The 57,092-nt window shown below is 41.1% G+C and carries 58 protein-coding genes (1 of these 58 running past the window's edge); 33 read left to right on the forward strand and 25 right to left on the reverse strand.

The features are described 5' to 3' along the window. Positions 1-270: 270 nt before the first annotated feature. Complete coding sequence (msrA, locus tag ACE4RR_RS14885; RefSeq protein ID WP_375536224.1) at positions 271-801, reverse strand: peptide-methionine (S)-S-oxide reductase MsrA; 531 nt, start codon at positions 799-801, stop codon at positions 271-273. A 171-nt stretch (positions 802-972) separates the two neighbouring features. On the opposite strand from msrA, the gene ACE4RR_RS14890 reads away from it, so the two are divergent. After that, a complete protein-coding gene (locus ACE4RR_RS14890; protein ID WP_375536225.1) occupies positions 973-1,902 on the forward strand; it encodes a bile acid:sodium symporter family protein in 930 nt (309 codons plus the stop codon). Positions 1,903-1,974: 72 nt separating this feature from the next. On the opposite strand, the gene ACE4RR_RS14895 is transcribed toward ACE4RR_RS14890, so the two are convergent. From ACE4RR_RS14895 to glgB, 5 genes are read right to left on the reverse strand one after another with little or no spacing between them, the layout of a single operon-like run. After that, a complete protein-coding gene (locus tag ACE4RR_RS14895; RefSeq protein WP_375536301.1) occupies positions 1,975-4,404 on the reverse strand; it encodes a glycogen/starch/alpha-glucan phosphorylase in 2,430 nt (809 codons plus the stop codon). Positions 4,405-4,450: 46 nt separating this feature from the next. After that, positions 4,451-5,863, reverse strand: a complete 1,413-nt coding sequence (locus ACE4RR_RS14900) for a glycogen synthase (protein ID WP_375536226.1) — start codon at positions 5,861-5,863, stop codon at positions 4,451-4,453. Between the two features lie 21 nt (positions 5,864-5,884). Then, entirely contained in the window at positions 5,885-6,991 is a 1,107-nt protein-coding gene (gene glgD / locus ACE4RR_RS14905) for a glucose-1-phosphate adenylyltransferase subunit GlgD (RefSeq protein WP_375536227.1), read from the reverse strand. 38 nt (positions 6,992-7,029) lie between these two features. Further along, the gene (locus ACE4RR_RS14910; protein WP_375536228.1) at positions 7,030-8,184 is read right to left on the reverse strand and encodes a glucose-1-phosphate adenylyltransferase; all 1,155 of its coding nucleotides are present in this window, start codon (positions 8,182-8,184) and stop codon (positions 7,030-7,032) included. Then, complete coding sequence (gene glgB / locus ACE4RR_RS14915; protein ID WP_375536229.1) at positions 8,181-10,100, reverse strand: 1,4-alpha-glucan branching protein GlgB; 1,920 nt, start codon at positions 10,098-10,100, stop codon at positions 8,181-8,183. The genes ACE4RR_RS14910 and glgB overlap by 4 nt, the downstream gene beginning before the upstream one ends. A gap of 251 nt (positions 10,101-10,351) precedes the next feature. Between glgB and ACE4RR_RS14920 the strand changes: the two genes are divergently transcribed. Both ACE4RR_RS14920 and ACE4RR_RS14925 read left to right on the forward strand, forming a co-directional pair. Next, positions 10,352-10,900: a glycerol-3-phosphate responsive antiterminator gene (locus ACE4RR_RS14920; protein WP_375536230.1), complete on the forward strand. Its 549-nt coding sequence runs from the start codon at positions 10,352-10,354 to the stop codon at positions 10,898-10,900. A 164-nt stretch (positions 10,901-11,064) separates the two neighbouring features. After that, the gene (locus ACE4RR_RS14925; protein ID WP_375536231.1) at positions 11,065-12,750 is read left to right on the forward strand and encodes a glycerol-3-phosphate dehydrogenase/oxidase; all 1,686 of its coding nucleotides are present in this window, start codon (positions 11,065-11,067) and stop codon (positions 12,748-12,750) included. A gap of 218 nt (positions 12,751-12,968) precedes the next feature. On the opposite strand, the gene ACE4RR_RS14930 is transcribed toward ACE4RR_RS14925, so the two are convergent. Continuing rightward, positions 12,969-13,136 (reverse strand): hypothetical protein, encoded by a 168-nt coding sequence (locus tag ACE4RR_RS14930; protein WP_375536232.1) that lies wholly within the window; start codon positions 13,134-13,136, stop codon positions 12,969-12,971. A 318-nt stretch (positions 13,137-13,454) separates the two neighbouring features. Between ACE4RR_RS14930 and ACE4RR_RS14935 the strand changes: the two genes are divergently transcribed. Then, a complete protein-coding gene (locus ACE4RR_RS14935) occupies positions 13,455-15,194 on the forward strand; it encodes a phospho-sugar mutase (RefSeq protein WP_375536233.1) in 1,740 nt (579 codons plus the stop codon). Between the two features lie 117 nt (positions 15,195-15,311). Further along, a complete protein-coding gene (locus ACE4RR_RS14940; protein WP_375536234.1) occupies positions 15,312-16,163 on the forward strand; it encodes an arylamine N-acetyltransferase in 852 nt (283 codons plus the stop codon). 15 nt (positions 16,164-16,178) lie between these two features. Here the strand turns inward: ACE4RR_RS14940 and ACE4RR_RS14945 are convergent, their stop codons facing one another. Together ACE4RR_RS14945 and ACE4RR_RS14950 are read right to left on the reverse strand one after the other, a co-directional pair. Then, complete coding sequence (locus tag ACE4RR_RS14945; protein WP_375536235.1) at positions 16,179-16,448, reverse strand: acylphosphatase; 270 nt, start codon at positions 16,446-16,448, stop codon at positions 16,179-16,181. A gap of 20 nt (positions 16,449-16,468) precedes the next feature. Continuing rightward, complete coding sequence (locus ACE4RR_RS14950; protein WP_375536236.1) at positions 16,469-16,699, reverse strand: hypothetical protein; 231 nt, start codon at positions 16,697-16,699, stop codon at positions 16,469-16,471. Between the two features lie 152 nt (positions 16,700-16,851). Here ACE4RR_RS14950 and ACE4RR_RS14955 point away from each other — a divergent pair, with 152 nt between their 5' ends. Together ACE4RR_RS14955 and ACE4RR_RS14960 are read left to right on the forward strand one after the other, a co-directional pair. Continuing rightward, positions 16,852-18,264 (forward strand): SpoVR family protein, encoded by a 1,413-nt coding sequence (locus tag ACE4RR_RS14955; RefSeq protein WP_375536237.1) that lies wholly within the window; start codon positions 16,852-16,854, stop codon positions 18,262-18,264. A 90-nt stretch (positions 18,265-18,354) separates the two neighbouring features. Then, complete coding sequence (locus ACE4RR_RS14960) at positions 18,355-18,909, forward strand: sugar O-acetyltransferase (RefSeq protein ID WP_375536238.1); 555 nt, start codon at positions 18,355-18,357, stop codon at positions 18,907-18,909. A 144-nt stretch (positions 18,910-19,053) separates the two neighbouring features. On the opposite strand, the gene pdxK is transcribed toward ACE4RR_RS14960, so the two are convergent. Together pdxK and ACE4RR_RS14970 are read right to left on the reverse strand one after the other, a co-directional pair. After that, positions 19,054-19,869, reverse strand: coding sequence for a pyridoxine/pyridoxal/pyridoxamine kinase (gene pdxK / locus ACE4RR_RS14965; protein WP_375536239.1), 816 nt, complete (start codon positions 19,867-19,869; stop codon positions 19,054-19,056). A 37-nt stretch (positions 19,870-19,906) separates the two neighbouring features. Continuing rightward, positions 19,907-21,139 (reverse strand): aminopeptidase, encoded by a 1,233-nt coding sequence (locus ACE4RR_RS14970; RefSeq protein WP_375536240.1) that lies wholly within the window; start codon positions 21,137-21,139, stop codon positions 19,907-19,909. Positions 21,140-21,318: 179 nt separating this feature from the next. On the opposite strand from ACE4RR_RS14970, the gene ACE4RR_RS14975 reads away from it, so the two are divergent. Further along, positions 21,319-21,873 (forward strand): LOG family protein, encoded by a 555-nt coding sequence (locus tag ACE4RR_RS14975; RefSeq protein WP_375536241.1) that lies wholly within the window; start codon positions 21,319-21,321, stop codon positions 21,871-21,873. A 295-nt stretch (positions 21,874-22,168) separates the two neighbouring features. Here the strand turns inward: ACE4RR_RS14975 and ACE4RR_RS14980 are convergent, their stop codons facing one another. Together ACE4RR_RS14980 and ACE4RR_RS14985 are read right to left on the reverse strand one after the other, a co-directional pair. Then, positions 22,169-22,726 carry a LemA family protein gene (locus ACE4RR_RS14980; RefSeq protein ID WP_375536242.1) on the reverse strand — a complete coding sequence of 186 codons (558 nt, stop codon included), beginning with the start codon at positions 22,724-22,726 and terminating at the stop codon, positions 22,169-22,171. A gap of 100 nt (positions 22,727-22,826) precedes the next feature. Continuing rightward, positions 22,827-23,447 carry an NAD(P)-dependent oxidoreductase gene (locus ACE4RR_RS14985; protein WP_375536243.1) on the reverse strand — a complete coding sequence of 207 codons (621 nt, stop codon included), beginning with the start codon at positions 23,445-23,447 and terminating at the stop codon, positions 22,827-22,829. Between the two features lie 231 nt (positions 23,448-23,678). Between ACE4RR_RS14985 and ACE4RR_RS14990 the strand changes: the two genes are divergently transcribed. The 6 genes from ACE4RR_RS14990 to ACE4RR_RS15015 all read left to right on the forward strand — a co-directional run bounded on the left by ACE4RR_RS14990 (position 23,679) and on the right by ACE4RR_RS15015 (position 30,317). Then, positions 23,679-24,824: an acyl-CoA dehydrogenase family protein gene (locus ACE4RR_RS14990; RefSeq protein ID WP_375536302.1), complete on the forward strand. Its 1,146-nt coding sequence runs from the start codon at positions 23,679-23,681 to the stop codon at positions 24,822-24,824. A gap of 58 nt (positions 24,825-24,882) precedes the next feature. Next, a complete protein-coding gene (locus ACE4RR_RS14995) occupies positions 24,883-26,229 on the forward strand; it encodes an acetyl-CoA carboxylase biotin carboxylase subunit (protein WP_375536244.1) in 1,347 nt (448 codons plus the stop codon). An 18-nt stretch (positions 26,230-26,247) separates the two neighbouring features. Continuing rightward, the gene (locus ACE4RR_RS15000; protein ID WP_375536245.1) at positions 26,248-26,460 is read left to right on the forward strand and encodes an acetyl-CoA carboxylase biotin carboxyl carrier protein subunit; all 213 of its coding nucleotides are present in this window, start codon (positions 26,248-26,250) and stop codon (positions 26,458-26,460) included. A 20-nt stretch (positions 26,461-26,480) separates the two neighbouring features. After that, a complete protein-coding gene (locus tag ACE4RR_RS15005; protein WP_375536246.1) occupies positions 26,481-28,010 on the forward strand; it encodes an acyl-CoA carboxylase subunit beta in 1,530 nt (509 codons plus the stop codon). A gap of 14 nt (positions 28,011-28,024) precedes the next feature. Beyond that, entirely contained in the window at positions 28,025-29,974 is a 1,950-nt protein-coding gene (locus ACE4RR_RS15010) for an AMP-binding protein (RefSeq protein ID WP_375536247.1), read from the forward strand. 133 nt (positions 29,975-30,107) lie between these two features. After that, complete coding sequence (locus ACE4RR_RS15015; protein WP_375536248.1) at positions 30,108-30,317, forward strand: alpha/beta-type small acid-soluble spore protein; 210 nt, start codon at positions 30,108-30,110, stop codon at positions 30,315-30,317. Positions 30,318-30,558: 241 nt separating this feature from the next. On the opposite strand, the gene ACE4RR_RS15020 is transcribed toward ACE4RR_RS15015, so the two are convergent. After that, entirely contained in the window at positions 30,559-30,723 is a 165-nt protein-coding gene (locus ACE4RR_RS15020) for a hypothetical protein (RefSeq protein WP_375536249.1), read from the reverse strand. Between the two features lie 73 nt (positions 30,724-30,796). After that, positions 30,797-31,015 (reverse strand): DUF5342 family protein, encoded by a 219-nt coding sequence (locus tag ACE4RR_RS15025; protein ID WP_375536250.1) that lies wholly within the window; start codon positions 31,013-31,015, stop codon positions 30,797-30,799. Between the two features lie 148 nt (positions 31,016-31,163). Between ACE4RR_RS15025 and ACE4RR_RS15030 the strand changes: the two genes are divergently transcribed. From ACE4RR_RS15030 to ACE4RR_RS15040, 3 genes are all read left to right on the forward strand, one after another. After that, positions 31,164-32,303, forward strand: coding sequence for a DUF445 domain-containing protein (locus tag ACE4RR_RS15030; RefSeq protein ID WP_375536251.1), 1,140 nt, complete (start codon positions 31,164-31,166; stop codon positions 32,301-32,303). A 98-nt stretch (positions 32,304-32,401) separates the two neighbouring features. Then, entirely contained in the window at positions 32,402-32,764 is a 363-nt protein-coding gene (locus tag ACE4RR_RS15035) for a YlbF/YmcA family competence regulator (RefSeq protein WP_375536252.1), read from the forward strand. Between the two features lie 108 nt (positions 32,765-32,872). Continuing rightward, positions 32,873-33,712, forward strand: coding sequence for an HAD-IIB family hydrolase (locus tag ACE4RR_RS15040; protein ID WP_375536253.1), 840 nt, complete (start codon positions 32,873-32,875; stop codon positions 33,710-33,712). A 715-nt stretch (positions 33,713-34,427) separates the two neighbouring features. Here the strand turns inward: ACE4RR_RS15040 and ACE4RR_RS15045 are convergent. Beyond that, complete coding sequence (locus ACE4RR_RS15045; RefSeq protein WP_375536254.1) at positions 34,428-34,607, reverse strand: YhzD family protein; 180 nt, start codon at positions 34,605-34,607, stop codon at positions 34,428-34,430. 144 nt (positions 34,608-34,751) lie between these two features. Here ACE4RR_RS15045 and ACE4RR_RS15050 point away from each other — a divergent pair, with 144 nt between their 5' ends. The 7 genes from ACE4RR_RS15050 (at position 34,752) to ACE4RR_RS15080 (ending at position 42,829) form a co-directional block, all read left to right on the forward strand. After that, a complete protein-coding gene (locus ACE4RR_RS15050; protein WP_375536255.1) occupies positions 34,752-35,417 on the forward strand; it encodes a lytic transglycosylase domain-containing protein in 666 nt (221 codons plus the stop codon). Positions 35,418-35,450: 33 nt separating this feature from the next. Then, on the forward strand, positions 35,451-35,897 hold the full coding sequence (locus tag ACE4RR_RS15055; protein ID WP_375536256.1) for an LSm family protein: 447 nt from the start codon (positions 35,451-35,453) through the stop codon (positions 35,895-35,897). 243 nt (positions 35,898-36,140) lie between these two features. Then, positions 36,141-37,388 carry a metallophosphoesterase family protein gene (locus tag ACE4RR_RS15060; RefSeq protein WP_375536257.1) on the forward strand — a complete coding sequence of 416 codons (1,248 nt, stop codon included), beginning with the start codon at positions 36,141-36,143 and terminating at the stop codon, positions 37,386-37,388. Then, positions 37,375-40,239 (forward strand): ATP-binding protein, encoded by a 2,865-nt coding sequence (locus ACE4RR_RS15065; protein WP_375536258.1) that lies wholly within the window; start codon positions 37,375-37,377, stop codon positions 40,237-40,239. The genes ACE4RR_RS15060 and ACE4RR_RS15065 overlap by 14 nt, the downstream gene beginning before the upstream one ends. A 118-nt stretch (positions 40,240-40,357) precedes the next feature. Beyond that, positions 40,358-41,041 (forward strand): response regulator transcription factor, encoded by a 684-nt coding sequence (locus ACE4RR_RS15070; protein ID WP_375536259.1) that lies wholly within the window; start codon positions 40,358-40,360, stop codon positions 41,039-41,041. Continuing rightward, positions 41,038-42,384, forward strand: coding sequence for a sensor histidine kinase (locus tag ACE4RR_RS15075; RefSeq protein WP_375536260.1), 1,347 nt, complete (start codon positions 41,038-41,040; stop codon positions 42,382-42,384). Before ACE4RR_RS15070 ends, ACE4RR_RS15075 begins: the two co-directional genes overlap by 4 nt. A gap of 175 nt (positions 42,385-42,559) precedes the next feature. Continuing rightward, positions 42,560-42,829, forward strand: a complete 270-nt coding sequence (locus ACE4RR_RS15080; protein ID WP_375536261.1) for a sporulation YhaL family protein — start codon at positions 42,560-42,562, stop codon at positions 42,827-42,829. Positions 42,830-42,892: 63 nt separating this feature from the next. Here ACE4RR_RS15080 and ACE4RR_RS15085 read toward each other — a convergent pair whose 3' ends face one another. After that, complete coding sequence (locus ACE4RR_RS15085) at positions 42,893-43,786, reverse strand: peptidylprolyl isomerase (RefSeq protein ID WP_375536262.1); 894 nt, start codon at positions 43,784-43,786, stop codon at positions 42,893-42,895. Positions 43,787-43,940: 154 nt separating this feature from the next. On the opposite strand from ACE4RR_RS15085, the gene ACE4RR_RS15090 reads away from it, so the two are divergent. Continuing rightward, positions 43,941-44,024: a YjcZ family sporulation protein gene (locus tag ACE4RR_RS15090; protein WP_375536303.1), complete on the forward strand. Its 84-nt coding sequence runs from the start codon at positions 43,941-43,943 to the stop codon at positions 44,022-44,024. Positions 44,025-44,053: 29 nt separating this feature from the next. After that, positions 44,054-44,140 carry a YjcZ family sporulation protein gene (locus ACE4RR_RS15095; protein WP_375536304.1) on the forward strand — a complete coding sequence of 29 codons (87 nt, stop codon included), beginning with the start codon at positions 44,054-44,056 and terminating at the stop codon, positions 44,138-44,140. A gap of 66 nt (positions 44,141-44,206) precedes the next feature. On the opposite strand, the gene ACE4RR_RS15100 is transcribed toward ACE4RR_RS15095, so the two are convergent. Continuing rightward, on the reverse strand, positions 44,207-44,392 hold the full coding sequence (locus tag ACE4RR_RS15100; protein ID WP_375536263.1) for a hypothetical protein: 186 nt from the start codon (positions 44,390-44,392) through the stop codon (positions 44,207-44,209). Positions 44,393-44,504: 112 nt separating this feature from the next. On the opposite strand from ACE4RR_RS15100, the gene ACE4RR_RS15105 reads away from it, so the two are divergent. Next, the gene (locus ACE4RR_RS15105) at positions 44,505-45,077 is read left to right on the forward strand and encodes a YpmS family protein (RefSeq protein ID WP_375536264.1); all 573 of its coding nucleotides are present in this window, start codon (positions 44,505-44,507) and stop codon (positions 45,075-45,077) included. A gap of 12 nt (positions 45,078-45,089) precedes the next feature. On the opposite strand, the gene ACE4RR_RS15110 is transcribed toward ACE4RR_RS15105, so the two are convergent. The 5 genes from ACE4RR_RS15110 to ACE4RR_RS15130 all read right to left on the reverse strand — a co-directional run bounded on the left by ACE4RR_RS15110 (position 45,090) and on the right by ACE4RR_RS15130 (position 48,544). Beyond that, positions 45,090-45,623: a DUF3267 domain-containing protein gene (locus ACE4RR_RS15110; protein ID WP_375536265.1), complete on the reverse strand. Its 534-nt coding sequence runs from the start codon at positions 45,621-45,623 to the stop codon at positions 45,090-45,092. A 136-nt stretch (positions 45,624-45,759) separates the two neighbouring features. Continuing rightward, entirely contained in the window at positions 45,760-46,329 is a 570-nt protein-coding gene (locus ACE4RR_RS15115) for an HTH-type transcriptional regulator Hpr (RefSeq protein ID WP_375536266.1), read from the reverse strand. Positions 46,330-46,415: 86 nt separating this feature from the next. Further along, the gene (locus ACE4RR_RS15120) at positions 46,416-46,772 is read right to left on the reverse strand and encodes a YtxH domain-containing protein (RefSeq protein WP_375536267.1); all 357 of its coding nucleotides are present in this window, start codon (positions 46,770-46,772) and stop codon (positions 46,416-46,418) included. 150 nt (positions 46,773-46,922) lie between these two features. After that, the gene (serC, locus tag ACE4RR_RS15125; protein WP_375536268.1) at positions 46,923-48,011 is read right to left on the reverse strand and encodes a 3-phosphoserine/phosphohydroxythreonine transaminase; all 1,089 of its coding nucleotides are present in this window, start codon (positions 48,009-48,011) and stop codon (positions 46,923-46,925) included. A 104-nt stretch (positions 48,012-48,115) separates the two neighbouring features. Beyond that, on the reverse strand, positions 48,116-48,544 hold the full coding sequence (locus tag ACE4RR_RS15130; protein ID WP_375536269.1) for an HIT family protein: 429 nt from the start codon (positions 48,542-48,544) through the stop codon (positions 48,116-48,118). Positions 48,545-48,725: 181 nt separating this feature from the next. On the opposite strand from ACE4RR_RS15130, the gene ACE4RR_RS15135 reads away from it, so the two are divergent. The 4 genes from ACE4RR_RS15135 (at position 48,726) to ACE4RR_RS15150 (ending at position 53,174) form a co-directional block, all read left to right on the forward strand. After that, positions 48,726-50,318 carry a long-chain-fatty-acid--CoA ligase gene (locus tag ACE4RR_RS15135; RefSeq protein ID WP_375536270.1) on the forward strand — a complete coding sequence of 531 codons (1,593 nt, stop codon included), beginning with the start codon at positions 48,726-48,728 and terminating at the stop codon, positions 50,316-50,318. Between the two features lie 391 nt (positions 50,319-50,709). After that, positions 50,710-51,195: a PCYCGC motif-containing (lipo)protein gene (locus tag ACE4RR_RS15140; protein WP_375536271.1), complete on the forward strand. Its 486-nt coding sequence runs from the start codon at positions 50,710-50,712 to the stop codon at positions 51,193-51,195. A 33-nt stretch (positions 51,196-51,228) separates the two neighbouring features. Further along, a complete protein-coding gene (locus ACE4RR_RS15145) occupies positions 51,229-51,969 on the forward strand; it encodes an ABC transporter ATP-binding protein (protein WP_375536272.1) in 741 nt (246 codons plus the stop codon). Then, positions 51,969-53,174 (forward strand): ABC transporter permease, encoded by a 1,206-nt coding sequence (locus tag ACE4RR_RS15150; protein ID WP_375536273.1) that lies wholly within the window; start codon positions 51,969-51,971, stop codon positions 53,172-53,174. The genes ACE4RR_RS15145 and ACE4RR_RS15150 overlap by 1 nt, the downstream gene beginning before the upstream one ends. A 37-nt stretch (positions 53,175-53,211) precedes the next feature. Here ACE4RR_RS15150 and ACE4RR_RS15155 read toward each other — a convergent pair whose 3' ends face one another. Both ACE4RR_RS15155 and ACE4RR_RS15160 read right to left on the reverse strand, forming a co-directional pair. Further along, positions 53,212-54,384 carry a M20 metallopeptidase family protein gene (locus ACE4RR_RS15155; protein WP_375536274.1) on the reverse strand — a complete coding sequence of 391 codons (1,173 nt, stop codon included), beginning with the start codon at positions 54,382-54,384 and terminating at the stop codon, positions 53,212-53,214. Between the two features lie 74 nt (positions 54,385-54,458). Further along, positions 54,459-55,175: a cytochrome c biogenesis CcdA family protein gene (locus tag ACE4RR_RS15160; protein WP_375536275.1), complete on the reverse strand. Its 717-nt coding sequence runs from the start codon at positions 55,173-55,175 to the stop codon at positions 54,459-54,461. 209 nt (positions 55,176-55,384) lie between these two features. Here ACE4RR_RS15160 and liaF point away from each other — a divergent pair, with 209 nt between their 5' ends. Further along, positions 55,385-56,266 carry a cell wall-active antibiotics response protein LiaF gene (gene liaF, locus ACE4RR_RS15165; RefSeq protein ID WP_375536276.1) on the forward strand — a complete coding sequence of 294 codons (882 nt, stop codon included), beginning with the start codon at positions 55,385-55,387 and terminating at the stop codon, positions 56,264-56,266. Continuing rightward, a protein-coding gene (locus ACE4RR_RS15170; RefSeq protein ID WP_375536277.1) for a sensor histidine kinase crosses the window boundary here: on the forward strand, positions 56,267-57,092 show its 5' portion. 242 nt of this gene lie beyond the right edge of the window; only the first 826 of its 1,068 coding nucleotides appear in the window; the start codon lies at positions 56,267-56,269; its stop codon lies beyond the right edge, outside the window.

The raw sequence follows: 57,092 nt of genomic DNA on the forward strand, positions 1-57,092 counted from the left end.
AAAGTAACAAGACACCCCAAAACATCTGAAATTTTAGGACCCTTTTATTCCAATAGAGGAATAAAAGGGTCCTTTTTTGAACTTCCGTTTTTGTTGGAGATAAAATGCAGGTTTTTCAGCAGCCTCGAAGAGCAGCGGCTGAAGATCCGCCGGGCGCGGGTTTCGCCCGGTTAGCTGAAGCGCTGCCCACGGAAAGCGAAGGACTTGTCCACTGCTTTTTTTACCATGCAAAAGGGGCGAGAATCATTTATGATACAGCCCCTTTTCGTATTAATATCCCCAATGGCCTGCGATAAACTCATCACGTCCTGAACGTTCTCGATCTTGTTCGTACTGCTTTTTGTGAGTTTTATAAAAATTTTGGTGATGTTTTTCCGCTGGATAAAAATGCTCTGCTGGCATGATTTTTGTAACAATTTCATTTTGAAAGCGGCCGCTTTCCTCAATTTCCTCACGTGACTGCACCGCAAGCTCTTTTTGCTTCTCGTTATGATAGAATATTGCAGTACGATACTGTGGCCCGCGGTCTTGAAACTGTCCGTTGCCATCAGTAGGATCGATCTGCGGCCAATAAATCTCTAATAATTTTTTATAAGGAAATACCCTTGGATCAAATAGTATCTGCACTGCTTCAAAGTGGCCGGTTGTACCAGTTTTCACCTGTTCATATGAAGGGTTTTGGAGATCTCCCCCTGTATATCCGGAAATCACCTGATGTATTCCTTCCATTTCATCGAAAGGCTTCACCATACACCAGAAGCATCCTCCAGCGAACGTAGCTTTTTCAAATGGCTCCTGCAAGTTATCACCTCCCATAATCTCCTTTTATCATAACGTATAATTAATAAGAATCGTCAAGTCATTAGACTATAGAGTTTTAAAATAAAACTTTGCTCATTTAAAGGGTTGATTGATTAAAGGAAGAGAGATAAAATGACAAAATGAATAGAGTTTAAAAAGGGCGGGGATAAAATGAATCGATTAAATCTTTTTGTAAATAAGTATTTTGCAGTTTTTGTTATTATAATTTCTTTGATTGCCTATATTCTGCCAGAATTTTTTTCGGGAATTACGGATTATATTATTATTTTACTTGGCATAATTATGTTTGGTATGGGTTTAACCTTAAAGATTTCTGATTTTAAAGTGGTGGTTCAAAAGCCGCTTCCAGTATTTGCTGGTGTTGCTGCACAATTCGTTATTATGCCGCTCGCAGCATTTCTTATTGCAGTTTTACTGCAGCTTCCTCCGGAAATAGCCGCCGGATTAGTACTTGTTGGCGCATGCCCTGGAGGCACAGCCTCGAATGTAATGGTTTATTTGGCAAAAGGGGATGTACCAGTGTCTGTGGCGATGACTTCTGTATCGACGATGCTTGCTCCGTTGTTAACGCCGGTTGTTTTGCTTTTGCTGGCTGACGAATGGCTTCCTGTGGATCCGCTTTCCATGTTTATATCTATTTTTCAAGTAATCATTATCCCGATTGCGTTAGGGATCCTGGTAAACAAGTGGAGTCCAGGAGTAGTGGCAAGAAGCGTAAAAATTCTGCCTCTCGTGTCTATGACTGCGATTATCGCTATCGTTGCTGGTGTCGTCGGCGTAAATAAAGAAAATATCGCGTCAACCGGACTGCTCGTTTTCGCAGCTGTTATTCTACATAATGGCTTTGGTCTGCTGCTTGGATATGCCGCAGCAAAAGCAGCAGGTTTGGACGAAACGAAACGCCGGGCAATTTCTATTGAGGTCGGTATGCAGAATTCAGCTTTAGGCTCTCAGTTAGCGACGGTGCATTTTACTCCGCTGGCTGCACTTCCAAGTGCTATATTTTCCGTGTGGCATAATATTTCGGGTCCGCTTGTGGTCTCGCTCTGGGGAAGAAGAGACCGTAATAGAGACCTATAATAATCAGGAAGGGATTCGTTGAAGAATGTTACTTATTTTTCACTCCCTGGGCAGTACAAAAGTCGTTCCTCATTAATGAGGAACGACTCCTTTTTGTGGTAGACGCCATATTTCCGAAGCATATTCCTTTATGGTTCGGTCGCTTGAAAATTTACCAGAATGAGCAATGTTGGTAATGCTCATTTCCATCCATTTCTTTTTGTTTCGGTACACCTGCTCGATTCTTTCCTGTGTTTCCTCGTATTGATCGAAATCCTTAAGCACAAAATATTCGTCATTGTGTGAAAGCAGGTTATAATAAATATCTTTAAAGTCTAGATCTCTTCCAAAAAAACCGTCCCGGAGCTGGTGTAATATGGCCTGAAGGCGCTCATCGGTATTATATAAGTCCTGAGCAGAGTACCCTCCAAGCTGATAATAATCCAGCACTTCTTCAGCCGTGAGTCCAAAAATAAAGATATTATCCTTTCCAACCATATCATGGATCTCAACATTTGCTCCATCCAGTGTTCCAATAGTCAAGGCACCGTTCATCATCAGTTTCATATTTCCGGTACCGGAAGCTTCTTTACTTGCTGTAGAGATTTGTTCACTCACGTCTGTCGCAGGAATGATTTTTTCGGCCAGACTGACATTATAATTTTCCATGAAAACTACTTTTAATTTGTCCTTGACCTGTGGATCATGATTGATTAAATCAGCCGCTGCTAATATCAGACGAATGACCTGTTTAGCAAAATGATATCCGGGCGCTGCCTTCGCACCGAAAATGAACGTTCTCGGAGTAATATCGAGATGAGGGTTTTCCTTTAAGGTGTTATACAGATAAATAACATGAAAAATGTTTAATAGCTGTCTCTTGTACCCGTGCAGACGCTTAATCTGGACATCAAAAATAGATCTGTCATCAACGATAATACCAGTATTCTCTTTTATATGGGCAGCAAGAACCTGCTTATTATAATTCTTTACCTCGGCAGCTTTCTGCTGGAATGAGGAGTCACCGGCAAAACGGAGTAATTTTATTAAATCCTTTGGCCGTTCCTTCCATTGGTCTCCAATAGCAGAGGAGATGATATCTGATAACTCGGGGTTAGCTTGAATGAGCCAGCGCCTGTGTGTAATTCCGTTTGTCTTATTATTAAACTTTTCAGGGTACAAATGATAAAAGTGCTTCATCTCTTTCTTTTTTAGAATTTCAGTATGAATCTTTGCGACCCCGTTTACGCTGTGGCTGCCAACGATAGCAAGGTGAGCCATTTTCACCTGGCCATGGCTGATGACGGCAAGTTCTGGAATCAAATGTCTCATATCCTTATGATCAAACCAGAGCCCCTGACAAAAACGTTCATTGACCTCATCAATAATCATAAAGATTCTCGGCAGCAGTGAAGCAAGCAGGTCAGAAGGCCAGGTTTCAAGTGCTTCAATCAGTGTTGTATGATTTGTATAAGCCACAGTTGACGTAGTGATACTCCAGGCTTCCTCCCAGCCGAAACCTTCTTCATCCATCAGAATTCGCATTAATTCAGGAACTACTAAGCTTGGATGAGTGTCATTTATTTGTATGGATACCTTTTCAGAAAATCTGGATAAAGATAAGTTCTGATGCTTTTTAAACGAACGTATGATGCTTTGTAAGCCGGCTGAAACTAGAAAATATTGCTGTTTGAGACGGAGCCGCTTTCCTTCAAAGTGAGAGTCGTCGGGATATAAAAACTCAGATATCTGCTCTACTGAACGTTTATAGGCAAGGTAATCCTGATAATGATGAGCTGTTTCATCCCACTCATCTTCGTTAGCGGTAGAAGGCTCTGCACTCCATAGACGCAGCGTATTCACCGTTTTATTGTTATATCCAGTGACAGGAACATCATATGGTATGGCTGTAACAGTTTCTGCTCCTTTTAACGAAAATAAAAGCCTCCCTTTACTTTCTTTCATTTCGATTTCTCCACCAAATTGAACAGGTATAGAAAGGTCAGAGCGCCTTGTTTCCCAGACATAATCTTCCTTAAGCCAATAATCAGGCAGCTCAACTTGATTTCCATTGATAAAACGCTGTTCAAATAACCCGTATTTGTAGCGGATGCCGCAGCCGTGGCCCGGCATCTGCAGGGAAGCGAGAGAGTCAAGGAAACACGCTGCCAGCCGTCCAAGTCCGCCGTTTCCCAGTCCCGCATCATGTTCACAGGCATAAACATTTTCCGGAGAAAACCCAAGAGAATTAAGAGCTTCATTCGTGCTTGTAAGCATTTCTAAATTCAGCAGATTTGACTCCATCAAACGTCCAAGTAGAAACTCCATCGAGAAATAATATACTTGTTTATTTTTATCCTGCTTATACGTTTCATGGGTATGAAACCAATCCTTATTAACCTTATCCATAATTATTGTGCTTAAGGCAATATAAATATCATTTTCAGTTGCTTCTTTTTCCGTTTTTCCCAATACACTGCTTAAAGCGTTTCGAATTGCTTCTTTCATTTCTGCTTTTTTCATCATTCATCCACTCCTGCCCCGGCGTGCCCCAGGAAATTTAGGAAAGTCAACGCAATAGCCCAGCATATAAGGAAAGATATTTTTCAGCTGATTGATCCCAGCCTACAGAAGATGCATAGATGTTACGGTATAATGCCTGCAGATGCTCTGGCTGCTCATAAATTCTTTTAGCGTAGCGAATAGAGTTCAGCATGTCGTGAGCGTTAAAGTTTGTAAAGCTGAATCCATTTCCTTCTCCAGTGTGTTCATTAAAGGGAAAGACTGTATCCCGTAATCCACCGGTTTCCCTAACGATTGGAGCTGTTTCATACCTTAATGCAATCAATTGACCGAGTCCGCACGGTTCAAAACGGGAAGGCATAAGAAAGAAGTCAGCTCCAGCATACATTCTTCTTGCTAAACCTTCATCAAAATAAAACCGGACGGCAAGCTGTTCGGTAAAATGAGTAGAAGACATACCAAGTGCATGTTCAAGCTCCTGGTCCCCCGTACCGAGTACTGCCATTTGGAAACCTTCCGCCATAATTTCATCTATTAAATACGTAACAAGAGATAACCCTTTTTGATCAGCCAGTCGTGAGATAATGACAATCATCGGAATATCGGGATTTACAGGCAATCCTAATTCCTTTTGAAGACTCGTTTTGTTTTTCTTTTTTGCTGAAGGCGAGTGAAGATATGTTTCATTTAAATATCCGTCTTTCTCAGGGTGAAACGAGTCTTCATCAATGCCGTTTACGATTCCGGAGAAATCGTGGCTCCGCTCCCGCAGCAGCGGATCAAGTCCTTCTCCATAATATGCGGTCTTAACCTCATCAGCATAAGAAGGGCTGACGGTCGTAATTTTATCCGCATGATAGATGGCAGCTTTCAAACAATTAAGGCCGCCTTTCCACTCAAAACCATAGAAATGCTCAGGGCCGAGGTTTAATAATTCGTAAAACATTTCTCCCGGCATGGCACCCTGATACTGGAGATTGTGAATAGTAAATATTGATTTTACATCCGGAAGCGGCTGTAAAATTTTAAGTAATGCAGGCACCAGGCCGGTCTGCCAATCATGGCTGTGAACAATATCTGGAATGAATGGCAGAAATGCGAGAGCTTCAACGACTGCCCTGCTGAAGAAAACAAAGCGTTCACCGTCGTCAAAATAGCCATATGCCCCGTGCCGCCCGAAATAATGGTCATTTCTTATAAAATAATACGTAATGCTTTCATGTTCAAGAACTAAAAGCGTCGCCTGCTGTCTTCGCCAGCCGACCGGAACAATAAAACTTCCCAGCTCTTTCATTGCTTGTTTGTAAGCAGCTGGAATGTCCATATAATACGGAAGAATAACTGAAGCTTCTGTATTGTCCTGTTGAGAGAGTGCCCGCGGAAGAGAACCGGCCACATCTGCGAGCCCTCCGGTCTTAATAAATGGTGTACATTCAGAAGCAGTGAATAAAACGCGCATGATTGAGGCACCTCTCCTACATTACATGGATTTTCGTTTTGCGATGACAAATGGGTGTTCAGATGCCCCTAAAAGCTTTTTGTCAGGTGAAACGGACACATCTTTATCAAGTACAACATATTCAAGGTCTGCTCCGTTTTTGATGCGGCAGCGCTGCATGATAATGGAGTTTTTCACTTTTGCACCCGGCTCGACTTTTACGCCGCGGAATAAAATGCTGTTTTCGACTTCTCCTTTAATATCACAGCCGTTTGCTATTAGAGAGTTTTTTACGTTGATATTTCCATTATAGCGTGCAGGGGGTTCATCTTTAACTTTTGTATAAATCAATTGATTATCGAAAAAGAGACTGCGGTAGTTTTCAGATTCAAGCAGTTTCATGTTCTGTTTATAATAGCTTTCCAGGGAATTAATTACGGCCGCATAACCTTCATACTCAAAGGTTTGTATGTGAAGTCTGTCAATGTTTCGTTTGATTCCATCGTGGAAAAAGCTGTCTTTACCATGGGCAATACATTCTTCTACGAGGTCAAGGAGAAGCCGTTTTCCAATAATATATATACCAGTAAAAACCTTATTGTTAGCCTTTTCATTTGTAATCGCTTCAACCCAGCCATTGTCATCATTGATGATTTTCATACATTGTTTATGCTCTTCTTCCGGAGTTTCAAATGTCGATGAAATTAACGTAACATCTGCTTCAGTTCTTAAATGATGTCGAAATGCTTCTGTCAGAGGAACATTTCCAATAAATTGACTGCCGCTGACTACTACATATTGAGCGACTCCACGTGTGAAGTAGTCACGATTATTGTGAAAGTGCTGCAAATCTCCTTTAGAAACATCTGTCGGGTCATTCCAGTCTGGTGGAAGGATAAAGAGGCCGCCTCTTTTACGGTCAAGGTCCCATTCTGAGCCAATGCCGAGGTGATCCATCAAGGAGCGGTATTTATTTCTCGCAAACACAGCTATCTCATTAATATTTGCATTGCTCATATTAGAGAGAGCAAAATCAATCAGCCGGTATCTTCCTGCAAAAGGAGCGGCTGCGCCGCACCGAAAGTAAGTTAGTTCGTTTAAAAAATCATGCTCTGGATCAAGATTTACTACTCCCATCATTGTTGCCATGAATGCTTCATCCTTTCTCTTTAGAATTTATCAGAGTATCACGTCTGCTTTGCTATCGTGAACTTTTCGAATTGAGTGTCGTTATCTATAACGATTAATTCTTTTGAAAGGCCAGGCTTAATATAGCAGCCTTTAGGAATTTTTGTCCCGGCTTTTACAATTACTCTGTCAAGGACAGCACCCTCACCGACGGTAACCTCGGGCATGATGACAGAATCAGTAAGTTTCGCATTTTTTCCAACTTCTACTCCAAAGAATAAAATAGAACTGTGAACTTCCCCGAAGATTTGACATCCTTCATTTATTAAGGAACGTCTAACATTTGCTTCTGCTCCGATGTAATGCGGAGGATAATTGGGGTTTACTGTATAAATCCTCCAATTATTGTCGTCAAGACGCAGCTCAGGGTCCTCGCGTAAAAGGTCCATATTTGCCTGCCAATAGCTTTCGATTGTGCCAACATCCTTCCAGTAGCCCCGGAAAGGAAATGCAGAGAGCTTCTTACCGTTATCGATCATCGCCGGGATGATATCCTTGCCGAAGTCATGAGAAGAGGCAGGGTTCCTCGCATCTGCAAGCAGATATTCTCTTAAAGCCTTCCAGTTAAATATATAAATGCCCATTGAAGCAAGGTTGTTTTTTGCATTTTCCGGCTTTTCCTGAAATTCAGTAATGTTATAATCTGCATCTGTATTCATTATTCCGAACCGGGATGTTTCTTCCCATGGTACTTCTATGACAGATATGGTAGAGTCTGCCTGCTGCTCTTTATGAAAGTCGAGCATGGCACCGTAGTTCATTTTATAAATGTGGTCACCTGAAATAATTAAAACATATTCAGGATTATACTGATCTATAAAATGAACGTTTTGGTAAATAGCATCCGCTGTACCTTTGTACCAGTCTCCCCCTTCTTTCCCTGTGTACGGCGGCAGGGTTGTAACTCCTCCGTCTTTTCTGTCCATGTCCCACGGCCTGCCGATGCCCAGGTGATCATTTAAGGCAAGCGGTGCATATTGAGTTAGTACACCGACCGTGTCTATACCGGAATTCGTACAATTACTGAGAGTAAAATCAATAATTCTGTATTTCCCTCCGAAAAATACTGCAGGTTTAGCCATATCCTTTGTTAATAGTCCGAGTCTTTTACCTTCCCCTCCGGCTAACAGCATTCCAACACATTCTTTTTTCATTTCTGCGCCTCCTCCTCGGGTTCCTGTCTTTTTTTCAGCACTGAAATGGCAAACGGCGGAACCTTTAATTGTATAGATTGATTTTGATTATGCGATGGTTCGGGTTCTGAAAATAAAATCGATTGATTTATCTGCCCGGAACCACCATATTCGCTTTTATCAGAATTGAACAGCTCCGAGTAAGACCCTGGAAAGGGAACACCAAGCCGAAAATCATAGCGTACTTCTGGAGTAAAATTACATAAAATTACGATTTCATCTGCCGGGTTCTTACCTTTTCGTGTAAAGGCAATGATACTCTGCTCGTTGTTATCAGCGTCTATCCAGGAGAATCCGTCACCGTCATGGTCTTTTTCAAAGAAAGCCGGCTCATGTGAATAAAAGCTGTTTAGAGCCTTTACGTAGGAAAGCATTGCGTGATGGAGAGGAAAATCTAAAATGTTCCAGTCGAGATCTTCTCTGTCTTTCCATTCATCATACTGGGCAAACTCCGACCCCATGAATAACAGTTTCTTTCCTGGGTGTGCGGCCATGTAACCATAAAGAAGGCGGAGCTGTGCAAATTGTTTCCATTGATCACCGGGCATTTTTTGTAAAAGTGAACGTTTGCCATGGACGACTTCATCATGTGAAAAAGGCAGAACGTAATTTTCTGAAAAGGCGTACATAAAAGAAAACGTCAGAAGTCCGTGATTATACTTTCGGTATAACGGATCCATTTCCATATATTCAAGCACATCATTCATCCAGCCCATATTCCATTTAAAGTTAAATCCAAGTCCGCCTGCATGTACAGGAGCGCTGACGAGCGGCCAGGCTGAGCTTTCTTCCGCCATCATTAAAGCATTTGGAAAATAACGAAATACTGTTTCGTTTAATTTTTTCAGGATGGCAACCGCCTCTAGATTTTCTTCACCTCCGTATGAATTCACGATGAGTTCCTCGTGATCCTGCTTCTCAAAATTCAAGTAAAGCATACTTGCTACAGCGTCAACCCGGAGACCGTCGATGTGATATTCTTCCATCCAGAACAGGGCATTGGAAACGAGAAAGCTTTGAACTTCTGGTTTCCCAAAATCAAATGTTAATGTTCCCCATGTCGATTTTTCTGCCTTTCTTGAATCCTCATATTCATATAATGGTTTGCCGTCAAATAAGCGGAGGCCATGGTCATCCTTGCAAAAATGCCCGGGGACCCAATCCATAATCACACCGATATTGTTCTCGTGGCAAGAATTGACAAAGTATTTGAAATCATCAGGTGATCCATACCTACTCGTAACAGAGAAAAATCCAGTGATCTGATACCCCCATGAACCGTCAAATGGATGCTCTGCCAGAGGAAGAAGTTCAATGTGGGTATATCCTAATTCGAGAATGTAAGGGATGAGACGGTCAGCAAGCTCTCTGTAGGATAAATCCGTTCCGTCCGGGTGTTTCTGCCAGGTACCTGCATGAAGCTCGTAAATAAGCATTTTCGATTCATAAGGGTCTACACGTTCCTGGAGTTTCTGCCACTCGCTGTCCGTCCATTGAAAAGCAGCAGAGGAAGGAGTAAGAGAGGCAGTGTTTGGCCTGACCTCTGATTGGACAGCATAAGGATCGGCCTTGAGAAGACGCTCTCCAGTCTCAGAGAAAATTTCATATTTGTAGCGTGTTCCTGGTGAAATCCCGTAAATAACACCACTCCAGATACCTGAAGATGGAATGCGTTCAAGCTGGTGGCCGGAAGAATTCCAATTGTTAAAATCTCCAGCTACACCGACTGAAGAAGCATGCGGCGCCCAGACTGAAAAAGTAAAACCTTGATTTTCATTTTCCTTTACAGCGTGACTTCCAAGAAACTTGTAGCTGAAATAAGACGTTCCTTGGTGGAATAAAAATACATCATTTTCTGATACTGGAATATTTTCCATTTAAATCCTCCATCATGAGACGATCAAAATCTCTTCGGTTACGTGTGTTTAGTCAAAAGAATCTATCTGTTCCATTCTATATAAAAAGTGGAAACCCTTCTATTTTTGAAAGAAATTCATAAATATTTTACAAATTTTTCACGCTGTTATTTAATTTTCGACAGCAGGATGTAACAGCGAATAGAAGTCATACAATTTAAATTGTATAATAAATACAGAATTCATAATAAATTGCCTGGAAGGAAGATTTAATGGTGTTTAATGAAGGAAACGTTCTGCCTGCTGCCCGTACTGAAAAAGAATTTGAGTCTTTGTTAAGAGGGCACCATGAGTTTATTGTTTTATTGAACAGTCACATTGCGCAGCTTAAAAGCATGATAGGTTTAGCAAAAAAAGCGAATAAAAAGGTTCTGCTTCATGCTGATCTAATTCAGGGTCTGGCCCAAAATGAATATGCAGCCCAGTTTATATGCCAGCAGCTTAGACCTGAAGGATTAATTTCTACCCGAAAACAAATGTTGAAAACCGCCAGGCAGCATAAGATGACAGCCGTCCAGCGTTTATTTCTGCTTGATTCGATAGCACTTGAGACGAGCTATCGACTAATAGATGACGTTAAACCTGACGTGATTGAAGTTCTTCCTGGAGTCATTCCTGGAATGATCAGGGAAGTGGCGGAAAAAACTAAGCTTCCTATTGTCGCAGGCGGCTTAATTAGAACGAAAGAAGAGGCGGAAGCTGCTTTAGGAGCAGGAGCAGTGGCTATTTCCACTACCCGCAAAGAGCTTTGGGATATCTAATTTCTTGTTTCCCTGTTCGATTGCAATAAAAACAGGAAAAGTGTACAATTATGTTAAGTTAATTTGGTCGGAGGTAAGGAGAGACCGCAGTAATCCGGATAGAGAGTCCGGTGTTTACTGCGGTCTTTTTTATTTCCCGGCATTTATTGTATAGGAGGTACCAAATGAATAATAACTACTCATTATCTACAGCATCACGGACATCTCGTCTTGAACAGCTGAGTGAAGAAAAACTTGATATTCTTGTCATTGGCGGAGGTATAACCGGCGCTGGAATTTCATTGGACGCTGCGGCAAGAGGACTAAAAACAGGCCTGATTGAAATGCAGGATTTTGCTGCCGGTACTTCAAGCAGATCCACGAAACTCGTTCATGGAGGCCTTCGGTATCTCAAACAATTGGAAGTTAAACTTGTGGCAGAAGTTGGAAAAGAACGAGCGGTCGTTTATGAAAATGCCCCTCATGTTACTGAACCGCAATGGATGCTACTGCCAATTATTAAAAAAGGAACCTTTGGCAGAACGGCAACATCTTTCGGACTCCGAATATATGATGCTCTTGCCAAGGTAAAAAAAGAAGAACAGCGTTTTATGCTAACCAAAGGTAAAACGTTAGAAAAAGAACCGCTTCTGCGTACAGAGGACCTTATCGGCAGCGGGGTCTATGTCGAATATCGAACGGACGACGCCAGACTGACACTTGAAGCAATAAAAAAGGGTGCTGAACTTGGAGCAAATCCGGTAAATTACACGAGAGCCGAAAGTTTTATTTATGTAGGAAGCAGAATCAAAGGCGTGCAGGTAAAGGATTTGCTGAATGGCAGAACGTATAGCATTTACGCTGAAAATATTGTGAATGCAGCAGGACCATGGGTTGATAACCTTCGCGATAAAGACGGGTCTAAAACAGGGAAGCATCTTCACTTAACGAAAGGAACACATTTAGTTTTTGACCGCCACCGCTTTCCACTCCGCCAGGCCACCTACTTTGATGCTCCTGATGGAAGAATGCTTTTTGCCATTCCAAGAGATAAGAAAACGTATGTTGGAACGACAGATACGACTTATGATGCTGAGATCGCCTCGCCAAGAATGACAATCGAGGATCGGGATTATATTCTAAAAATGGTAAATAACATGTTTCCATCATTGAAGCTGTCCACGGAAGATGTAGAATCCAGCTGGGCAGGCCTGCGCCCGCTTATATATGAAGAAGGAAAATCAGCTTCAGAGATCTCGCGGAAGGATGAAGTGTTCGTTTCGGATTCCGGTTTAATATCCATCGCCGGAGGCAAGCTGACTGGTTACCGGAAGATGGCTGATAAAATAGTTAATCTTATTGTGAAGCAGATGAACCTGCATGCTCCATGTCCGACCGCAGAGGTTCCTCTCTCCGGGGGAAACGTGGGAGGATCTTCCGGATTTGAAACGTTTGTGAAAAAAGAAGCTTTTAAAGGAGTGGAAGCTGGACTTGCAAAAGAAGAAGCAGAATTCTTACTGCGGTTTTACGGCTCCAATGCACTGAAAATATTTGAATTGCTGGAGGAAAATATAAAGAAAGCGAAAGATTCAGGACTGCCATTAAAGTTGGCTGCCCAGCTCATTTACGCCTTAGAATATGAAATGTCAGCTACACCTCTTGATTTTTTTAACCGCAGAACTGGTAAATTATATTTTGCGATAGAGGACGTTGGAAAATGGCAGGATGGTGTAACAGCGTTTATGAAAGCAGAGCTTGGCTGGACCGAGGAGGAGACAAATCAACATAAAACGGAACTTCAGACTGAAGTTAATTATGCAAAACTGCCAGTAGAAGAAGTGGATAACGATTTTTCCAGGATTGGAATATAATTATTATTTATACAGGGGTCCGAAATCGGGCTCCTTTTTTGTACTACTTGAAGGTTCATCATATGTAAGAATGTATTCTTGGAAAATCCCCACTTGATTGTGGATCTCTTTTTCGTTTTCCCTATGTTGATTCCACGATGAGCATTCGGTGGGGACGCCAGGTCGATTAAAACCGGCCACGTTCTGTGGCCAACATTGACACTGGCACGTCCGGTGCGTCACGGGAACAGCGCGAGCTGAAGATCCGGGGCTGTATCATAAATGATACTCGCCCCTTTTGCATGGTAAAATAAGCAGTGGACAAGTCCTTCGCTTTCCGTGGGCAGCGCTTCAGCTAACCGGGCGAAACCCGCGCCCGGCGGATCTTCAGCCGCTGCTCTTCCCACTGGAGTCTTCGGACTTGTCCCCTGCTATCTTCTATTTAGGATACTACTTTTTCTATAAAAAGGGGCTTTTGCTACAGCCCCTAGCTGAGGCCGTGCCCGCGGCAAGCATCCACCGCTAATTGATTCGTGAGAATCCACTACAAACTTTACAAGCTCTTTCAGATTAGAAAGGACTTTTTCAGTGACCACCGGGTTTTTGGCAGTTTACTTTAATTATCGAAAATGCTCTGCTTTTTAGAGAATTTTGGAAATATTGCGTGCAGTTTCGTCATATTTTTACTATACTTGTGATAAATATTGAAATGGAGTTGATTGCTGATGGCTTGGAGGCAGAATTGGAAACGCTGGTCTGATTTTCTTGAGCTTGACTCTGAATTAAAAGACCAGCTCAGCTTAATAACGGAACAGGATAAGCAGCTCGAAGACAGCTTTTACAAATACTTAGAATTTGGAACAGGCGGTATGCGAGGAGAGATCGGCCCTGGTACTAACCGGATGAACAAATATACGATCCGGCGGGCGGCAGAAGGGCTCGCTAGATATATAGAGGATCACGGCGAAGAAGCTAAAGAACGCGGTGTTGTTATCGCCTACGATTCCCGGCACCGTTCGCAGGAATTTGCTATGGAGGCTGCTCAAACATTAGGGGCCCATCGCATTCAGGCTTATGTCTTCCAGGAATTACGTCCAACTCCTGAGCTTTCCTTTGCCGTTCGATATTTAAATGGATTCGCGGGCATTGTTATTACGGCAAGCCACAATCCACCAGAGTATAACGGATTTAAGGTATATGGCGAAGATGGCGGCCAATTTCCGCCAGGGCCGGCGGAAACACTTATTGAAAAAGTGGAGTCCGTAGAAAATGAACTCGAAATACCAACTGCCGATATTACGGAAATGAAAGCAGATCGATTGTTAAAAATAATTGGAGAACAAATAGATAACGCTTATAATAATGAACTTCAAACAATATTAGTTAATCCAGAACTCACTCAATCTAAAGGTGGAAATGTATCTGTAGTCTTTACCCCGCTTCACGGCACAGCAAATATCCCGGTAATGAGAGCCTTAGAGACTTCTGGATTTACAGATGTGACAATCGTGAAAGATCAGGCTCTTCCTGACCCAGAATTTTCAACAGTTAGGAGTCCTAATCCGGAGGAAAAAGCAGCATTTGAACACGCGATTGCTGAGGGGGATAAAACTAGTGCAGATGTTTTAATTGCAACAGACCCTGATGCAGACAGAGTAGGCCTTGCTGTCCGCGGCAAGGACAACCATTATCAAGTATTAACAGGCAATCAGACAGGCGCGCTTATGCTGGAATATTTGCTTTCTCAGAAACAAAAAAAAGGAATTCTTCCTGAGAACGGCATTGTAATGAAAACCATTGTTACGTCTGAGCTTGGCCGTACGATTGCAGAAAACTATGGAATGACTGTAATGGACACTTTAACCGGATTTAAATTTATCGGAGAAAAAATAAAGAAGTTTGAGCAGTCAGGTGAATATACATTTCAATTTGGGTATGAGGAATCTTACGGTTATTTGATTGGAGATTTCGTAAGGGACAAGGATGCCGTCCAGGCAGCACTTTTAAGTGCAGAAATGACTCTTTGGTATAAGGAACAAGGAAAAACCCTATATGACGGCTTATTAGATATTTATCAAAGGTACGGTTGTTACCTTGAGGATTTGGATTCTCTTACCTTGAAAGGAAAAGAAGGGGCAGAAAAAATTGAGGAGATTATAAAGGTTTTTCGTTTGTCTCCTCCTCAAATAATTGGGGGAAGAGAAATATTACTTCTGGAAGACTACAAAACTTGTGAACGAACGTATCTGAAAGATCCAGGGCGCACAGAAACCATTGAACTTCCTGTTTCCAACGTTTTAAAGTATAAGCGGGAGGATGGGGCATGGTTCTGCATTCGGCCTTCCGGAACGGAACCGAAAATAAAATTCTACTTTGGTGTGAATGAAGGCAGTCTCAAACAGGCGGAAGAAGAGCTTCTTCAATTAAAAATGGATGTTATGGCCCAGGTGCAGCAAATGCTGTAAGGAGAAAAGACGCAGGGGGGATGGAAACTCCCTGTGTCTTATTGTTATACTTTCAAAAGACATGTATCTGCTGTTGAATGTATAACAGAAGTTTAGTTGTAGAAAAGGAGATTGAGTATGCAAGACTGGGTCAGAGATTACCTCCGTACCCTTACACTGCTGCAGGAAAAACCCTCACGAGCATTCTTGAAAAAAATTATCCGGGCGCATATTCGGACGTTTCCATTTGAGAATATCAGTAAACTGATTTCTAAAGAACAACGCAATGGAACGGTATCGATACCAGGTCCGGAAGAGTTTTTAGCTTCTCATCATAATCGCCATACGGGCGGCACATGTTTTGCCCTGAATGCAAACCTTTTAAAGCTTCTTAAAGCTCTTGGTTTTGAAGGATATTATATTCATCCGGGAGAAGACCATATGGCAATTGTCTTAAAAGATCCAGAGTCTTCTCATAATAATATGTATGTGGACGTCGGCACTACAGCTCCTTTATTCGATCCTATTTCCTTTGAAGGAAGAAAAAAAATGATCCCTGCCTTTGCGGGGGAGAAGCTGCTTTTTCTACCTGGCCCGCAAAAAGGGGTATACAGCTATATCAGGGTGCGGGGAGATCAGATTATTAATAAAAAATGGACATTTTCCATTTACGATGAACTAGAAGAGAAAGAGTTTTATCCCTGGGTAAAAAATACGTATAAAGATACTGCACCCTTTATGAATAAGTTACGCTGCCAGCTGTGGCAGCCCGAAAAGAGACGTGGTTTATCAATAAACAATCGTCACTTTACGATTCGTAATGCAAGCGGAGGAGTATTAGTGAAAAGTGTTTCAGACCGGGAGTCTCTCCGCTGTATATTGCACGAAGAGTTTAATTTTCCACGTCTTCCACTTGATCATGCTTTATCTATTCTGGAGGAAAAACAAATTGCTTTATTTGAGGAAACAAAAAAAGAAAGAGGGAGCTGATGTCCTCTTTCTTTTTTAATATTTCACGGAAAAATACCCGTTGTGTTCAACGCTGTCTGTCGCTTCGATATCCAGGTGATCCACTTTTGAGAAATTATTGCCTCCAGCTACTGAATCGAGAAACCCTCCCATCGTTTGTTCATCAGATTCTGCTTTCACTTCGACTGTTCCATCAGATTTATTTCGTACCCATCCGTTTACTCCATGTTTTTCTGCCTCCGTTTGTACAAAATGACGGAACCCAACTCCCTGTACAGTTCCATGAACAATAATATGCTGTTTCATCAGTAACAAGTCTCCTTTCGTTAAGCTTTTATAAAATGAACACCAAACCAGGGATCCTGTTCTGGATTATCCTCTGATTCTGATATGACATGCGGAATACCTTCTTCATCTGTGGTCATCCAAACCCCATACGCATCCTTGAAAACGGGGTAAAAGTACCCCTCACGAAACAATATTTTAGGAGGATCTGATTCGATAAAATCAAATTCTAATTTTTTTATAACATTTTTTTTGCAGCGGACAAGCTCCATATAACATCACCTTCAGCTTGTAATTGTTCCCATTAAGTATATCATTGTCATTCCCTCTTTGAAAAAAATCAACCACTTTCTATAATAACCGAAACAGTCTAATGCAGCGTTTATGTTCATATAGTGAAAGCAAGTAGAAAGGAGGAAGAACGTTGAGAGCTGAGGAAGAAAAAGCGTTGTTTGAAGCTATAGAAGAAATAACAGAAATCGCGGAAGGATTCGGTCTTGATTTTTATCCTATGAGGTATGAAATCTGCCCATCTGACATTATTTATACCTTTGGGGCGTATGGAATGCCTACTCGATATTCGCACTGGTCCTTCGGGAAACAATTTCACAAAATGAAGCTGCATTATGATTTGGGATTAAGTAAAATTTATGAACTGGTCATTAATTCTAACCCATGCTATGCATTTTTACTCGACAGTAATTCTTTAATACAAAATAAATTAATAGTAGCTCACGTTTTAGCGCATTGTGACTTTTTTAAGAATAATGTCCGTTTTTCCAATACGAGAAACGATATGGTAGAAAGCATGGCAGCGGCGGCAGAACGGATTTCTCGCTATGAAATGCAATATGGTCATCAGGAGGTAGAAGATTTTCTGGATGCTGTTCTTTCGATTCAGGAGCATATAGACCCTAGTCTGATACGTCCTAAATTGCTGTGGAACATGGATGAAGAAGAGGGGATTCCTTCAAGGAAAAAAGGATTATATGATGATCTATGGTCACTTGAAGAGAAAGAGAGAGAGAAAGAACAACTTCCCCAAAAACGCAAAAAAAGTTTCCCGCCAAAATCAGAAAAGGATCTGTTATTGTTCTTAGAGGAATACAGCAGAGAGATTGAAGATTGGCAGCGGGATATTTTAACGATGATGAGGGAAGAAATGCTTTATTTCTGGCCGCAATTAGAAACGAAAATTATGAATGAAGGCTGGGCTTCCTACTGGCATGCAAAAATTTTACGTGAGCTTGATTTAACTGAAGAAGAAAGTATTGAATTTGCAAAATTAAATGCCAGTGTTGTCCAGCCTTCTACTACATCCATCAATCCTTATTATTTAGGATTAAAAATCTTTGAAGAAATAGAAAGAAGATATGATAAGCCGGATGAACATCTATTACAACTCGGTGTAAAACCAGGAAGCGGAATTCAAAAACTTTATGAAGTACGCGAACTTGAATCTGATACTTCATTTATACGGAATTATGTTACCAAAAAGCTGGTGCAAAGAGAGGATTTATACCTTTTTCAGAAACAGGGCAGAGAATATAAAATCGTAGATAAAGAATGGGAAAACGTCAGAGACCAGCTCATTAGATCGCGGGTAAATGGAGGCTTCCCATATTTGACAGTGGAAGACGGCGATTATGCAAAAGCAGGGGAGCTATATTTAAAGCATCATTATGAAGAAGAGGAGCTTGATTTAAAATATCTCGAAAAAACTCTTCCCTATGTACATCAGCTCTGGGGCAGGACAGTGCATGTGGAAACTGTAATTGAAGACAGTGAAGTCCTCTTCAGCTTTGATGGAAGGAGGATGCACAGAAAATCTTTGTAGTCACCAGGCGGTCTTTCAGAAGGCCGCTTGTTTCTTTTAAAGCCGTGTCGTAAGATAAATGAAGTTTACTCAAGGAAGGTTGAATATGAAATGACAGAAAAAGAAAAAATGCTGAGTGGTGAATTGTATCAACCATGGGATAAGGAACTCGTGACAGGAAGGGAAGAGGCTCGCAAGCTTACTAAATTATTTAATGATACCACGGGCGGCGAGTATGAGAAACAGGCGGAGATTCTGATGCAGCTTTTTGGAAAAACTGGAGAAGATATTCATATTGAGCCGGATTTCCGCTGTGACTATGGCTTTAATATCCACACGGGAAAAAATTTCTTTGCTAATTTCAACTGTGTTTTTCTGGATGTGTGTGAAGTTTCGTTCGGTGATAATGTCATGCTTGGACCAGGTGTACATATTTATACAGCCACTCATCCGTTATCGGCGCAAGTGCGGAATAGAGGCCTTGAAAATGGCAGGCCGGTAAGAATTGGCGATAATGTATGGATTGGTGGAGGAGCAATTATAAATCCAGGAGTTTCAATTGGGGATAATACAGTCATAGGCTCAGGAAGTGTTGTTACAAAGGATGTGCCGGCAGCTGTTTTTGCAGCAGGAAATCCTTGCAAAGTTATCAAAAAAATCGATTGAATGAAAACATATCTAAAGAGCCTGCAAGGAAGTGTCTGGCGGAAGCGACTGCTGGGTTCTCACTTAAGGTATCAAGCAAAAGGCTTCCGACAATCATTTTTGATCATCGAAAGCTTTTTAGACTGTCCCTTCAGCTTTATCCTTTTATTTCGCTGTTTGATGCCTGTGCGCAGTATGATCTACAGGTCCTATATATTCATTGAGCGGGAAGGAGTCTTGAATGGCTGCCTGGATAAACTGCTTTGCTGTTTCAATTGCTTCTCTTACTGGTCTGCCTTTTGCAAGTTCGGCAGTAATTGCGGCTGAATAAGTGCACCCAGCTCCATGCGTGTATTTCGTGTGAATTTTTTCAGCTTCAATCATATCAAATGATTTTCCATCATAAAAAACATCTACAGATGTCTCCTCTCCAGTTTCTCCTCCACCTTTTACAATGACAAAAGAGGGACCGAGCTCATAAATTATCTCAGCTGCATTTTTCATCTCATCAATGTTTCGAATGGAGGAAAGACCAGCTATCTGCGCAGCCTCAAATAAGTTTGGAGTTACAACCAGAGCTTTAGGAACAAGGACTTCACGCAGACATTTGTCTGTTTCAGGATGTAATGCTTCGTCAGCTCCTTTGCAGACCATAACAGGATCTACTACTAATTTTTCAATATTATACTGATCGACTTTTCTTGCGACTAAATTAATTGTGTCAATAGAACCAAGCATTCCGGTTTTTACGGCGTCCGTACCAATTCCAGCAAGCACAGTTTCCAATTGAGCATCGAGTACATCTGTATCCTGCGGATATACAGTATGATACCAATTGTTATGAGGGTCCTGGGCTACGATGGTTGTCAAAGAGGTCATTCCATATACGCCAAGCTCCTGGAAAGTTTTCAGATCTGCCTGTATACCAGCTCCGCCGCTCGTGTCAGAACCAGCAATGGTTAATACTTTTTTTAAAGCCATCTTATAATCTCCTCTCTTTTAAAGACGCAGCAGTGGATTACTCCGCCCATTCTCCGCTGCGGAATATAGCTTCTTTTTGTCCAGTGTTTAGGATACCATCAATATTCATTTCTGCTGAACCGATCATAAAATCGACGTGAGTAATGCTGGTATTTAATCCTTGCTTATCTTTTTCTTCTTTAGACAAGTCTGAGCCGTTTTTAACACAAAATGCATAGGCACTTCCAATGGCAAGATGGTTTGAGGCATTCTCATCGAACAGGGTATTATAAAAAAGAATCCCGGTCTGCGAAATTGGTGAACTGTGGGGCACTAATGCCACTTCACCTAAATAATGGGAACCTTCGTCGGTTTCGATTAAATTCGAGAGCGTTTCTTCCCCTTCTTCTGCAGTCCAATCAACAATTTTGCCGTCTTTGAAATGGATAGTAAATCCATCGATAATATTTCCGCTGTAATTCAAAGGTTTGGTATTTTTTACATAGCCGTTTACTCCATATTTGTGGGGCACTGTAAATACTTCTTCTGTAGGCATATTAGCTATGAAATGCACACCGTCCTGATTTGGGCCGCCGCCTCCAACCCAAATATGATCTTCCGGGAGCTTAATTTCAAGGTCAGTGCCAGGAGCCGTGTAATGCAGTGCACTATAACGTTTATTATTTAAAGCTGCAGCTTTATTTTGGAGCGTTTGGTCAAGCTTTTCCCACTCTTTTACAGGATCATTTACATCAGCTCTTACAGCTGAAAAAATAGCCTTCCAGAGATTTTTTTCGGCTTTTTCCGGTGTGTCATCGGGAAACACTTTCTTTGCCCAGCCTTTTGAAGGTGTAGCAATTACAAGCCAGCTGACTTTGTCTGATTGAATATAAGATCGGAAAACATCCATTGCTTCTCCTGCAGCTTTGTTGGCATCTGCAACCCTGCTCGGTTTTACACCTTTTAAAAGATCCGGATCTGTAGACTTTACAGTGATAAAGGCAGCTCCACTTTCAGCCAGTTCTTCTCTTCCTTTTGCAAGCCATTGTGGATATTCCTTAAAAGCTTCATCTGGAGCTTTATCAAATTTGAGACGTGTCAGCTTTTCGTCTACCCAGTCGACATGTACATTCTTTGCCCCCGCTCCATATGCTTCTTCGGCAAGCAGCCGAACGAATTCATCAGAAGTAATCGGTGCAGATATTACGAGTGTCTGTCCTCGCTGCAGATTAACTCCCATTCTTATGGCAAGTTCAGAATACTGTTTTAAATTTCGCTCGAAATCAGTCATAGTCACAGCTCCTTTTAAAATCATACATTTTTAGATTCAGCGTAAAATACGTGAAGTATTCCCATTAATTAGCATGTTTTACCTGTTTCCAAGCATATTGTAACATATCCAATAGTCTGCACCTATTTTTAGAGTGCAGTCATAAAATGCTAAGATAAAGGGGAGGAGGGGCTGTTTTTATGAGATCGCTCACAATATTTTGCGGTTCAAGCAAAGGATTTAATGAAGAATACGAAAAACAAGCGGTTTTATTGGGCCAGCTTGCAGCCCGCCACGACATAGAAATTATTTACGGAGGTTCGAGCTCTGGATTGATGGGAACCCTTGCAGACAGTGTTCTGCGTAATGGCGGAAAAGTGACTGGAATCATTCCTGAAAGCTTGATGTCTAAAGAGGCGGCACACCAGCACCTAAATAACCTTATTACTGTAAAAACGATGCATGAGCGGAAAGCGTTAATGTATGAAAAAGGGGAAGCTTTTGTGGCGATGCCCGGAGGAATAGGAACTCTCGAGGAATTTATCGAAATTTTAACATGGGGAGCTATTGGTCACCACAAAAAAACGTGCGGGCTTTTTAATGTTAATCAATACTACAGGCCGCTGTCCGACCTTTTCGAACACATGGTTAACGAAGGGTTTTTAGCAGAGCATATAGCTGAACAAATTATTACTGAGGAAGAACCGGGTCTCTTATTAGAAAAGCTGGGAATGTATGAACCTGAAAAACAGTAAAGGTAGAACGAAAAAAAGAGCGGCCTGCTTCTGAATGGCCGCAAAAAAGTATCGTACGTATTCAGAGTAGCATCAGCGTAATAAAACAAAATAATATGTAAAGCAGTTTAATTAGCCTGCTGCTGACTCTGTGCAATTAGTTTAGCAGAATTTAAGAGAGGCATCATTGCCGGCTGCAGCTGATGAGCGCTGATGTATGTGAAATGTTATCAATTTTCTTGTATCAGCTTTAAAAATATAACTGTGGTTATATTTCAAATAAAAATTAATGCGCTTCTATTTAAAGAAGCGCATTTTAAGAGGTTGCTTTCATTCCGGAGGTGACTGCCCGAGCTTCCTCCAATGATTCTCGTTCATGAAAATTATGAGCGTTGGCAACGAAATTGGTGGGGGCGGAACTGATTTTTGCATTATATTTTGCTACAGTATTATTGTACATTTTTGAAGCTTTACTTATTTTTTCGTCTGTTTCTTGAATTTGACTTTCAAGCTCTAAAAAAGATGGGTTTTCCTTTAATTCTTTTACTTCATTTTTTACTGAAATTATTTGTTTCAGCACCTTTGACAGCTCATTATTTATTTGAAGCTTTTGTTTTCTGCTGTTGTTTGAAGACATTAATTGACTTCTCAACTCAATTGCTCTTTCAAGTGTGTGCTGCTCGGTCCGAACTTCGGCCTGCATTATTTCAACTAATTGCGGGACATGGTCATAGCGGCGTTTCAATAAGCTATCAAGATATGCCCATGCTTCTTCCACCCAATGTAAGTATTTAATGAGAGCATTGTAACCGATAATCCACCCGGCAATTGCAATCACAATTATAATCCCAAGTACGGCTCCAAAAAAGGTCAAAGCTAATAACCCCCTCTTCAGCTGATTGACCAGTATAGGCTTCATAGTTCCTTTTTACAGTATAGCATGTTTCCTTTCTTAGCAGTAGTTGGAAATACCTTTAATAGGAAATTCCGATTCGGCAGTTACTCCATTTGCGTTCCTCAAGGAGAGACACAGCACAGGCGGCTGTGTCTCCGGTAGATATCTTTTTTCCATTAATAGGGAGATAATCTTTCTCTGTCCGGTACCTCCCGGTTTCAGGTCCATCTATAAGGTAAGTAGGACAAAGAATTGTCCATTCAAGATTGGAAGCTCTTAACTTTTCATATGCTTTGGCATGATCTCTGGCGGCAGTGGTGTTTTTCCGTTTAGACTCCTTAGTATGAAAACGATAAAAAGAAGGGTTATTTCTAGCACAAAGAATGCCGGCTGTTCCGATAGTTATAAGCCGATTAATCCCCTTTGAAGACATCGTATTTATAAGAAGCGGAACAACACGCTGTAAAGTATTACTTTTATCAGTACTTAACGCGCTGATAACAAAATCTGCATTGTCAGAAGCTTTCGACAGACAAGTATCATTAAGAGCATTTCCTTGAATAATTGTAATTGGGCCTCGTACTTCTGAGAGTTTTTCGGGTTCTCTTGCCAGGGCAGTCACACTTATATCCATTTGAAGCAGTTGTTCAAGTATAACTTTTCCTGTTCTGCCGGTTGCTCCTAAAAGTGCAGCTCTCATTTTTCATCCTCCCTATTTTAATACTCTATTCCCCATAAAAACACAATTGAAAACGATACTCAAATTTAAAGACAGATAGTCTTCATCAGAAAAAAGAATTGACGTTTACGTATGAGAATATCTATAATAAAGATATTAATGGAAGCGCTTTCAATGCTTGTTTCTTTTTTATGGATGTCATCTGAACGATCGCTCAGCTTCCTTGATGAATCCCAGGACGGAGGAATAGGTATGGATTTTGAATTGTCAAAAGAACAGAAAATGATAAAAAATATGGTGAAGGATTTTGCAGAACAGGAGATTGCACCAAAAGCTGTAGAGATCGACCGTGACGCACGTTTCCCGGAAGAAACCTTTAAACGAATGGGTAGTCTGGGTCTTTTGGGAATACCATTTCCTGAAGAATATGGCGGCTCCGGCGGAGATACTCTTTCTTACGCGCTGGCGGTAGAAGAAATAGGTAAAGCATGTGGAAGCACAGGTTTAAGTTATGCAGCGGCAGTTTCACTGGGAGCCAGTCCTATTTATTATTTTGGCACCGAACAGCAGAAACTGGATCATTTACTTCCGCTTGCTTCAGGACAGGCACTTGGTTCCTTTGGATTAACGGAACCCAATGCCGGTTCAGATGCAGGTGGAACGAAAACAAAAGCTGAACTCGTAGATAGTGAATATGTTATCAGTGGAGAAAAATGCTGGATAACTAATGCTCAATATGCAAGAACTGTGATTGTGACGGCGGTGACCGGAAAGGATGATAAAGGAAAAAATATCATTTCTGCTCTCATTGTACCCACTAAAGCAGAAGGTTTTAAAATTACAAGTCCGTACGAAAAAATGGGGGTACGCGGATCAAATACGTCAGAATTAATTTTAGATGAAGTAAGAGTACCAGAAAAAAACCTGCTCGGTGATCCGAATAAAGGGTTTAAGCAATTTTTATACACGCTGGATGGCGGAAGAATTTCCATTGCTGCCCTGGCCGTTGGAATTGCAAATGGTGCCTATGAAAAAGCTCTCTCCTATTCAAAAGAGAGGAAGCAGTTTGGCCGCACGATCTCTAGTTTTCAAGCGATCCAGTTTAAACTGGCAGATATGGCTATGCAGATCGAATTAGCCAGAAATATGGTGTGGAAGGCGGCTTGGTTGAAAGATCAGGAAAAACCATTTACGAAGGAATCTGCGTTCGCCAAGTTATACGCTTCAGAGATGGCAACAAGAGTCTGCAATGAAGCCCTGCAGATTCATGGAGGCTATGGGTATATGCGTGAATATGAAGTAGAGAGAATGCTAAGAGATACAAAACTGATGGAAATCGGAGAAGGGACTTCTGAAATCCAGCGGCTCGTTATAGCAAGACAGCTCGGTTGTTTTTAAATAAACGAAATATTTACCTTTTTGTTATATGCAGGTACTCAAAAAGGAGGAATGGTCATTGTTCCGGAGAATATTAATTGCAAATCGAGGTGAGATCGCCTGCCGGATTATACGAACCTGCCGGGAAATGAATTTGATTTCAGCAGCGGTTTATTCAGATGCCGATAATAAAGCAGTGCATGTAAAAATGGCAGATGAAGCGTATTATATTGGCACCTCACGTGTAGAAGAAAGCTACGGAAGTATCAATGCCGTACTTCAGGCTGCGAAGGATTCAGGTGCAGACGCCATTCACCCTGGTTATGGATTTCTTTCAGAGAACGGTGATTTTGCTAAACGCTGTGAAGAAGAAGGAATCCATTTTATCGGCCCGGCCTCTCATACTATGCTGCAAATGGGTAATAAGATTACGGCCAGAAGAATGATGGAAGAAGCCGGTGTTCCCATCATTCCAGGAATGAATCAATCTGCAGAAAATGTTGAAGCAGCCGTAAAGTTTGCTTTGCAAATAGGCTTTCCTGTCATGTTAAAAGCGGCTGCAGGAGGCGGAGGCATTGGAATGCAGCGTGTGGACAATGAAGTGCAGCTGCGTGAAGCGTTCGCCGGAAACCAAAAACGAGCCGCCAGTTTTTTTGGGAACGGAACTATGTATTTAGAAAAGTATATAGATAAACCCCGCCACGTTGAAATTCAAGTACTAGCGGATCAATTTGGCCATGCTATTCATTTAGGGGAGAGGGATTGTTCGGTCCAGCGTCGAAATCAAAAAGTACTGGAGGAAAGTCCTTCTCCATTCATCAGCAGAGAAACCAGGGAAAAAATGTGCCAATCCGCATTACATGCGGTACAGAAAATAGGATATCAAAATGCCGGGACGATAGAATTTTTAGTGGACGAAAATCAGAATTTTTATTTCTTAGAAATGAATACCCGCCTCCAGGTAGAGCACCCGGTGACGGAGGAAATAACAGGAATTGATTTAGTCCGCGAACAAATACGTATTGCCGAAGGGCGCCCTTTGACGCTTCGTCAGAATGAAGTAACCTTCCAAAATCATGCATTAGAAGCCAGAATATATGCAGAGGATCCACAGACATTTTTCCCATCACCAGGGACCATCACTAAACTTGATCTGCCACAGGCAGCACATATCCGGCATGAAATAGGAGTAGAAGAAGGGACCGCTGTCACTCCATTTTATGATCCGATGCTCGCAAAGATCATTGTGACAAGCATCGATAGAAGTACAAGTATTGAACATCTTAAGAACGCACTGACAAATTATAGAATAGATGGAATAAAAACAAATCTGCCGATGCTCCTTAACGTTTTAGAGCATGATGAATTTCAAGAAGGAAGGGCAGATACAGGGTTTGTAACTAATTATTTAATTTCAAAAAACTAAGGAAACGAGGAGCATACAATGAGTAAAATTCACGCATCGATGGCCGGGAATTTATGGAAGGTTTTAGTAGCAGTGGGAGACAGTGTGTCAGAGGGACAGGAAGTGGCAATCTTAGAATCAATGAAGATGGAAATTCCGATCGGTTCTGAAAAAGGCGGCAGAGTAAAAAATATCCTAAAGCAAGAAGGAGATTTTGTAAACGAAGGCGATGAATTGATAGAACTTGAGTAGTTCATGAGGAGGAGCAAGTCATGGCGACGGGTAAATCATATGAGCAAATAACTGATCGAATTGAAAAAGGCGGGTTAGAGAAATACCATGAAAAAAACTTAGAGAAAGGCAAACTGTATGTAAGAGATCGCTTAACTGAACTATTTGATGATGGAATAGTGTTTGAAGACGGTAAGTACGCGAATAATCTGGCAGACGAACTCCCAGCTGATGGGGTTATAACGGGAACCGGCAGGATAAATGGGAGAACAGTCTGTTTTATGGCAAATGACTCGACTGTTAAAGCAGGATCATGGGGAGCGCGGACAGTTGAAAAAATTATCCGCATTCAGGAAACGGCCGCAAAGCTCTCCGTCCCAATGCTCTATCTTGTAGATTCCGCAGGGGCAAGAATTACCGATCAAGTGGAAATGTTTCCGGGCCGAAGGGGAGCAGGCCGTATATTCTATAACCAGGTAAAGCTCTCCGGTCAAATTCCGCAGGTCTGTTTATTATTTGGTCCCTCTGCTGCAGGAGGAGCTTATATCCCTGCATTTTGTGATGTTGTCATTATGGTGGAAGGAAACGCATCAATGTATCTGGGTTCACCAAGAATGGCTGAAATGGTTATAGGGGAAAAGGTGACTCTCGAAGAGATGGGGGGCGCAAGAATGCATTGCTCTGTCTCAGGCTGCGGTGATATTTTAGCAGCAAACGAGACTGAGGCAATTCAGCTGGCGCGAGGCTATTTATCATATTTTCCGCAAAATTACTCTGAAAAAACCGATTCCGTACCAGCTAAGATTCCATTTTCACAGGAGATAAAGATTGAAAAACTTATCCCTGAAAATCAAAACGCTCCATTTAATATGTATGATTTTCTAAATTGTTTAATTGATGCTGACAGCTTTTTTGAAATGAAGAAGGAATTCGCACCTGAGATCATTATTGGATTTGCACGCATGAATGGGGAAGCAGTCGGTATAATTGCTAATCAGCCAAAAGTAAAAGGTGGTGTGTTGTTTCATGATTCCGCGGATAAGGCGTCACGATTTATCACTCTATGTGATGCTTATAACATTCCTCTCGTCTTTTTGGCGGATATCCCCGGCTTTATGATCGGCACTAAAGTAGAGCGTGCAGGCATTATCAGACATGGAGCAAAAATGATAGCAGCCATGTCGGATGTAACTGTACCGAAAATTTCTGTAATCGTCAGAAAAGCGTATGGAGCAGGTTTGTATGCAATGGCAGGCCCTGCATTTGAACCCGACTGCTGTATAGCACTACCATCAGCTCAAATCGCGGTAATGGGACCAGAAGCCGCAGTAAATGCAGTATATGCCAATAAGATCAGTGAACTGCCTGCAGAAGAACGCGACTCGTTTATTGCGGAAAAGAGAAAAGAGTATAAAGAGAATATTGATATTTACAGGCTCGCTTCAGAAATGGTAATTGATGACATTGTGGAGCCGGGTAAGCTGAGAGAAGTGCTGATAGATCGGCTGAAAACCTATCAGTCGAAAAATTACAGTTTTGCAAAAAGGAAACATGCAGTCTATCCAGTATAAAGGAGTTTTTCGATGTGAAGGATGAAGCAGTGTGGTTTCCGACAGATGTACAGGTAAAGGCAACCCGACTTTACCAATGGATGAGACAGCTTGGATATGAAGATTACGACAAATTTTTAAAAGCCTCTACAATAGACGTATCCTGGTTTTGGGAAGAAGCAGAAAAAATATTACAGATTTCTTGGTTCGAGCCATATAAAAGAACCCTCAGCCTTGACAAAGGGAAGAAGTGGCCGGACTGGTATGAAAAAGGAAAATTAAACGCTGTTTATAATGCTGTCCACAAATGGGCTGCCGAGGAATCGACGAAAGACAAACCGGCTGTAATATGGGAAGGGGAAAATGAAGAAAACATAACGCTTACTTATAAAGAGCTTCAAAAGAAAACAGATCAGGCAGCGGCCGGCCTCTCCTCATTAGGTGTTAAATCCGGAGATGTTGTAACATTATATATGCCGATGCTTCCTGAAACGGTAATAGCAATGATGGCTGTTTCTAAATTAGGTGCAATTTTCTGTCCGACTTTTTCAGGGTACGGAGCTGAGGCTGTCGCTGCCCGCATGAATGCATCTGGTTCTACCGTACTAATTACTGCAGATGGTTATTATCGAAGAGGAAAAATGGTCACCATGAAAGAAGAGGCTGATCAAGCAGCGAAGGCTGCGAAAATGATTCAGCATGTCGTAGTTGTTAAAAGAACGGACAGGAAAACCACCTGGAATGATTCTATGGACATTGATTGGAAACAGCTGATGCATATGGGAAACGAAATCCCAATGAAGGAAATGGACAGCTCTGATCCACTGATGCTCATTTATACCTCCGGCACAACAGGCAGACCTAAAGGAGCCGTTCATACTCATTCAGGATTTCCAATTAAAGCTGCTTTTGACGCTGGCATTGGTATGGATGTAAAACAGGACGATACTTTATTCTGGTTTACTGATATGGGATGGATGATGGGACCTTTTCTTGTGTATGGCGCACTTCTCAATGGTGCTTCGATGCTGCTGTATGAAGGAACTCCAGATTTTCCTGCACCGGATAGGCTCTGGAAGCTTACTGAAGCCCATAAAGTAAGCCACCTGGGCATTTCGCCGACGTTGATCCGCTCGTTGATGAAGCATGGAGACACCTATGTAAATAAATTTAATTTCAGCGAGCTTCGTGTTATTGCTTCTACCGGTGAGCCCTGGAATCCAGATCCTTGGAAGTGGCTGTTTAAAACAGTCGGAAGAAAAAGAACTCCTATATTTAATTATTCTGGAGGTACTGAAATTTCTGGAGGAATTTTAGGTAATGTACTTGTACGTCCTATCGGGCCGGTGACCTTTAATTCCGCTATTCCGGGCATGGCGGCAGATGTTTTCAATAATGATGGAAAGCCTGTCACTGATGAAGTAGGGGAGCTGGTCATTACGAAGCCATGGGTGGGAATGACTAAAGGTTTTTGGAAAGATTCAGAAAGGTATGAACAAACCTATTGGAGTCGTTGGAAGGATGTCTGGGTTCACGGAGACTGGGCTGTTAAAAACAAAGATGGTTACTGGACGATTACCGGACGTTCCGATGATATATTAAATATTGCCGGAAAGCGTCTTGGTCCTGCTGAAATGGAGTCGGTGCTCGTCGATCATGCTGCAGTGAGAGAAGCAGGCACGATCGGCATTCCACATGACATAAAAGGGGAAGAGGCAGTTTGTTTTGTAATATTAAATGACGGATGGCAGGAGGAAGCTGCGCTGGCAAAAGAATTGATCAACTATTGCGGCAGCAAATTGGGCAAAGCATTACGGCCTGCGGCAGTATATTTTGTGGAGGATCTTCCTAAAACGAGAAATGCAAAGGTAATGAGACGGGCAATTAAAGCAGCTTTTTTAGATAAGGATGCTGGTGACCTATCTTCCTTAGAAAATCCTTCTGCAGTAGAGAAAATCAGAAAGATTGGTAAAAAAATACAATAAAAATGCTGCTGGTTTTCCAATAAAGGGAAGCCAGTTTTTCGTTTTGAGATAATTTCCTTTATTTACTAATCAAAACAATGGATACCCTGTGAATTTCGATACAAACTATAGTTACAAAGAGGAGGTGAGATACATGGCTAACAACAATTCTTCTAGAAACCAATTGGTAGTACCAGGAGTTCAACAAGCTCTTGATCAAATGAAGTATGAAATCGCTCAAGAATTTGGAGTACAGCTTAACGCTGATTCTACTTCCCGTGCAAACGGATCTGTAGGTGGAGAAATCACTAAACGTCTCGTTCAAATGGCTGAACAGCAAATGAGCGGGTATCAGCAGCAATAATCGAATAAAATGGATGGAGGGGCTGCCTGTAAAGGTGATGCATGTCATCACCCGGGCAGCCTCCTTTAATTTATATTTTAAAAAGAAAAAGTGATTGAATATCAAAAGTCAATTTTTTTATAGGATGAGAGAATAAGTAATGCTGAGGTTTTTGCCTTTTAAACTGGGCATTAGAGAAATTTATCCTTAACGGGGTAAAACTTAAGACCCGGCTATTGCTAACCGGGTCTTATTCCATTCATTAGTGGTTTGGAGGTTCTTCTTCCTCAAGATCCCGTGCTTCTTCAATCTGTTTCTGATTATAATAGTCTGAGACGGTTCCGCCTGCGAGACCTTCATTAATCATACGGTCCACGTCCATGGAATAGTTCTTCTCTTTCGTTTGACCCTTTTGTTCTTTATCCATGTGCTTTCCCCTCCCGTATCATTAGCTTTAACGCAGGGTGCGTTTATGATACGAAGAAGATAATGGGAAGGGTCTATTCTGGTTGATGATCTTCGTATACGTGATATAAAAATAAGTCATGAAGCCCCGCTTCCAGTTTTTCGTGCTCAGCAGGAACAGAGCCATTCCAATCAATCGTACCATCCATATTATAAATTCCAGTGAAATAAGTGCCTTTAAAATAAAAAGAAAAGCTCCATTCTTTTCTGACCAAGTTGTTTATACGTTCTGCCCATTGAAAATGGCTGATCATACTTAGGCCCCTCCTGAAAAATAGTATATCCCTATCGTAGCATAGGTAAGGCACACTCAACAGCTTCTTCTTGCCGTATATTAGTCGAGTTGGTAAAGTAAGAATGATTGTTATAAAAAGCATGTGGAATGCCAAAAGGGGATTTTGTATGAATGCACTTTTAATACTTTTCATTATGATGGCAATTGGGGCAGCGATTGGTGGTATCACCAATTTTTTAGCAATAAAAATGCTGTTCCGTCCATATAAAGCAATATATCTGGGAAGCTGGAGAGTACCTTTCACTCCAGGACTCATCCCAAAAAGAAGAGCAGCTCTGGCAGATCAAATGGGCAGAATGGTGGTTACCCACCTGCTTACCCCAGAGGGAATCACTCAAAAAATTGGAGAGCAGGACTTTCAGGATAAAATGATTTCTTGGGCACGACGTGAAATTAAAAGAATGACTTTATCAGAAAGATCTATTGAAGAGTTAATTAATCAATACTTTCAAACAGGCAGTATCAGGCTTAAGATAAAAGATAGCACAGAGCAATATATTTACGAAAAAATTGATAAATATATGAAAGAAAATAAAGACGCAGCTTTAAAAGAGGCAGTTCCGCCAGGGCTCAAAGATAAAGTCAACAAACTTATACCTGAGCTGTCACTGATGATAACGGAAAAAGGCTCTGCTTATTTTCAAAGTGAAGCAGGCAGACAGCAGCTGTATGTGTTATTAAGAAAATTTCTTAACGGAAAAGGGTCGATGTTTAATTTTTTAGGTTCCATGTTCGGTGAAGAAAAGATTGTAGAAAAGCTGCAGCCTGAGATCGTAAAATTTTTCGAAGATCCTGCGTCAGAAATGTTTATCAGACAATATATACAAATGGAATGGGAGAAACTTCAGGAGCAGCCATTCAGTATAGTATCTCCATACGTAGACGCTGACAAAATATCCGGCAGAGCAGCTGAAGTCATAGATAAGGAAATTCCTATTATGAAACTGCTCGAAACACCACTCCGTGATTGGGTGCCGCGGTATGAAGACAAAATTCTTAATAAATGGCTTCCTTCTTTTTCATTATTAATCCAAAATTTCCTGGGTAAACGCCTGCATTTATTTTTTGAGGAATTAAACCTGCAGGAGGTAGTAAAGCAGCAGGTTAATGCTTTTTCCGTCGGCAGGCTGGAGGTTATGGTACTTTCCATCTCTGCAAGGGAATTCAAAATGATCACGTACCTCGGTGGATTTCTCGGGGGAACAGTTGGTCTGCTGCAGGGAATATTCGTTTTAATTTTCATGTAATGCTGCTGCTGCCTTATTAATTAATTTGTGGTTATGGATGCATGAGTATTTTATTCGTGTTATGCTCGTTGAAGATTGTTTAAAGGAGGTCCTGAAAAATGGCCAATATTTATGACAAAGCACACGAACTGTCCCGTACTCTTCGAGACAGTGATGAATTCCAGAATTTAAGAAATCTTCACGCTCAGGTAGAAGAGGATGAAGTTGCAAAAAGAATGTTAGATAATTTCCGTAATGTTCAGCTGGAGCTTCAGCAAAAACAGATGCAGGGCCAGCAGCCATCTGAAGATGAAATAACCCAGGCGCAGAAACAATTTGAAATGGTTCAGCAGCATGAGGTTATCTCAAAATTAATGGAAGAAGAACAAAAAATGAGCACAGTTATTGGTGATTTAAACAAAATCATTACTGAACCGCTCGAAGATCTTTATGGTGTACCTGAAGATCAGCAAGGCCAGTAAAAGCTTATCCAGCCTGCAGCGACTGCTGCAGGCTTTTCTGTTCTAAAGTGGGTCAGGCTGACATAAACCTAATGGCAAAGGCTAAGCTTCAGGGAGGGGTATGACAACATGACATATCGATTGCTGGCAATGAGTATTGATGGCGTGCTGCTCAAGTCGAATGATAGGATCTCAAAAGAAACTAAAGAAGCGCTTGATTTTGTCCGGAACAAGGGTGTCTACACAGTTCTTGTGACAAATAGGAGTTTCACATCAGCAAAAAAAGTAGCAAAAAGTTTAAAATTAAACCAGGAGATGGTCGTACACGGGGGAGCGATGCTGGCTACGATGTCAGGAAGACCGTTGTATGAATCCCGAATGCAGACTGAACTTGTATATGACTTAACTGAGTTTATGGAACGTTTCCCTTGTAAGATTCAAGTTGAGTCTGAGAATTACGAATGGGAAAATAAACACAGGCAATCAGGGAAGAAGCTTGGAAAAGTGCAGTTCAGCATTGCAGAAGGTCTTTTTCAGCCTAAAACATACACCTCTCAGATCAGTACGGCTGTATATGAGAAACAGCTGACAGCTCTCCGAGTATTCGGTCAATTCGATGATGAACGAAGCGCGGGCGAATGCCGGCAGGAAATTTTAACACGACTTCCTGGAATTTTAGTGGAGCAGCATGCTTCGAATCTTACAATTAAACGGGAAGAAGCAACGAAAGAGAATACCCTTGCTTATTTAATGAATGAATTGCGTGTTAAAAATGAAGAAATGATATATATCGGGGCGGGATCCGGTGATATTCCCGCTCTGGAAATGGCAGGAATAGGCGTAGCTATGGGGCAGTCATCCGCCGCTGTTAAAGAAGAAGCGGACTGGATCACCAGGTCCAGCGATCAGGATGGGGTCGCTTATATGGTAAAAGAAGTATTTAGAAAACAAATGAAAGTAGAAGTTTAAGCAGAAAGTAAGATCTTCAGGCTGTATCCAATACTTTTGAAAAAATTTAGTCTCCACCACGCGGGTTAAAATCACACTAAAACAAGTCAAGGGGCTGTATCAAAAGCTGATTTTAACCTTTTGAAACAGCCCCTGTTTGTTACAATTTAGTTTTCAACATATGCTCCGTCAAAACACTACGCTTTCCGCGGGCACGGCTCAAGCCTCCCCGGCAGAAAGAACACTGCCTGTAGAGTCTTAAGACACGTGCTGTCCCGCGACGCACTGGACGTGGCCGCATTTAATCGAATCTTTATAATCATTAAAGATGGACTGTATCAAAAGATGATAATCCATTAACTTCATCCCAAAAAATAATGAAGCTGTAGCAAAAGCCCCTTTTTTAGAAAAAATAGTATCCTAAATAGAAGATAGCAGGGGACAAGTCCGAAGACTCCATTGGGAAGAGCAGCGGCTGAAGATCCGCCGGGCGCGGGTTTCGCCCGGTTAGCTGAAGCGCTGCCCACGGAAAGCGAAGGACTTGTCCACTGCTTTTTTTACCATGCAAAAGGGGCGAGTATCATTTATGATACGCCCCATAACATGTTTTGGTATGATTTTAACCACCAATGTGGGGACTAAGATTTTTTGAGAAGACTTTTGATACAGCCCCTGCGAGTCAGCTTGTACACCCCTTACTGTTTCAAACCGACTTATCAAAGATCTGATTTTGCTATTACCTTTGAAATATCAGCAGTTTGCCGCTTCGGGTCAGCCGGTGTGTCATCGCTGCGCAATTTTCCTCTTCGAGTCTTTGTCTTCCATGAGCAATAGCTTCCTCATCATTATCAAATTCAAAAGTTGCATTTAGACTCAATTTCCCATCTTTTTGAAATACAGTTAAAAAATAATGCATTTATATCCCTCCAGAATGAATGTTCATTCATTTTCTTTATTTTACGATGAAAAATACACCGAATCAAGTTTTAAAAAATGTCGAAAAATTGTTGCTGGCTGCATTCTTAATTTTTCTATAAGATGAAGAACAGGAGGTGCTGAGATGCCTAAAAGAAAGAGAAAACATCCTGTTCTCTCTGTTTTCGTCATGACAGTCACCATTATCGTTATTCTGGGTATCATAATTCACAGCTCCCTTCCTGAGAGCTTTACAAGGGATCAGTATTATTCCAATGAACAAATACCTGCTGAATTTATTCCAATATATCAAGAAGCAGGCGATGAGTATGATATCTCCTGGAAGCTGCTTGCAGCAGTGCACCGTGTAGAATCTGTATTCTCCACAATGAGCAGTTTAGAAAGTCCGGCTGGGGCTGTCGGTCATATGCAGTTTATGCCGTGTACATTCATCGGGTGGAGCTATCCGGGCTGTGCGGAAAAAGGAAGTCTTGATATACCTGAGAATGAGCTGCACGATACTGAACTTATCAAGAATCACGGCGGTTATGGTGTAGATGGCAATGGAGACGGTCGTGCTGACCCTTATAATGTAGAGGACGCGATACATTCCGCGGCAAACTTCTTAGCCTCCAATGGAGCGGCAGAAGGTGATAAAAGACATGCTGTCTATCAATATAACCATGCTGACTGGTATGTGGAAGAGGTTCTTGAATATGAACGAACGTATTATGAAAAATACGAATCAGTTCAATCAGAACAAACAACAGGGATAAATAAAATAATTTGGAACATGATATTCGCCCGCTGAATACGATGAAAATTAAAAGGAGGCGGGCGAAGCATGAACAATATGAACATGTACAATTTATGTCATCAACATATAGGGAAATATGTGAATGTCAAAACAAATGACAATGGCGAATATAATGGAATTGTTGAAGGCGTGGACGCAAACAACGTATATTTAATGGTTCCAGAGCACGATAATAATTACTCAGGCATGACTGCCGGAATGGCAAACAATAATCAGAATATGGCCGGAATGGCAAACAATAATCAGAATATGGCCGGCATGGGTAATAACTATAAAGTGCACGGTATGATGAAAAAGTCATGCGGATGCGGTTGTGGAAACAGCAGACAGCGCCAATTTTTCGGAGGTTATGGAGGATACGGCGGATACGGTGGTTACCCAGGATATAATCCTTATCCAGGCCAGGGGTTCCGACGGCTCATTCTGCCGCTTACTGCGTTAGTCGCTCTTTCTGCTCTTCCCTATTGGTATTAATATATGAAAAACCTTAGAGGCTTACCTTGGTCTCTGGGGTTTTATTATTTTTTAATAACTTTCATATCGATTAGAGCGGCATCTGCTGGCTGACAAGGCAAATAGAAGGAACTCTCTTGTTAAATGCAGGTGGTTTGGTGAGGTTGGTTTAACAGACCAGATTGTAAATTACGGTGTTATTCAATGGTTCATCCTAAGTTTTTGATATAATAGTAATTAAAATAATAAACGGAGGCAACTTATATGGATTCGCTTACATTCATCCATGCTGCTGACCTGCATCTTGGTTCTACTGTCCCTGAAGCGTATCTTGCCTCGGACAGAGATATGAAAACAAAACTAGAAAACAGCGGCCGCAGAGCAATCGAAAAGATGGTGGATAATGCTATTACAAGTTCTGTAGATTTTATTATCCTGGCAGGCGATTTATTTGATCAGCAAAATCGAAGCATAAAAAGTCAGCTTTACTTAAAAAAACAATTTGAGCGTCTTCATAATAATAATATCTCAGTTTATATTGTTTTTGGTAATCATGACCCGGTCAACGAAGATTATTTTTCAATGAATTGGCCGGATAATGTAAACATATTTGACACGAAGCCGGAGCTTAAAATATTTTATAAAGGTAATAAAGCGGCTGCACATCTTTATGGATGCAGCTATCCAAGATCTTCTTTTAAAGAAAACATTGCAGCAGGCTATTTGCGAAAAGAAGGGGCGCCATATCATATCGGAATTTTGCATGGGCAGCTGCGGCAAAATCACGATCATTTACCATACGCTCCATTTGATCTCCAGGATTTAACAGCAAAGCATTTTGACTATTGGGCACTCGGTCACATACATAAACGCTTACAGTTAGCTGAAAATATCTGTTATCCAGGCAGTATACAAGGACGTTCAAAAAAAGAAACAGGGGAAAAAGGATATTTATTAATTTCCTTAAATCCAGTGGGAACTTCCGTCACATTTCATCCGGCTGCAGATATTGCGTTTGAGAGACTTATTGTCGATACCACCTCTTGTTCAGGGGTTGACGATCTGACTGAGGCTGTTTTCAAGGCATCTGAAAAGTTTCTAAATAGAACTGAAGCCGGCTTCTGGATAGAATTGCAATTAACAGGGTGCAGTATACAGGGTGTTCAATTAAAAGATGAAGAGGCAGAAGCGGAATGGCTGGAAGTGCTGAATGAATCAGGGAAGGAGGAAACACCTTTCCTATATTTTTACAATATAATAAATAATGTCAAAAGTATTTCCCAGCTAAATAGTGAAGCTCCACCATTTCTTATAGATATTGAGCGAGCGGCAGAAGAAATTAGGGACGATAAAACAGTTCTTGAAAAACATTGGAAAGAGCTCTTACAGCATTCGGCCGCTAGAAAATATATGGCTTCCATTCCAGAGTCTGAGAAAGATAAACTAATCGAGGAAGCACATCAATGGATTGTAGACTCCTGGTGGAGGAGGGAAAACCATGAAGATAATTAGGTTGCACATTTACGGATTCGGCAGATGGAACAATGAAACATTAGATATAGAAGAGTCATTTATGTTAATCTGCGGAAATAATGAAGCTGGAAAGTCAACATTACGCGCATTTATCCAGGCTGTATTATTTGGTTTTCCAACAAAAAAAGAAAAACAACTCCGTTACGAGCCCAAAACCGGCAGTTCGTATGGAGGGAAGATTACGATTCAGCTTGAAGATGGAGAAATTTTTCAAATAGAACGGGTGCTGCGTCAAAAATCTTCCGGAGATATTTCTGTATTTGGCAGTGACGGGGCTTCCTACGGAGAGGCCTGGCTTCATTCTCTGTTAAATAAAATGGATAAGTCTACATTTCAGGGTATTTTTTGTTTTGGTCTGGATGGTCTGTCAGAAATTCAACAACTGCAAGGTGATGAATTAAATCAGTATTTATATGAAGCAGGAATGACAGGGACAAAAAGAGTGGCTCAGCTTGAAAAGGAAACGGTAGAAAAACTTTCATCTTTATTTAAACCGCGAGGTCAAAAGCCACTTATAAATGAGGAGTTAAGGCAATTAAAAGATATCTATCAGCAGGTTCACGGGTGGGAAAAAGAGATAGACCGATATGAGATACTGCTGAGTGAAAGAAAAGCAGCTGCTGATAAGATTGAAGCTGTTCAGCTTCAAAGAAAGCAGCTTAAAAAGCAGCTTTCTGAGATTCTGCAGGAGCAAGCACTGCATTCAATTTTTGAAGAGAAGCAAGTAACAGACCAACATTTACAGCTTCTTGAAGATTCCAAAAATGTACCTCTTGAAAAAAAGGAAGACTGGGATGATTTAAACAGACAGCGGCGTCAACTAACAGAGCAGCAAACTGAACTTACTGTCGAGATGAAACAAAAACATATTCAATGTAAAGGTGCGTCAAACAGTCGAGATCTGCAGCATTGGATAGAAAAAATTAATACGTTAAAAGAAAGACTATCTTTTTATCACAAAAATAAAGAAGATCTAAAGCTGACCACGACGAGGCTTAACGAAAAGTTAATCAGGGCAGAGGATTTGCTCAAAAAGGTCGCCTGGTCTGAGGAACAACTGAAGCTTGTCAGCGATATTACAATTGATGAAGAAGAAAACCTGCTCACACTAATAAAAAAATCAAAAAAATTGCAGGAAAGAAATGAAATGATTGAAGATCAGCTTCAAAAAGACAAACTATACAGTAAAGAACTGGATGCAGAAATAGTCGATCTAATAAAGAAACTGGATGCAGCGGAGCAGGATCAAAAGCGAAAGGAACGGACACATCTGGAGAAAGAAGCAGAAAAACTGGCTCATGCTAAAGGGATGCGCTCAATATTTATGCTGCTCTGGGCTTCTATTGTAATTTTTTTAAGCCTCGGCGTTTGGGAAATGGCTTCCGGTTTTAGGTTTATAGGAGCGACTATGCTTTTTGCAGGATTTGCTGCTGCTTTATTATATTTACAGCAAAGAGAGAAAAAGGACCGAGAAATCGAGAATGATGAAAAAGAGCATGAAAAAATTGAACTGTTATTAGAGCAGAACCGCCGTACGGAAATAGAAATAAAGGAAAAAGAGTGGCAGCATGAAAGAGTAAATCAGCAGATTTTCTCTCATCAGGAATCGCTCTATTCAATTCAAGAAGCATACACAAAAAATAAGGATGACATGATTGAGTGGTGTAATAATAATAATATCCCAGCCTTTCCATCCGCAGACACAGCAGATCAGTATTTTTATACATTAAAAGAATGGATAGAAATAAAAAAATCAGTGAATACGGAAATTAAAGGACAAGAAACGCTGATTAGTGCAATAGAAAAATTTGAACATATGAGCCGAGACGCTGCAGCCGAAATGGACGTAAATGTTAATAAAAGTGCTGAAGAAATTGTTTTCTCCTGCCAGGAGCAGCTCAAACATTATCTTTTAAAAAATGACAATTGGATTAAGGAAGCAGAGCAATATGTCTCCATGCACCACAAAAAGAGATATCTTTCAGGCGTCCTTAAAAAGGTAAACGAAGAGATTCGTTCGATTCTAATCGAAGCTGATATAGGCTCTGAAGCAGAATTTTTAGAAGGAATAAAGAAAAAACAGGAATATGAAAACTTCCGTGAGAAACAGCGCTGGCTGCAAAGTCAACTATTATCGCAGCTCGGTTCGGAAGAAAAAGTAAATGAAGCAATGATGAAATGGCAATCAAACAGGCACACTGCTTCTGAAGAGGAAGAACTGAATTCAACTTTAGATAAAATGGAACAACAGGAAAAGGAATGGCAGAGAAAGGATGCAGAACTTGGACAGCAGATAAAAAGACTTGAGCAGGACGGAACATACGAAAAAGTATTGCAGGAATATGCTGAACGGAAAGCATCTTTTCAGGAAAACGTGTATGATTGGTTAAAGTGGAAAACAGCTTCTTTATTGCTTAAAAAAGCCAAGTCCCGCTATGAAAAAGAAAGACAGCCAGAGGTTATTCAGCTGGCGTCCAAGTATTTTCATTTCATTACGGAAGAAGAATATACATCTTTATTTACGCCGATGGATGGAAAGTACTTTCAGGTTGAGCGAAACGACGGCATGCGTTTTTCAGTAGAGGAATTAAGCAGAGGGACAGCAGAGCAGCTTTATTTATCGTTAAGACTTGCTTTAGCAGAAGTTTATAATCAATACTCTGTTTTTCCACTTATTATGGACGATCCTTTCGTTAATTTTGACAGCAGCCGAAAAAAAGCTGCCTTCCGCTTATTAAATGAAATAAGTGCAGAGAGGCAGGTCATCTATTTTACCTGCCATAAACAAGAGGAGAGCTTCATTCAGGACCATCAGCGTCTTGTATTATAAATCAAAATGAACAGAGATAATTAAAACAATGGACATATAAGATAAGCTGAGGTTTTCGCCTTTTAAACTTGGCGACAAGCCAAGTTTTTCTTTATTTCAAAAGAAAGGAATAGAACAAATGAGTAAATATATGATCTATTTAGTGGAAGACGAAGCCAATTTATCAGAAGTTCTGAAGGCATATATGGAAAAAGAAGGCTGGGCTGTTAAAATTTTCGATAATGGCTCAGACGCTCTTGAGGCAATAAAGGAGCAGCCGCACTTATGGGTGCTTGATATTATGCTCCCTGGTACTGACGGTTATCAGATTCTAAAGGGCATTAGAGAAGTGGAGGGGGATGTCCCTGTTATCTTCATTTCCGCGAGAGATCAAGATCTCGATCGAGTCCTTGGTTTGGAAATGGGCAGTGATGATTATCTTTCCAAGCCATTTCTGCCGCAGGAGCTCATTATTCGAGTGAAGAAATTGCTTTCCCGTGTTTACGGAGAAAATTCCCAGGATTCTCGAAAAGTAGAATTAAATGATTATATGATTGATCCAGAAGCACGGACCGTAGCGGATACTCTTGACAACGATCGTCACGTAGATTTGACGACTAAAGAAATGGATTTAATTCTGCTGCTTACTGAAGATATAGGGAAAGCTTTATCGAGAGAAGATATAATAGAAAATGTGTGGGGGGAAAATTATTTCGGTTCAGAGCGCGCAGTCGATGATGTGGTCCGCCGTGTACGCAAGAAAATGCCACGGATCCATCTTGAAACTTTATACGGGTTCGGCTACCGAATTTTATCATCATGATGAAAGTTAATCTTACCCAGCGTATCTGGCTGTCATTTATTGCATTGATTGTGCTGGTAGGACTGTCTATGATCATTGTGTACCCGATTTCAATAAAAGGGACGCTGACAGATGAAACATACAGGATAATCGAACAGGAACAGGCGAGAATGGCTAATCCATTCAGCGATTATTTTGATCCTCCCGAATCTGACCTTGATTTTGTAGAAAGAAGAGAAGCAGAGAGGTCTGTCGGGCACCTATTTTTATTTGACGAGTCCATCAGAGGAGAACCAGTTCCACCTGACGCCGTTTTAAAGGAAATGGTATCAGAGGCGGTCGGTCAGAATGCCGAGAGAGAACGATATGAACTGACATACAATGACGCCACTTTATTTTATGTAATTACACGAGTGGAGTCAGATGGGGATGAAGCTTTTCAGATTTCATACATGTGGGATACTTATAGGGATCTAATGGTGAACAGGCTTTGGGAACGCCTTATTTATCTTCTCCTGATTACGAGTGCATTGAGCCTGCTGCCTGCTTTTTGGCTTAAACGATATCTCAGACAGCCTCTACAGGTTCTTGGAAACCATTTTGAGCAAATCTCAAAACGGAATTGGAAGGAGCCATTCCGATGGGAAGGAGATGATGATTTTCAAAAGCTTTCTGACCAGTTTGAAAGCATGAGGCAGAATTTAATCCGCTATGATCGCTCTCAAAAAACGTTTATTCAGCATGCTTCACACGAATTAAAAACGCCGATTATGGTCGTGAAAACTTATGCTCAGTCGGTAAAAGACGGCATTCTTCCTAAAGATAATATAGAACAAACGATGGATGTGATTCTTAATGAAGCAAACCGGATGGATAAACGGGTAAAGGATATGCTTTACTTTACAAAGCTCGATGCGTTAAAAATAGAAACCATCAATGCCGAAGTTATGATGTTTGGATCGATTGCTTTCCAAATTGAAGAACGCTTCCGCATGCAGAGAGATGATGTTACCTTTATAATCGAAGGCGCCGATGTAAAGATTATTGCAGACCAAGAGCATATGAGGGTGCTGCTGGAGAATTTAGTAGAAAATGCGATGAGGTATACTAAAGACAAGATCTGGCTGAGTGCTGAACAGCATAAGGACTCTATCGACATTAAGGTCTCTAATAATGGTGATGCGATCCCAGAGGAGGACCTCCCTTATTTATTTGTTCCATTCCGAAAAGGGAATAAGGGACAATTCGGTCTTGGTCTGGCGATTGTTTCGCGCATTGCAGAGCTTCATCAGGGACACCATGAAGTGAGAAATACAAACAATGGTGTAGAATTTGTAATCTCCCTGCCTCGTGGTGCTAAATAAAATGTCTGTATGTGCTTTTGCGCATCCAGACATTTTTTTGGCTTCATAAAAAAACAGCATACCAGGAAGAAGGTCAAGTTTATATGCAGCCATTAATCTGCTTTCAGGAATATTTTAAAGGTGTAGGACATAGAATGTGCACAGAGGACAAGTAGCAAAAGGGAGGGAATTATATATGAAAGGTCGGTCAGGGAAACTTATTATTGCAATGGTTGGAGTGTTTTTCTTATTAGTCTCCTGGCAGCGATTTTTTGCAGCGGAAGGAGCAGGCCTGCCGGCGTGGGTGTTGTTAACCGCTCTTGGTATCATTTTCAGCGGTTACATGTGGCGCACAACTTCTAAGCAGGAAAAAGAATCAGAGCAAAAGTGGATAGAACAAGAGGGCAGTGTATTTATCAGGAGAATGGAAGATGAGAAAGAAAGAAAATTAGTATCAAAAGAATGAGAATCTCATGAACAATAAAGAGGCTGTTCTTAAAAGTTAGACTTTTAGATCAGCCTCTTTTCCTTATTCTTCGCTTTGGATCCAATCTTCATAAGAGGATTCCTTTACATCGATGTTAGCATCTTTCATCAGTTCCTGCATAACTTCTTCAGGAAGTTTTGACTGCTCTTCACGCAGAGCTTCTTCGATGTCCGTTTCAAGATCTTCGTAAGATTCTCTTTTCTCCTGGACTTCTATGATATGAAATCCAAATTCACTTTCCACTGGATCACTTATTTCTCCAGGCTCAAGGGAAAAAGCTGTTTCATCAAAAGCTTCTACCATTTCACCACGGCTGAAAAAACCAAGATCTCCACCTTCAGCGGCAGAGGCAGTATCTGTCGAATATTCTCCAGCCAGTTCAGCAAAATCACCATCGTCCTCCAGCTCTGAAATTACTTCATCAGCTGTCTCTTCATCTTCTACAAGTATGTGACGTGCTTTTACTGATACAAGATCTTCTTTATTTTCTTCGTAATATTTCTCTTTATCTTCTTCTTTAATATTGACATCTTCTTCAGCCAGCTGCTCCATTACAATCTGTGGTTTTAAAAAGTCATTCTTAAAGTCGTCCATTGATTCTACGGGAAGCTGAAGCTGAGTCTGAAGCATTGTAAGTAATTCTTCGTTTTTCTCTACCCCGTAGCTTTCTTTAAATGATTCAAGTTCTTCATTGACCTGATCTTCACCAATTTCGAGTTCCTCAGCCTTGTCCTGAATAATAATATTCTGAACCATTTCATTAAATACCTGCTGCCCGTATCCTGCTTTTAACTCACCCACAAATTCTTCCTCTGTCAGTGCCGTATTATTGACCTCAGCAATGGTTTCCTGACTGTCAGCTTCTTCTTCTCCGCCGCAAGCAGTCATCAGCAGAATACCGCATAATCCTGCCGCTGCAAAACCATATTTCTTCATTCACTCCAACCCCTTAACATTCTAAACGTAATTCGGACAAACTCTATCATACCATATCACCATAAAAAAGAAAAAGTAAATTGAGTGAAGCGCCCAGCGCAATAAAGGGGGGTGTTACATAGTATAAGTTAGCAAGGGAAACAGGAGGTGCAATATGTCGAAAGGATATAATGGCGGGTTTGCGTTAATAGTTGTACTCTTTATTTTACTCGTAATAGTGGGAGCTTCCTGGTTTTAAATCATAACAATATAGAAAGGAAGATAAAAATGGGTTACGATTATAATAATGGATTTGCATTAATTGTAGTGCTTTTTATCCTGCTCGTTATTGTCGGCGCAGCATGGTATTGCTAAACATCTAAATGAAAAAAGCGGCGGTCTCACAGACCGGCCGCTTTTGCTTATTTTCTGGCACTTTTTTTAAGTTGCCAGCCACAATTCTACATACGTAGAGGTTAGAAGGATTGTTAGTAATAAATTAATCGTACGAAATATTTTTGGCTGACGTTCTGCAGGGATTTCTTTTTGGACGCAGAGGGCATTTGTCAATGAGTTAATGACAAACAAGTAAAACAGTGAAAATAATCCAAATAATAGTGCGAGCATATCCTGACCCCCAATACCTTATATCTTCTATACTTTAACAAAACTTTATTAAAAAAGATAGTTTTAGAATGTTAGAATAGTAGATGCTTTGTTAAATTTTATGTAAGGGCTGGTGTGTATTTTGTCTATAAAAAACAATAAATGGAAAGGTTTTTTTTTCCTTTCGATTCTCTTAAATGCAGTGCTATTAACCCCTTTTATACTTTTATTATTTTTGGGAAGCGGATCAGGTTATGAATCTGACCTCAGTGATGCTGAGGGAGGCAATTCGTTGTTTTCCATTGAATTGACGAGAGACGAGCTCAACAGAATTATTGAAAAGGAAGTTGATCAGAGCCAGCTGCAGACATACGCCGGAGAAGAAGCATTAAGACTGGAGGCGTCCTTTAATGTTATCGGCAGAGATATTAATGCGGAAATGGAGTTTGAACCAAATGCAATGGAGGATGGTAATGTAGAGCTTGAGGAAAAGTCTTTTACCATCGGCGGGCTGTCTCTTCCCGGGACAGAGGTTCTTGCTTTATTTGAATCTCAAGTGGAGTGGCCGGAGTATGTAGTCGTCGATCCTCCGAATGACAGGATAGTAATTGATATGCAGGAAATCGAAGTAGGGGAAGGTTATAGAATAAGGGCAGATACAATCGATCTTGAGAATGATATTATCTCTTTTAAAGTAACCGATTAAGAAAAGCAGCCGTTAAACCGGCTGCTTTACTAGTATATCCATTCCGTTTTGTCTGCGGTCCACTAACGCATGCTTCGGTGCGGTAATTAATTGTTTAAAATAGACATAATCATGAACAGCGAGACCGGCATTAATGGAAAAAATAAAAAGGAAATAATGCATATATGCCGGAAAAGAAAATATAAGCAGGAAAGCACCTGCAGTTATTAACAAGTTCGGAAAAATAAGACTGAATATATAAACATTACGGTGGATTGGTTTAGTAAATGTTAATGCAATAAAAGGCTTTCTTGTAAGTCTTGTCTGTATCCTCACTCCTGAAAATTTTAATGGAAGTAAGTGCAGCATTGTATGGAGAGGTATTGTCAGAAGGAACAACAGGAGCGTATCAAGCATACCCAGCTCCATCAGCACCGTTTCATTTGCCCTAAAACTGAAAATTAAATAGCTGAAAATAAAAGTTGCAACCATAACGCTCAGAGAAAGCAGCATCAGCCGGTAAGGATCATATTCTTTTTTTACGTTAACTGTTCTCCAGCAGTTCATTATGGCGTGCCTCCTTTTTTTCCACCTAATTGAATAATTTAAGGGGAAAAGCAACAAAAAGCAAGCCTTTTTTCAAAAAAAGTCATAGGATTTCTTTATTCGACAAAAAAACGCCTCCGGCAAGAACGGAGGCTGATTATTCAGATTCTTTTTTTAGCAGGGGAGTGATGGTTCCGTCCTGCTCTGTGAACTCCTCATCAAAGGTGTGGAGCGAGCTTTCGAAAATGTCCATAAAATCTTCTCCGTAAATGTGTTTAACGATAGTAGTCAGCTCCGAAAATTCAGGGAATTTCCCGTACAAATCCTTGATGGGCAGCGCGCCCTTATAAACGCTGTAGGTATCAGGGTTATAAGCTTCCAAAGTATCAAGCAGGAGCTTATCTCCTTTTGCAGTCAATTCAATATACGTATTTCTTTTATCGTTTGTTTTTTTTGAAAAGGTGAGCAATTCTCTCTCTTCGAGTTTCTTTGAAAAGTTAAAAGCAGTTGAAACGTGCATCACACCAAATTTTGCAATGTCAGAAATGGAGGCGCCTTCCATATGATATGAAATCCATAAAATTTGGTGTTCATTAATGTTTAAATCGTATGGCTTAATCCATTGCTGCCAATCCTTCTCAACAGATTTCCACAAAGCCTTGGTAAGCTGGGCGACCTTATGGCTGAACAGGATTGATTGTTTAGCGGAAAGAGACGAATGGTCCATGGCATACCCTCCTCTCAAGGGATGACTTTCATAAATGAATTTCTAACTTTTCCGAAAATTATACCCGTCTATCGACCCGGTAAATTTTATTTAGGGTCGAGGCGGATTTGTTCATTTAGTGAAGAAATAGCGTCAGAAATCTCCTTTACCTGCTTTTGAATAGATTCTACTTCAGGTTCTACTTCTTCCTTGTAGCGGCTGTACGTTCTTTTCATTTCCTGAGTAAGACCGTCCACAGCCTCAAATCCTTCAGAAGCAGCAAACTGCCAGTCTTTCATTGTGTTTCTCCCTTTATCTGCAGCGCGTCTGTTTAGAGATCTCCAGTCATAATTCCTAACTGATGATCTTACATCTGTGCCGGAAGCTGGTGCAGATAGTAAGGCACTGAAGCCGCCAATAATTAAACCAGTGAGTATCCCTGTGCAGAGTGATTTGGAATCCATGAAAACACCTTTCCTTTCATCAAGACAATCTTAAAAAAATATTCTTTTATAATAGTATAGAGAAAAAACAAACAATTGAAAAGTATTGCGGACTATTTTGGTGATAAAAAAGGTCTGAGGATGGAGGATCCCCAGACCTTATTCATGAGTCTATTGATTCTGCTGCTGAAATTCAATCATGAATTCACGAAGTGCGGCGCATGAGTCAAGCGTAACAGCGTTATAAATAGAAGCTCTGCATCCGCCGACAGAACGGTGACCGTTTAGTCCGACAAAGCCATTTTGCTTTGCCTGCTGTAAAAATAATTGATTAAGTTCTTCACTTCGAAGATTAAAGGTTACATTCATTCTCGAACGGCTTTCTGGTTCGGCGTGTCCTTTGTAAAAGCCATTACTGTTGTCTATAACCTCATAAAGCAAGCCGGCTTTTTCTTCATTTCGCTCCTGCATTCCCTCTGCTCCGCCGTGCCGTTTTATCCAGTGAAGTACTTTGTTCAGCATGTATATCGCAAATGTCGGCGGGGTATGATATAAAGAATTTTTTTCTGCATGAGTACTATAGCGTAATAGAGTGGGAGTACCTTCTTTTCTTTCCTGTTCTAGCAGTTCTTTTTTCATAATCACTACTGTAACACCAGACGGCCCGAGATTTTTCTGTGCACCAGCGTATATTGCAGAGAACCTCTCCACCGGAATCGGTCTGCTGAGAATATCACTGGACATATCTGCAAATGCCTGCACGTGCCAATCATGGTTGAGCTGCTGCCACTGCGTCCCGTAAATAGTGTTATTAGACGTGATATGAACGTATGAATCAGTCGACTTCTTATCAATTTCATCAAAGGAGGGGATGCGTTTGTAATGGTCCTCTTTGGTTGTAGCCCCAATGCGGGTTTGTCCAAAATTCCCTGCTTCTTTGAGAGCTTTTTCAGACCAGGATCCCGTAAGTACATAATTAGCCGTTTCATTATTTTTTAAATAATTAGCAGGCAGCATGGAAAATTGCAGGCTGGCTCCTCCTTGTAGTAATAATATCTCGTAGTTGTCGGGGACTTGAAGCAGCTCTTTTAATAATGAAATTGCATCGTTATGAACATTTTCATATTCCTTGCTTCGGTGGCTCAGTTCCATCACAGACATGCCGGTTCCATTAAAATTAACAAGCTCTTTTTCTGCTTCTTCAAGAACTTCTGTAGGTAAAGCGGCCGGTCCCGCATTAAAATTATGGGCTCTCGTCATTCTCTCCACTCCTTTTACTGGTCTATAACCAGGGTTTATATCTATTTGTGAATAGTTTAGCAAACTTCGGAAGGTTCTGCTATTTTATCCTTTTCAGTGTTTTGTTATATGCGCTTACTAATGGATTCTGCCATGTTTTTTAAATCTTCAGCAGAATAGCTGCTGCTGTTATCTTCCCAGGTTGGCTGAAATCCATCGCTGCTCCCATATCGGGGGATGAAGTGCAGATGAAAATGAAACACAGATTGGGAGGCCGCTTTACCGTTATTATTTACAAGGTTCATACCTGCGGGTGAAAGTGCAGATTTTATAGCATTTGCTATTTTTGGAGCCATACCAAAGAGTTTAGCTGCTGTCTCCGGCTGCAGGTCATAAATATCCGGCTGATGATCTTTTGGAATTAATAAAGTATGCCCTTTTGTGACCTGACCAATATCAGTGAATGCTATGACATCGTCATCCTCATAAACAATGGAAGCAGGGATGTCACCGGTCACAATTTTACAAAAAATACAATTATCATCATGCTTCATTTTTCAGCTCACTCCAATTCATAAATTCTTTTTATATTAGCTATCTTAGCAAACTACTTGAAATACATACAACCAGGTCCAGCCTGTATTATAACAAAATCGTAACAAAGTTCGGGCACTGCGAAGTCTGTGATATAATAATGCCGACGAAATATTTTTGTTTAAAAGGAGGAGGAACGGCATGTACGTACCGTTAGTGTTATCGGAATTTCTAGACAGAGCTGTAAGATTATATGGTGAAAAAACGGCAGTTATTGATGGGGAAATATCGGTCACGTATAGAGATTTAAATAGCAGAGTGAATCAATTATCTCACGGATTGAAAGCGCTTACTATTGAAAAAGGAGACAAAATAGCATACTTGACACCGAATTCCCTGGAAATGCTCGAGGGTTTCTACGGTGTGTTTCAGCTTGGTGCAGTAATGACACCTTTAAATACGAGACTGAAAGCAGAAGATTATGAATTCATTTTAAATCACAGTGAAAGCAGAGTACTTATAGTTGATTCGGATCTATTTGAATTGGTTGAACCTGTTCTCTCCAATCTTGAAACCGTAGAAACTGTCATTGTAACTAGAGCAGAGAATCTCGAAGATAAATATGTAAATTACGAAGAATGGCTAAGCAGCTACCCAGAAACTCCTTTCGAAAGGGCAGAGCTGGATGAAATGGATATCGCCAGTCTCCTTTATACAAGTGGTACAACAGGTAATCCCAAAGGGGTACTCTTAACGCACCGCAGTAATTATCTTCATGCGCTGACAACAATGCATCATCTGCGCGTTAATGACAGAGACAAACTCCTGCACGTTCTTCCTATGTTCCATGTGAACGGCTGGGGTTCTCCTTTTTACTATACTGCTAATGGCTGTACTCAAATTATGCAGAGCAGGGTGGAACCTGAATCTATCTTTCAAAATCTTAAAGAACATAATATTACAATTTCTCATATGGCTCCGACCGTGTTAAATATATTACTTGAATATTTCGCGGAGAACCGGGACAGCATTGAAATAGTACAGGATATGAGAATTGTCATTGCTGGTTCAGCACCTCCACCTGCATTTGTTACAAAAGTGGAAAAAGAGCTTAACTGGGAATTTATTCAAGTTTACGGAATGACAGAGATATCTCCATTAATTACCATTTCAACAATCAGATCACAGCATGAAACTCTGTCCGAAGAAGAAAAACATTTCATCAAAGCAAAGGCAGGATACCCTATGATTGGTTCCAATGTCCGCGTAGCAACTGAAGATGGAGTAGACATCCCTTACGATAACTCCACTGTTGGAGAGATCATTGTTCGTACCAATAACGCGATGGAAGGCTATTTTAAAAATCCTGAAGCTACTTCAAGCTCTATCCGCAATGGCTGGCTTCATACTGGGGATATGGCTGTAATTGATGAAAATGGTTATATTGAAATCGTTGATAGAAAAAAAGATGTCATCATCAGCGGAGGGGAAAATGTCTCTTCTATCGAGGTAGAAAGCTGCCTTTATGATCATGAGGGAGTGGTGGAAGCAGCTGTTGTTGCAGCACCGCATGAAAAATGGGGAGAAGTACCGCACGCCTTTGTTGTAAAAAGAGAAGGCCGCGATATTACAGAGGAAGAGCTGATTACTTATGTAAGAGACAGGCTTGCTCACTTCAAAGCACCAAAAAGCGTATCCTTTATAGAAGCTCTGCCTAAAACCGCCTCAGGCAAAATACAAAAAGTCCAGCTTCGTAAGGACTTGTGGGGCGACAGCGGGAAAATGGTGAATTAAAAGCTGAATATTAAAAAAGACTGCGGCATAAAACACAAGTGCCAACTATCATGGACTGCAGGTACTGAAGCCAGGCATCAAAGCGCAATATTTTTTATATTAAGCTGATTTTTACGCGTTTGGACCTGGCGGGAAGCCAGGTTTTTTTGCAGCCCATATCCTGGAGGCTTATGCTTTCGTGAACAACGCTGGTAACGGAACCCATGTCCGGAGAATCTCTCCGCTTCTTCTCGGCAGACGATACTTATATATTCAAAGACGTTTAAAAGCTCTCCGCTTCCGTTTCCAATAAAAATTTGTTTTTTAAATTATTAGTGACATTTTGATGGAATGACAGGGTTGTGTGCTATAATTTCATTGGATTATGGAAATGAAATGAAGGTGTGAATTAATGATGAAGAAATGTGCCGGCTTTCTTATACTGCCGATGCTGCTTATTGCTGCCTGTGGAGAAGATGAAGGCTCAGCTCCGTCTGTGGGTGAACAAAAGCGGAACGGCTCTGATTTAATAGAAACAACTGCTGAAGCCTCAGAGCTTCCTGAATTTCTTGAACATACAAGTGAAAATATTCCGGAAACCTATGCTGATGCGGTAAATAATAAAGAATTGCTGACCAGTATTCCGTGCTATTGCGGATGCGGCGAATCAGCCGGGCACGAAAGTGCGTTTGATTGTTTTATTGATCAAATGGATGATGGTGCTGAAGTTGTTTGGAGCGATCATGGCATGAAGTGCGGGGTTTGCCTGGAAATTGTGGATGCTTCGGTAAAAATGAAGGAAGACGGTGCATCTGACAAAGAAATACGCACTGCTGTTGACGATTATTATTCAGAGGGGTTTGCAGAACCGACACCAACTCCTCATCCAGACCATTAACCATATTAATCAGTAGATAAAGGAGTAATCTTGATGAGTACGCTGCTGAATGTTAATAAAATTACTGGAGGATATAATATCCACAAACCAGTGCTTCATAATGTGAATTTTCAAGTGAATAAAGGGGAAATGGTCGGGCTGATTGGTTTAAATGGTGCAGGGAAAAGCACTACCATTAAACACGTTTTAGGTTTAATGGAGCCAGTTGAAGGAAGTATTCAAATAAATGAACTTACATTTAATGAAAATCCCGAGGTATACCGAAAATCCTTCAGTTTTATTCCGGAAACACCTGTGCTGTATGAAGAGCTCACGCTTTCTGAGCACTTAAAGCTGACTGCAATGGCGTATGGACTTGATGATAAAACCGCTCAGCACCGTATTCATTTATTATTAAAGGAATATCGAATGGAAAAAATGAAACAATGGTTCCCGAGTCATTTTTCAAAAGGGATGCGTCAGAAGGTGATGATTATGTGCGCTTTTTTAGTCGAACCGGCCTTATATATAGTAGACGAACCGTTTGTCGGTCTTGATCCAGTCGCAATAAAATCACTTCTGGATATGATGGTGGAGAAAAAGGCGTCTGGAGCGGGTATTCTCATGTCCACTCATATTCTTTCCACGGCTGAGCGGTATTGTGACCGGTTTATCCTGCTGCATGAAGGAAGCATCAAATTACAGGGAACTTTGGACGAGCTGCGTTCACAGGCAGGCATGCCTGGTGCTGTGCTTGATGATTTATATATTGAAGTAACCAAAGGAGTAATATGATGATTGTTTCCGAGCTCTGGAACGAGCGGTCGAGAAAATTCTGGAACGAAGCGGTACGATACCTTCGTTTAGTTGGAAACAGCGGGTTTATGTTCAGCCTGTATGCGCTCTTTCTAGGAGGCAGTTATTTTTATCCCTCGTTCTTAGAGTGGCTGCCGGCGTCTTTTCCAACGGAGCTTGTACTTTCTTTAATATTTACATACCTGCTGACCAGAACACCGGTCCGCACCTTTTTAAAAGAAGCAGATATAGTTTTTCTACTGCCGCTGGAAACAAAAATGTCAGTATATTTTCGAAAATCTGTAGTTTATTCATTTATTATGCAATCGGCAGCAATGCTCGTTCTATTTTTAATCATGGGTCCTCTGCTGCAGGATCGTATTATTACTGAGAATAACTATCTTTATTTTCTTATTGCACTGATAATGATAAGCAATGCCTGGAATTTTGCAGCAAGATGGGCTGAATTGCGGGTCCACGATTCGAGATCAAGATTCCTTCACGCCGGGGCGAGGGCTGTATGTAATGCCGGGCTTTCCCTGTTTTTATTTACAAACGCAGAGTTCTGGTATGTACTAATTTTAATGCTTCTGATGGCTGCTGTTTATTGTTTTTATTATTACCCTTTAATACGCGGAAGAGGCTTAAAATGGGATGTTCTCATTGAGGAAGAAAACAAAAGGCTGTTTGCCTTTTACCGTTTTGTACAATCATTTACAGATGTTCCGCAGGTAAAAGCCTCAGTAAAAAGAAGAGCATGGCTGATGAAAGTATTCGATGCTGCATTCGGTTATAGAGATTCGGTTTATTTATTTTTATATCGGAAAGCGTTTGTACGTTCCGGTGATTATTTTGGAACTTACGCAAGGCTGCTTATTGTCGGAGGATTGGTGATGTATGCATTTCCTGCGGACTGGGCACGTGCCGCAGCAGGTCTGTTATTTCTATACATGACAGCAGTGCAGCTGAAATCACTCCGTCATCATTTAGATACGACGATATGGCCGGATTTATATCCTGTTCCGATTCAGCAAAAGCTTGATTCTATGCAGCAATTTATTTCTCCGCTTCTTTTTGTCCAGGCTGTTTTGTTTTTCGCCATATATTTAGTAATCGGATCAGGACTTTTATTCGGAGCAGTACTAATCACTGCAGGCCTTTTATTAAGCTGGTACTATCCGGAAGCAAAACTTAAAGCGGAATAAAAGGAGCAGCGATCCCGATGGGCACCGCTGCTCTTTTTTATTTTTTGTACTGTAAAACTGCTTTACCCATCACTTTGGCTGCCAGAAGCATCGCCCGTTCATCAATGTCAAATTTCGGGTGGTGATGAGGATAAGTAAGTTCCCATTCAGGGTTTTGAGCTCCAGTAAAGAAGAATGTACCTTTAATATGCTCTAAATAGTAGGCAAAATCTTCTCCGCCCATCTGCGGCTTCATGTTCTCTATTTCGGATACCCCCGGCACAGAGGCGGCACAGTCTGCAAGAAAGTTTGTTTCTTCGGCATGATTTACAACAGGCGGATAACCTCTGAAATATTGAAATTCCACTTCTGCGTTTGCCGAAGCACACGTATGTTTCGTCACAGTTTCAAGTTCCTGTTCAATTAAATCTCTCACTTCAGGACTGAAGGTTCTGACAGTGCCGATCAGCCGCGCTTTATCTGAAATAACATTGAAGGCATTTGGGGCTTCAAACGAACCAACAGAAACTACAGCTGGTTCCTGTGGATCTACGCGGCGGCTAACGATCTGCTGGATGTTACTTACCAGCTGAGAACCAATAACCACTGCATCTTTTGTAAGGTGGGGCATCGCGCCATGACCGCCTTTGCCGAGAATGTTAATTTCAAAACGATCGGCAGCAGCCATAATGGGGCCGGTATGATATTGAATTTTACCAAATGGCTCTGTAGCCCATAAGTGGGTTCCAAAAATCACATCTACGCCATCGAGGCATCCATCCTGTATCATATCAATCGCTCCACCTGGAGCATATTCTTCAGCGTGCTGATGAATAAAGACGATGGAACCGCTCAATTCTTTCTGCAGACTGTTTAATGCTTTGGCCAGGCAGAGCAAAGTCGCTGTGTGGCCATCATGACCACAGGCATGCATGACCCCGTCCACTTTAGATTGAAAGGGAAGACCTGTTTCTTCTTTAATCGGCAGTGCATCAAAATCCGCTCTCAGAGCAATGACTGGTCCTGGCTTAGCACCTTTCAGCACCGCAGTCACCCCACGGCCTCCTACACCAGTTTTCACTTCATGTCCAAGCCTCTCATGATATTCAGCAATATAAACAGGTGTCTTTTCTTCCTGGAAAGATAGCTCAGGATGCTGATGAAGATGGCGGCGGATCTCGACCATCTCTGCGTATATGCTATCGAGATATTCGAATAATTGCTGTTCCATATATTCATCTCTCCCTTCATTATAATTACGTTTCTAATTATCTTATCATGGATGTATTACGGTTGTCGTAATAGTTACAGTCCAAAAGGTACAAATCGTGCAAGGTAGCTCGAAATCATTTGAAAATATCCGGTAAACAGCATGATCCCAAGAGATATCATCACCCAGCCGCCAAATCTTTGGATGCGTGGCAGCCATTGGTTTACTTTTTTTAATTTATTTAACGATTTGGAATATATCAGGGAAACGAGTAAAAATGGAATACCCATGCCAATTGAATATACGAGCAGCATAAACATTCCTGTCCACATCGTCTCCGCCTGACTGGAAAGAGTGAGGATCCCTCCCAGAACGAGACCTATGCACGGGGACCACCCTGCAGCAAATAACAATCCAATCAAGACGGAATTGAAAAAGCCACCAGTTTTTTTTGGCTCCCTATGTACTTTCTTTTCAGACCACAGCGCCCGGATGGAGATGATTCCAGCCATCTGCAGGCCAAAAACTACAATAATAATTCCTCCAATTTGTTCAATAAGCTGACTGTTTCCTGTAAAAAGCCTTCCGATAAAAGTGGATGACGCACCAAGCAGCAGAAAAATAATAGTAAAACCGATAATAAAGCCGATACTTCTTGTAAATATCATTCGCCTTGCAGCATGGATGCGATTATCAGATACAGCCGTTCCGGTCAATTGAGCAAGGTAGGCCGGTACAAGAGGGAATACACATGGGGATAAAAAGGAAATAATGCCTGCTCCGAACGCAAGCCAAATACTTATTTCGTTCAATGTGAAATCTCCTTCCTAACGAGTTAAAGCACGTCACTACAAATTTATTATACAATTTAATTATGATAATAACGTGAACTATTCTTGTCTCCGTCCGAAGGCGGAGAAAAAAATAGGCTGAGGCTGGTCGCATCTTTCTAACAATCATATTACACTGACATTAATACAATGCAATTAAATGCGACGTTATGTGGAAAGGAACGATGACAATGAGTCAGCCGGGAAAATACATTGTCGGCTTTGTAATTATATTTATAGGCTTGTCTATTCTTGCCGATCAAGCCGGAATTAATTTAGATTTAAGTATATTTATCTGGCCTGCTATTGCTTCCATTCTTGCCTGGCATTTCTACAAAAACGGTCATAAATGGCTGGCCCTGTTATTTCTTTTTTTGATGCTGTCTTCAATAATTGATGATCTTGCTGGTATCTTAATCGGGCTCTTTATTCTCTATATCGGGTTAAAAATGCTGAAAAGAGATAACAGCGCAAAAGAAATCGATATAGATAAAGACCTGCCGCCTCTAAAGAAAGAAGCGAAGCCGTACAGCCCATATCATACTGTAGATCAGACTCCAGGACAAAAAGTTGAGCATGCAGGCCACCCGAAAGAAAAGCCTTCTGGAACTTCTGGAAATATTACACAGGCAACTGTAAAAAAAAGAACAGAGAAGAAATCAACCCGCCCGCGGGCAGAGCATCATAATGAACCGATCGTGACCCCCTCACAAAAAACGATGTTCATCGGTGATTTTAAGCTGATGAAAAAAAGGTTTGCGCTTCAGGATATGAATGTTAAATATGGTATCGGTGACATTAAAATAGACCTATCAAAAGCCATCTACGATGAGGGGGAAACGGTCCTTATACTTCACGGCGGTATCGGAGATATTGATTTGTACGTCCCGTATGATATGGATATTGCCATCGAAGCAAGTGCTACTATCGGCGATTTGAATGTATTAGGGCATCGTGAAGAAGGTTTTAATAAGCATGTAAAAATTGAAACAGAGCAGTATCCTTACTCCGCTCGAAAAGTAAAAGTACTGATTTCCGTTATTATCGGTGATGTCGATGTGAGGTATGTTTAAATGAAGAACTTAGGAAATATTCAATGGCATTATATCAGATATACTGGAATAACAGCTTTAACACTGACCGTGATGTTTCTTCTTCTTTTTTTGACTGATGTGAGTGAGCTCGCAATTATTTATTCTTTCACAGCCTGGGACGGAATGCCGACTGTCCTGCTGTGGCTGATTGTCAGTCTCGTGACTGCACTTGGTATTGGCTGGCACGGGGGAAGAAGGCAAAAAGACAGAATAGATTTCCTCATTGAGTCAACAATGGCTCTGGAAAAAGGTGATTTTTCCAAACGCTCTGAAATTGAAGGAGACGACGAAATCAGTGTGATGAGCAACCACTTAAATGCTGTGGCAGCTCGACTCGAAGAGCAGGCTGGATCGATGCAGAAATTAACCGCAGAAAGGGCGGAATGGCAGTTATCCATCAAACAAGCAGCTGCAGAGGATGAACGGCAGCGTCTTGCCAGAGAGCTTCATGATGCTGTGAGCCAGCAGCTATTTGCTATATCCATGACTACTTCTGCCCTTAAAAAGACTCTTGAAAAGGATAAGGAAAAAGGCATGCAGCAGGCAGTTCTCATAGAGAAAATGGCGGGGACCGCTCAAGGAGAAATGAGAGCGCTTCTTATGCATTTAAGGCCATTTAATCTGGAAGGAAAAGGGTTGAAAGAAGGACTTGAAAATTTATTAGAAGAATTGTCAGAGAAAACAAATTTGCAGATCAACTGGAACATTGAAAATGAAGAAAATTTGGGAAGAGGGATTGAGGACCACTTATTCCGGATTTCTCAGGAAGCACTTTCGAATATACTGCGCCATGCCCAGGCGCACC

The sequence above is a fragment of the Alteribacillus sp. HJP-4 genome, from assembly GCF_042139015.1.
Taxonomy (GTDB): domain Bacteria; phylum Bacillota; class Bacilli; order Bacillales; family Marinococcaceae; genus JBHIKY01.

Excerpts from the sequence above, each read along its gene's own strand:
- ACE4RR_RS14890 (WP_375536225.1), top strand. The coding sequence starts at position 973 with ATGAATCGATTAAATCTTTTTGTAAATAAGTATTTTGCAGTTTTTGTT.
- ACE4RR_RS14895 (WP_375536301.1), bottom strand. The coding sequence starts at position 4,404 with ATGAAAAAAGCAGAAATGAAAGAAGCAATTCGAAACGCTTTAAGCAGT.
- ACE4RR_RS14900 (WP_375536226.1), bottom strand. The coding sequence starts at position 5,863 with ATGCGCGTTTTATTCACTGCTTCTGAATGTACACCATTTATTAAGACC.
- glgD (WP_375536227.1), bottom strand. The coding sequence starts at position 6,991 with ATGGCAACAATGATGGGAGTAGTAAATCTTGATCCAGAGCATGATTTT.
- ACE4RR_RS14910 (WP_375536228.1), bottom strand. The coding sequence starts at position 8,184 with ATGAAAAAAGAATGTGTTGGAATGCTGTTAGCCGGAGGGGAAGGTAAA.
- glgB (WP_375536229.1), bottom strand. The coding sequence starts at position 10,100 with ATGGAAAATATTCCAGTATCAGAAAATGATGTATTTTTATTCCACCAA.
- ACE4RR_RS14920 (WP_375536230.1), top strand. The coding sequence starts at position 10,352 with ATGGTGTTTAATGAAGGAAACGTTCTGCCTGCTGCCCGTACTGAAAAA.
- ACE4RR_RS14925 (WP_375536231.1), top strand. The coding sequence starts at position 11,065 with ATGAATAATAACTACTCATTATCTACAGCATCACGGACATCTCGTCTT.
- ACE4RR_RS14935 (WP_375536233.1), top strand. The coding sequence starts at position 13,455 with ATGGCTTGGAGGCAGAATTGGAAACGCTGGTCTGATTTTCTTGAGCTT.
- ACE4RR_RS14940 (WP_375536234.1), top strand. The coding sequence starts at position 15,312 with ATGCAAGACTGGGTCAGAGATTACCTCCGTACCCTTACACTGCTGCAG.
- ACE4RR_RS14945 (WP_375536235.1), bottom strand. The coding sequence starts at position 16,448 with ATGAAACAGCATATTATTGTTCATGGAACTGTACAGGGAGTTGGGTTC.
- ACE4RR_RS14950 (WP_375536236.1), bottom strand. The coding sequence starts at position 16,699 with ATGGAGCTTGTCCGCTGCAAAAAAAATGTTATAAAAAAATTAGAATTT.
- ACE4RR_RS14960 (WP_375536238.1), top strand. The coding sequence starts at position 18,355 with ATGACAGAAAAAGAAAAAATGCTGAGTGGTGAATTGTATCAACCATGG.
- pdxK (WP_375536239.1), bottom strand. The coding sequence starts at position 19,869 with ATGGCTTTAAAAAAAGTATTAACCATTGCTGGTTCTGACACGAGCGGC.
- ACE4RR_RS14970 (WP_375536240.1), bottom strand. The coding sequence starts at position 21,139 with ATGACTGATTTCGAGCGAAATTTAAAACAGTATTCTGAACTTGCCATA.
- ACE4RR_RS14975 (WP_375536241.1), top strand. The coding sequence starts at position 21,319 with ATGAGATCGCTCACAATATTTTGCGGTTCAAGCAAAGGATTTAATGAA.
- ACE4RR_RS14985 (WP_375536243.1), bottom strand. The coding sequence starts at position 23,447 with ATGAGAGCTGCACTTTTAGGAGCAACCGGCAGAACAGGAAAAGTTATA.
- ACE4RR_RS14990 (WP_375536302.1), top strand. The coding sequence starts at position 23,679 with ATGGATTTTGAATTGTCAAAAGAACAGAAAATGATAAAAAATATGGTG.
- ACE4RR_RS15000 (WP_375536245.1), top strand. The coding sequence starts at position 26,248 with ATGAGTAAAATTCACGCATCGATGGCCGGGAATTTATGGAAGGTTTTA.
- ACE4RR_RS15005 (WP_375536246.1), top strand. The coding sequence starts at position 26,481 with ATGGCGACGGGTAAATCATATGAGCAAATAACTGATCGAATTGAAAAA.
- ACE4RR_RS15015 (WP_375536248.1), top strand. The coding sequence starts at position 30,108 with ATGGCTAACAACAATTCTTCTAGAAACCAATTGGTAGTACCAGGAGTT.
- ACE4RR_RS15020 (WP_375536249.1), bottom strand. The coding sequence starts at position 30,723 with ATGGATAAAGAACAAAAGGGTCAAACGAAAGAGAAGAACTATTCCATG.
- ACE4RR_RS15025 (WP_375536250.1), bottom strand. The coding sequence starts at position 31,015 with ATGATCAGCCATTTTCAATGGGCAGAACGTATAAACAACTTGGTCAGA.
- ACE4RR_RS15030 (WP_375536251.1), top strand. The coding sequence starts at position 31,164 with ATGAATGCACTTTTAATACTTTTCATTATGATGGCAATTGGGGCAGCG.
- ACE4RR_RS15035 (WP_375536252.1), top strand. The coding sequence starts at position 32,402 with ATGGCCAATATTTATGACAAAGCACACGAACTGTCCCGTACTCTTCGA.
- ACE4RR_RS15040 (WP_375536253.1), top strand. The coding sequence starts at position 32,873 with ATGACATATCGATTGCTGGCAATGAGTATTGATGGCGTGCTGCTCAAG.
- ACE4RR_RS15045 (WP_375536254.1), bottom strand. The coding sequence starts at position 34,607 with ATGCATTATTTTTTAACTGTATTTCAAAAAGATGGGAAATTGAGTCTA.
- ACE4RR_RS15050 (WP_375536255.1), top strand. The coding sequence starts at position 34,752 with ATGCCTAAAAGAAAGAGAAAACATCCTGTTCTCTCTGTTTTCGTCATG.
- ACE4RR_RS15055 (WP_375536256.1), top strand. The coding sequence starts at position 35,451 with ATGAACAATATGAACATGTACAATTTATGTCATCAACATATAGGGAAA.
- ACE4RR_RS15060 (WP_375536257.1), top strand. The coding sequence starts at position 36,141 with ATGGATTCGCTTACATTCATCCATGCTGCTGACCTGCATCTTGGTTCT.
- ACE4RR_RS15065 (WP_375536258.1), top strand. The coding sequence starts at position 37,375 with ATGAAGATAATTAGGTTGCACATTTACGGATTCGGCAGATGGAACAAT.
- ACE4RR_RS15070 (WP_375536259.1), top strand. The coding sequence starts at position 40,358 with ATGAGTAAATATATGATCTATTTAGTGGAAGACGAAGCCAATTTATCA.
- ACE4RR_RS15075 (WP_375536260.1), top strand. The coding sequence starts at position 41,038 with ATGATGAAAGTTAATCTTACCCAGCGTATCTGGCTGTCATTTATTGCA.
- ACE4RR_RS15080 (WP_375536261.1), top strand. The coding sequence starts at position 42,560 with ATGAAAGGTCGGTCAGGGAAACTTATTATTGCAATGGTTGGAGTGTTT.
- ACE4RR_RS15085 (WP_375536262.1), bottom strand. The coding sequence starts at position 43,786 with ATGAAGAAATATGGTTTTGCAGCGGCAGGATTATGCGGTATTCTGCTG.
- ACE4RR_RS15090 (WP_375536303.1), top strand. The coding sequence starts at position 43,941 with ATGTCGAAAGGATATAATGGCGGGTTTGCGTTAATAGTTGTACTCTTT.
- ACE4RR_RS15095 (WP_375536304.1), top strand. The coding sequence starts at position 44,054 with ATGGGTTACGATTATAATAATGGATTTGCATTAATTGTAGTGCTTTTT.
- ACE4RR_RS15100 (WP_375536263.1), bottom strand. The coding sequence starts at position 44,392 with ATGCTCGCACTATTATTTGGATTATTTTCACTGTTTTACTTGTTTGTC.
- ACE4RR_RS15110 (WP_375536265.1), bottom strand. The coding sequence starts at position 45,623 with ATGAACTGCTGGAGAACAGTTAACGTAAAAAAAGAATATGATCCTTAC.
- ACE4RR_RS15115 (WP_375536266.1), bottom strand. The coding sequence starts at position 46,329 with ATGGACCATTCGTCTCTTTCCGCTAAACAATCAATCCTGTTCAGCCAT.
- ACE4RR_RS15120 (WP_375536267.1), bottom strand. The coding sequence starts at position 46,772 with ATGGATTCCAAATCACTCTGCACAGGGATACTCACTGGTTTAATTATT.
- serC (WP_375536268.1), bottom strand. The coding sequence starts at position 48,011 with ATGACGAGAGCCCATAATTTTAATGCGGGACCGGCCGCTTTACCTACA.
- ACE4RR_RS15130 (WP_375536269.1), bottom strand. The coding sequence starts at position 48,544 with ATGAAGCATGATGATAATTGTATTTTTTGTAAAATTGTGACCGGTGAC.
- ACE4RR_RS15135 (WP_375536270.1), top strand. The coding sequence starts at position 48,726 with ATGTACGTACCGTTAGTGTTATCGGAATTTCTAGACAGAGCTGTAAGA.
- ACE4RR_RS15140 (WP_375536271.1), top strand. The coding sequence starts at position 50,710 with ATGATGAAGAAATGTGCCGGCTTTCTTATACTGCCGATGCTGCTTATT.
- ACE4RR_RS15145 (WP_375536272.1), top strand. The coding sequence starts at position 51,229 with ATGAGTACGCTGCTGAATGTTAATAAAATTACTGGAGGATATAATATC.
- ACE4RR_RS15150 (WP_375536273.1), top strand. The coding sequence starts at position 51,969 with ATGATTGTTTCCGAGCTCTGGAACGAGCGGTCGAGAAAATTCTGGAAC.
- ACE4RR_RS15155 (WP_375536274.1), bottom strand. The coding sequence starts at position 54,384 with ATGGAACAGCAATTATTCGAATATCTCGATAGCATATACGCAGAGATG.
- liaF (WP_375536276.1), top strand. The coding sequence starts at position 55,385 with ATGAGTCAGCCGGGAAAATACATTGTCGGCTTTGTAATTATATTTATA.